49 protein-coding genes (2 of these 49 cut by a window edge) are annotated in these 57671 nt (G+C 64.1%); 22 read left to right on the top strand and 27 right to left on the bottom strand.

Annotated elements, in window-relative coordinates:
* Positions 1 to 401: the 5' portion of an IS66-like element accessory protein TnpA gene (gene tnpA, locus HU230_RS06330; protein ID WP_224924222.1), read on the bottom strand. Its footprint begins 25 nt before the window's first position; the window shows 401 of its 426 coding nt (coding positions 1-401); its start codon is at positions 399 to 401; its stop codon lies beyond the left edge, outside the window.
* A 522-nt stretch (positions 402 to 923) separates the two neighbouring features.
* Between tnpA and HU230_RS06325 the strand changes: the two genes are divergently transcribed.
* Positions 924 to 1073 carry a zinc finger domain-containing protein gene (locus HU230_RS06325; protein WP_176532437.1) on the top strand — a complete coding sequence of 50 codons (150 nt, stop codon included), beginning with the start codon at positions 924 to 926 and terminating at the stop codon, positions 1071 to 1073.
* Between the two features lie 8 nt (positions 1074 to 1081).
* Here the strand turns inward: HU230_RS06325 and HU230_RS06320 are convergent, their stop codons facing one another.
* Together HU230_RS06320 and HU230_RS06315 are read right to left on the bottom strand one after the other, a co-directional pair.
* Positions 1082 to 1246: a hypothetical protein gene (locus HU230_RS06320; protein ID WP_176532438.1), complete on the bottom strand. Its 165-nt coding sequence runs from the start codon at positions 1244 to 1246 to the stop codon at positions 1082 to 1084.
* A gap of 23 nt (positions 1247 to 1269) precedes the next feature.
* The gene (locus HU230_RS06315) at positions 1270 to 1434 is read right to left on the bottom strand and encodes a hypothetical protein (RefSeq protein WP_176532439.1); all 165 of its coding nucleotides are present in this window, start codon (positions 1432 to 1434) and stop codon (positions 1270 to 1272) included.
* 321 nt (positions 1435 to 1755) lie between these two features.
* Between HU230_RS06315 and HU230_RS06310 the strand changes: the two genes are divergently transcribed.
* The 5 genes from HU230_RS06310 (at position 1756) to HU230_RS06295 (ending at position 4518) form a co-directional block, all read left to right on the top strand.
* Entirely contained in the window at positions 1756 to 1920 is a 165-nt protein-coding gene (locus HU230_RS06310) for a hypothetical protein (protein WP_176532440.1), read from the top strand.
* Positions 1921 to 3580: 1660 nt separating this feature from the next.
* Positions 3581 to 3868 carry a hypothetical protein gene (locus tag HU230_RS06305; protein ID WP_176532441.1) on the top strand — a complete coding sequence of 96 codons (288 nt, stop codon included), beginning with the start codon at positions 3581 to 3583 and terminating at the stop codon, positions 3866 to 3868.
* 13 nt (positions 3869 to 3881) lie between these two features.
* On the top strand, positions 3882 to 4202 hold the full coding sequence (locus tag HU230_RS06300) for a hypothetical protein (RefSeq protein ID WP_176532442.1): 321 nt from the start codon (positions 3882 to 3884) through the stop codon (positions 4200 to 4202).
* Between the two features lie 41 nt (positions 4203 to 4243).
* Positions 4244 to 4369 (top strand): hypothetical protein, encoded by a 126-nt coding sequence (locus HU230_RS43590; RefSeq protein WP_275949082.1) that lies wholly within the window; start codon positions 4244 to 4246, stop codon positions 4367 to 4369.
* A complete protein-coding gene (locus tag HU230_RS06295) occupies positions 4366 to 4518 on the top strand; it encodes a hypothetical protein (RefSeq protein ID WP_224943060.1) in 153 nt (50 codons plus the stop codon). The genes HU230_RS43590 and HU230_RS06295 overlap by 4 nt, the downstream gene beginning before the upstream one ends.
* Before the next feature lie 433 nt (positions 4519 to 4951).
* Here the strand turns inward: HU230_RS06295 and HU230_RS06290 are convergent, their stop codons facing one another.
* Entirely contained in the window at positions 4952 to 6313 is a 1362-nt protein-coding gene (locus HU230_RS06290) for a tyrosine-type recombinase/integrase (protein WP_176532443.1), read from the bottom strand.
* Positions 6314 to 6670: 357 nt separating this feature from the next.
* On the opposite strand from HU230_RS06290, the gene HU230_RS06285 reads away from it, so the two are divergent.
* On the top strand, positions 6671 to 8044 hold the full coding sequence (locus HU230_RS06285) for a cation-efflux pump (RefSeq protein ID WP_176532444.1): 1374 nt from the start codon (positions 6671 to 6673) through the stop codon (positions 8042 to 8044).
* A 192-nt stretch (positions 8045 to 8236) separates the two neighbouring features.
* Positions 8237 to 10558 carry a sensor histidine kinase gene (locus HU230_RS06280; RefSeq protein ID WP_176532445.1) on the top strand — a complete coding sequence of 774 codons (2322 nt, stop codon included), beginning with the start codon at positions 8237 to 8239 and terminating at the stop codon, positions 10556 to 10558.
* An 8-nt stretch (positions 10559 to 10566) separates the two neighbouring features.
* Here HU230_RS06280 and mdoH read toward each other — a convergent pair whose 3' ends face one another.
* The 3 genes from mdoH to HU230_RS06265 all read right to left on the bottom strand — a co-directional run bounded on the left by mdoH (position 10567) and on the right by HU230_RS06265 (position 15299).
* Positions 10567 to 12684 carry a glucans biosynthesis glucosyltransferase MdoH gene (gene mdoH / locus HU230_RS06275; protein WP_176532446.1) on the bottom strand — a complete coding sequence of 706 codons (2118 nt, stop codon included), beginning with the start codon at positions 12682 to 12684 and terminating at the stop codon, positions 10567 to 10569.
* Positions 12672 to 14153, bottom strand: a complete 1482-nt coding sequence (locus HU230_RS06270) for a glucan biosynthesis protein G (protein WP_420840846.1) — start codon at positions 14151 to 14153, stop codon at positions 12672 to 12674. The genes mdoH and HU230_RS06270 overlap by 13 nt, the downstream gene beginning before the upstream one ends.
* Before the next feature lie 249 nt (positions 14154 to 14402).
* Entirely contained in the window at positions 14403 to 15299 is an 897-nt protein-coding gene (locus HU230_RS06265; RefSeq protein WP_176532448.1) for a LysR family transcriptional regulator, read from the bottom strand.
* A gap of 256 nt (positions 15300 to 15555) precedes the next feature.
* Here HU230_RS06265 and HU230_RS06260 point away from each other — a divergent pair, with 256 nt between their 5' ends.
* Genes HU230_RS06260 through HU230_RS06240 form a run of 5 tightly spaced genes read left to right on the top strand, consistent with a single transcriptional unit; the run spans position 15556 to position 21530 of the window.
* Positions 15556 to 16032, top strand: coding sequence for a formate dehydrogenase subunit gamma (locus HU230_RS06260; protein WP_176532449.1), 477 nt, complete (start codon positions 15556 to 15558; stop codon positions 16030 to 16032).
* Positions 16029 to 17597, top strand: a complete 1569-nt coding sequence (locus tag HU230_RS06255; protein WP_176532450.1) for an NADH-ubiquinone oxidoreductase-F iron-sulfur binding region domain-containing protein — start codon at positions 16029 to 16031, stop codon at positions 17595 to 17597. The genes HU230_RS06260 and HU230_RS06255 overlap by 4 nt, the downstream gene beginning before the upstream one ends.
* 12 nt (positions 17598 to 17609) lie before the next feature.
* Positions 17610 to 20486, top strand: a complete 2877-nt coding sequence (gene fdhF, locus HU230_RS06250) for a formate dehydrogenase subunit alpha (protein WP_176532451.1) — start codon at positions 17610 to 17612, stop codon at positions 20484 to 20486.
* Between the two features lie 2 nt (positions 20487 to 20488).
* Positions 20489 to 21325, top strand: a complete 837-nt coding sequence (fdhD, locus tag HU230_RS06245; protein WP_176532452.1) for a formate dehydrogenase accessory sulfurtransferase FdhD — start codon at positions 20489 to 20491, stop codon at positions 21323 to 21325.
* Positions 21309 to 21530 carry a formate dehydrogenase subunit delta gene (locus tag HU230_RS06240; protein WP_176532453.1) on the top strand — a complete coding sequence of 74 codons (222 nt, stop codon included), beginning with the start codon at positions 21309 to 21311 and terminating at the stop codon, positions 21528 to 21530. The genes fdhD and HU230_RS06240 overlap by 17 nt, the downstream gene beginning before the upstream one ends.
* A 140-nt stretch (positions 21531 to 21670) precedes the next feature.
* On the opposite strand, the gene HU230_RS06235 is transcribed toward HU230_RS06240, so the two are convergent.
* The 8 genes from HU230_RS06235 to ccmI all read right to left on the bottom strand — a co-directional run bounded on the left by HU230_RS06235 (position 21671) and on the right by ccmI (position 32947).
* Positions 21671 to 24634, bottom strand: a complete 2964-nt coding sequence (locus HU230_RS06235) for a bifunctional [glutamine synthetase] adenylyltransferase/[glutamine synthetase]-adenylyl-L-tyrosine phosphorylase (protein WP_176532454.1) — start codon at positions 24632 to 24634, stop codon at positions 21671 to 21673.
* Complete coding sequence (locus HU230_RS06230) at positions 24631 to 26085, bottom strand: sensor histidine kinase (protein ID WP_176532455.1); 1455 nt, start codon at positions 26083 to 26085, stop codon at positions 24631 to 24633. The genes HU230_RS06235 and HU230_RS06230 overlap by 4 nt, the downstream gene beginning before the upstream one ends.
* 3 nt (positions 26086 to 26088) lie before the next feature.
* Positions 26089 to 26769 (bottom strand): response regulator transcription factor, encoded by a 681-nt coding sequence (locus HU230_RS06225; RefSeq protein ID WP_173643086.1) that lies wholly within the window; start codon positions 26767 to 26769, stop codon positions 26089 to 26091.
* 265 nt (positions 26770 to 27034) lie between these two features.
* Positions 27035 to 28624, bottom strand: a complete 1590-nt coding sequence (locus HU230_RS06220) for a Do family serine endopeptidase (protein ID WP_176532456.1) — start codon at positions 28622 to 28624, stop codon at positions 27035 to 27037.
* A gap of 171 nt (positions 28625 to 28795) precedes the next feature.
* Positions 28796 to 29302 carry a cytochrome c-type biogenesis protein gene (locus tag HU230_RS06215; protein ID WP_176532457.1) on the bottom strand — a complete coding sequence of 169 codons (507 nt, stop codon included), beginning with the start codon at positions 29300 to 29302 and terminating at the stop codon, positions 28796 to 28798.
* Positions 29302 to 31287, bottom strand: coding sequence for a heme lyase CcmF/NrfE family subunit (locus HU230_RS06210; RefSeq protein ID WP_176532458.1), 1986 nt, complete (start codon positions 31285 to 31287; stop codon positions 29302 to 29304). Before HU230_RS06210 ends, HU230_RS06215 begins: the two co-directional genes overlap by 1 nt.
* Positions 31284 to 31781: a cytochrome c maturation protein CcmE gene (ccmE, locus tag HU230_RS06205; RefSeq protein WP_092125254.1), complete on the bottom strand. Its 498-nt coding sequence runs from the start codon at positions 31779 to 31781 to the stop codon at positions 31284 to 31286. The genes HU230_RS06210 and ccmE overlap by 4 nt, the downstream gene beginning before the upstream one ends.
* A gap of 59 nt (positions 31782 to 31840) precedes the next feature.
* Positions 31841 to 32947, bottom strand: coding sequence for a c-type cytochrome biogenesis protein CcmI (gene ccmI / locus HU230_RS06200; RefSeq protein ID WP_176532459.1), 1107 nt, complete (start codon positions 32945 to 32947; stop codon positions 31841 to 31843).
* A gap of 326 nt (positions 32948 to 33273) precedes the next feature.
* On the opposite strand from ccmI, the gene HU230_RS06195 reads away from it, so the two are divergent.
* Positions 33274 to 33714: a hypothetical protein gene (locus HU230_RS06195; protein WP_176532460.1), complete on the top strand. Its 441-nt coding sequence runs from the start codon at positions 33274 to 33276 to the stop codon at positions 33712 to 33714.
* A 64-nt stretch (positions 33715 to 33778) separates the two neighbouring features.
* Here HU230_RS06195 and HU230_RS06190 read toward each other — a convergent pair whose 3' ends face one another.
* The 4 genes from HU230_RS06190 to HU230_RS06175 all read right to left on the bottom strand — a co-directional run bounded on the left by HU230_RS06190 (position 33779) and on the right by HU230_RS06175 (position 38630).
* Entirely contained in the window at positions 33779 to 35173 is a 1395-nt protein-coding gene (locus HU230_RS06190) for a hypothetical protein (protein WP_176532461.1), read from the bottom strand.
* Between the two features lie 804 nt (positions 35174 to 35977).
* Entirely contained in the window at positions 35978 to 36148 is a 171-nt protein-coding gene (locus HU230_RS06185) for a hypothetical protein (RefSeq protein ID WP_176532462.1), read from the bottom strand.
* Between the two features lie 233 nt (positions 36149 to 36381).
* Complete coding sequence (locus HU230_RS06180; protein WP_176532463.1) at positions 36382 to 37758, bottom strand: sensor histidine kinase; 1377 nt, start codon at positions 37756 to 37758, stop codon at positions 36382 to 36384.
* 209 nt (positions 37759 to 37967) lie between these two features.
* Positions 37968 to 38630, bottom strand: a complete 663-nt coding sequence (locus tag HU230_RS06175) for a response regulator transcription factor (RefSeq protein ID WP_092125249.1) — start codon at positions 38628 to 38630, stop codon at positions 37968 to 37970.
* Positions 38631 to 39005: 375 nt separating this feature from the next.
* On the opposite strand from HU230_RS06175, the gene HU230_RS06170 reads away from it, so the two are divergent.
* Positions 39006 to 39359 carry a VanZ family protein gene (locus HU230_RS06170; protein ID WP_176532464.1) on the top strand — a complete coding sequence of 118 codons (354 nt, stop codon included), beginning with the start codon at positions 39006 to 39008 and terminating at the stop codon, positions 39357 to 39359.
* Between the two features lie 89 nt (positions 39360 to 39448).
* On the opposite strand, the gene galE is transcribed toward HU230_RS06170, so the two are convergent.
* The 4 genes from galE to HU230_RS06150 all read right to left on the bottom strand — a co-directional run bounded on the left by galE (position 39449) and on the right by HU230_RS06150 (position 43875).
* Complete coding sequence (gene galE, locus HU230_RS06165; protein ID WP_176532465.1) at positions 39449 to 40444, bottom strand: UDP-glucose 4-epimerase GalE; 996 nt, start codon at positions 40442 to 40444, stop codon at positions 39449 to 39451.
* Between the two features lie 559 nt (positions 40445 to 41003).
* Complete coding sequence (locus HU230_RS06160) at positions 41004 to 41633, bottom strand: transglutaminase-like cysteine peptidase (protein WP_224943058.1); 630 nt, start codon at positions 41631 to 41633, stop codon at positions 41004 to 41006.
* 328 nt (positions 41634 to 41961) lie between these two features.
* The gene (locus HU230_RS06155; protein ID WP_176532466.1) at positions 41962 to 42624 is read right to left on the bottom strand and encodes a ParA family protein; all 663 of its coding nucleotides are present in this window, start codon (positions 42622 to 42624) and stop codon (positions 41962 to 41964) included.
* Positions 42625 to 42639: 15 nt separating this feature from the next.
* Complete coding sequence (locus tag HU230_RS06150; protein ID WP_176535121.1) at positions 42640 to 43875, bottom strand: glycosyltransferase family 4 protein; 1236 nt, start codon at positions 43873 to 43875, stop codon at positions 42640 to 42642.
* A gap of 195 nt (positions 43876 to 44070) precedes the next feature.
* On the opposite strand from HU230_RS06150, the gene HU230_RS06145 reads away from it, so the two are divergent.
* Positions 44071 to 45006 (top strand): hypothetical protein, encoded by a 936-nt coding sequence (locus HU230_RS06145; RefSeq protein ID WP_224943053.1) that lies wholly within the window; start codon positions 44071 to 44073, stop codon positions 45004 to 45006.
* A gap of 25 nt (positions 45007 to 45031) precedes the next feature.
* The gene (locus HU230_RS06140) at positions 45032 to 47587 is read left to right on the top strand and encodes a glycosyltransferase family 2 protein (protein WP_176532467.1); all 2556 of its coding nucleotides are present in this window, start codon (positions 45032 to 45034) and stop codon (positions 47585 to 47587) included.
* Here the strand turns inward: HU230_RS06140 and HU230_RS06135 are convergent.
* Positions 47528 to 49867, bottom strand: coding sequence for a glycosyltransferase family 2 protein (locus HU230_RS06135; RefSeq protein ID WP_176532468.1), 2340 nt, complete (start codon positions 49865 to 49867; stop codon positions 47528 to 47530). The genes HU230_RS06140 and HU230_RS06135 overlap by 60 nt on opposite strands.
* 227 nt (positions 49868 to 50094) lie before the next feature.
* Here HU230_RS06135 and HU230_RS06130 point away from each other — a divergent pair, with 227 nt between their 5' ends.
* The gene (locus HU230_RS06130; protein ID WP_176532469.1) at positions 50095 to 51402 is read left to right on the top strand and encodes a UDP-glucose dehydrogenase family protein; all 1308 of its coding nucleotides are present in this window, start codon (positions 50095 to 50097) and stop codon (positions 51400 to 51402) included.
* 370 nt (positions 51403 to 51772) lie between these two features.
* On the opposite strand, the gene rfbD is transcribed toward HU230_RS06130, so the two are convergent.
* Positions 51773 to 52684 (bottom strand): dTDP-4-dehydrorhamnose reductase, encoded by a 912-nt coding sequence (gene rfbD, locus HU230_RS06125; RefSeq protein WP_176532470.1) that lies wholly within the window; start codon positions 52682 to 52684, stop codon positions 51773 to 51775.
* The gene (gene rfbC, locus HU230_RS06120) at positions 52684 to 53238 is read right to left on the bottom strand and encodes a dTDP-4-dehydrorhamnose 3,5-epimerase (protein ID WP_176532471.1); all 555 of its coding nucleotides are present in this window, start codon (positions 53236 to 53238) and stop codon (positions 52684 to 52686) included. The genes rfbD and rfbC overlap by 1 nt, the downstream gene beginning before the upstream one ends.
* A gap of 109 nt (positions 53239 to 53347) precedes the next feature.
* On the opposite strand from rfbC, the gene rfbA reads away from it, so the two are divergent.
* The 3 genes from rfbA to HU230_RS06105 all read left to right on the top strand — a co-directional run bounded on the left by rfbA (position 53348) and on the right by HU230_RS06105 (position 56049).
* A complete protein-coding gene (gene rfbA / locus HU230_RS06115; protein ID WP_050630279.1) occupies positions 53348 to 54259 on the top strand; it encodes a glucose-1-phosphate thymidylyltransferase RfbA in 912 nt (303 codons plus the stop codon).
* On the top strand, positions 54249 to 55316 hold the full coding sequence (rfbB, locus tag HU230_RS06110; RefSeq protein WP_176532472.1) for a dTDP-glucose 4,6-dehydratase: 1068 nt from the start codon (positions 54249 to 54251) through the stop codon (positions 55314 to 55316). The genes rfbA and rfbB overlap by 11 nt, the downstream gene beginning before the upstream one ends.
* Before the next feature lie 166 nt (positions 55317 to 55482).
* A complete protein-coding gene (locus tag HU230_RS06105; RefSeq protein ID WP_224943050.1) occupies positions 55483 to 56049 on the top strand; it encodes a hypothetical protein in 567 nt (188 codons plus the stop codon).
* Positions 56050 to 56166: 117 nt separating this feature from the next.
* On the opposite strand, the gene HU230_RS06100 is transcribed toward HU230_RS06105, so the two are convergent.
* Positions 56167 to 57396, bottom strand: coding sequence for a glycosyltransferase family 92 protein (locus HU230_RS06100; protein WP_224943041.1), 1230 nt, complete (start codon positions 57394 to 57396; stop codon positions 56167 to 56169).
* A 196-nt stretch (positions 57397 to 57592) separates the two neighbouring features.
* On the opposite strand from HU230_RS06100, the gene HU230_RS06095 reads away from it, so the two are divergent.
* On the top strand, positions 57593 to 57671 hold the 5' portion of the coding sequence (locus HU230_RS06095; protein WP_224943040.1) for a glycoside hydrolase family 71/99 protein. 1163 nt of this gene lie beyond the right edge of the window; the window shows 79 of its 1242 coding nt (coding positions 1-79); its start codon is at positions 57593 to 57595; the stop codon falls past the right edge of the window.

Genomic DNA, 57671 nt, shown 5'->3' with positions numbered 1-57671 from the left:
ACAATCGACGCAACCATCGTCGTATCCGCACCACGACCGGCCCGGATCATGATGCCGTCGACTTCGATCTCGATAATCCCGGCATCGCAACGGCGAGCCCGGGTATCCGCTTTGGCCTTGCAGCGCACCGCTTTGCGCTCCCGGTCAACAGCGGGCGCCGGCACCGCGGCATCCACCACCGCCGGCACAAACTGTACTTCTTCTATTGCGGAATGACCGCCTGCTGCTTCTCGCAACTGACGTCGCCAGCCAAACAACTGCTGCGGTGACAATCCATGCCGTCGGGCTACCGAACAGACCGAGTCGCCGCTCGCCACGATCTCCGCAACGATCCGCGCCTTGTCCCCATCGCTCCACTTCCGCCGACGGCCGGCTCCGGTGAAGACTTCAAGCCGCCGCACCGGCTCCGTGATAGCACTATGCTCTGTGTCCATTCTAAGCCTAACGGTCCAAACCGAACCGCAGACTCGCAGATCACCCCGTCATCCGGAAGGTGGCCGCTGAACAGCGCTTACCAACGTCGGGATCGCCAAGAGTATTCAAATTCTTGGCGATCCCTGCTGACGCATTTGAAATTGGGACCGGGAAAAACCCAGCCCCGCTCGCGCAAGTAACTTCAAGCCAAGTACACTTTGGCCTTGGGGCTATTGATTAGAGTCAAAGCGGGGCCTGCGAGCAATAGCCTACGCTTAAAGCTCACTGAGGCGGTCTTCGACTTCTGTCAAATTGTGCGTATTGGCCGGAGGGTCCAAGGTGTTCGCATGCGTGGGGCGATCATCATAACCGCAGGCGTCTTGGTGTTTGTTCTTGCCCTGTGGCGAGGGCATCAGACTGATACTGATATCCTGCCCACGCAGCCGCTGCCGCCGGCGATCGCGCCTGACAATTAGTGGTCCAACACTGAGGGGCCAGAAAGGCTCAATATGCAGACGAAGATCAAAGAGCGTATCTGCCCGCACTGCAATGGAACGGGCTTCCCGGCCGTAATGCAGTCGGCGAAGCCCGGTCACAAAATCTATCCGATCAAGTGTAAGACTTGCGGCGGCAAGGGCAAGATCACAGAAGACAACTGAAGCGGCATTTACTCTGCCGCTTTTGGTCTTGGGTTTTTAGCGTGCCACTCGGCTAGCTTGGCGCGCTCCTCCACGATCAACTTGTGGATCATAGCTATCTTTCCGACGTCGGTTTCTGCGGTCAGAAGCTTTGTGTAGTGGGCGATGTTCGCCTCGAAGATGAAGTCCGCCATGGAGAACTCCACGCACCGATGCGTCATTCTTCCGTCGAGCCACCCGGCCCAACGTCCTTAGCTCTTTCTTCGGCCAGCAGTCGCAACAACGTTTCATGGCGCGCTTCGTTGCGACACTGGTTACTTTCGCTGACCGCGATGAGTTTGTGATACCGCCTGATGTTTTCGTGGTTTATGTAGTTTTGCATGGCGCTCTCCATAGCGTGGCGCGCTGATACCAGCACTAGCCTCCCATTGCTGACGCGACGCAAGGCTTATTGCTAAGCGCGGCATGAAATATAGGACAGCGCCGCTTCCACATGACGCCGCCGTCCGCATCTCAGCATCGGCCGCCCCGACGATCCGCGTGGTAGCTCGATTGCCCACGCGCCCGGCTATTCACAGGCCTCGCCAATACGGACCGGGCGGCCCTCCCGTGTAGTGAGCGGCGCAGCAAGAACCATCCGCATCTTCAACTTGTTGATTCACATCAACGGCCCCTCATCTCGTCGCGAGATGATTTACCTATGATGCGCGACGACGAACCACCACCTCCGCCGAAAACGAAGCCTGCGCCAAAGCCAAAGCGCAAGCGCCGGGTGTGGCAGATGGACGAGGCGCGGGCCAACATCGAGGAGTATATTGACGACTTGCGGCAGTTGCTCAAGAAGCTCCAACAGCGCTGGTGGCATTGAAGACCGCGTGCGGCTGGTCCGCGTTGCCCCCAAAAGCAGACATCGACGATGTCTCGGCGAATGTCCGCCATGGGGCCAACAACAGACTCATGCGCTGCAGCAAACGACATGCACGAACCGCAGTGATTTACTCAATCACCTCGTCGGCGCGGGCGAGTGATCGAGGCGCGCCCATCGCGCTCTGTTAATAGACACCGCGCCGCACGGCGCGACGCGTATGGCGGTACACGCGACGGTCGACACGACGCGCAGTCACGCGGGCGCGCCGGTACGTGTAGGCCTGCGCTTGATCAACGCTTAACTCCACGCCGCGCGGTGTCACCTGCGGCGAGACCGGAACCGTCGCCAACACCACTGCTGCAAACAGCAGTCCGACAATTGAAAAAGCTCTCATTGCACCCACTCCCTGTTGTCACACTGTGTGAACGGCAAAAGCTGTCTGGTCTGTGTGCCTATTTGTCGACCACGTTATTAGGCAATCCGATAGACCGGCGGAGTGTTGATCTAGGTCAATAAGCAATCCGCGCAGGTCTCGGGCTGGAAACCGAGAGGCGGCCTCTTGCTGAGAGTGGCCCCAGCAACCTTGGGGGCGTGTGTAGGGGTAAGGCAGTTGCTGGGGCCATCTACCAGCCCGTTTGGAGCGGGGCGGGCCAGGTGGTCACATGAACATAGCAAATGCAGAAAGGGCGACCGGGCAAAGTCCCAGCACGACAATGCCGATACGGAAAAAAATCTCAGGCATAGCGCAATCCTCCGGTGCTTGCTAAATCAGCACGCGGCTTGGCTCTCGTCTGAGCAAAATTGCTCACTATTCCTCTTTGCAGGGGAGCGCCCGACTACATCATAAAGATCATAATTAGGATCAGCACGGAAAATGCTATTGTGGCGCAACTGGCTATCGTTATCCCGTCCCATTTCATGCTGTGAACGCTGGAACCATTACCGTTCCGCTCGTTGATTTGGATCAAGAACGAATGGCGTCCGGCCCTACGGCACGTGTGCGTCGGGCAGCGTGCCGCTAAGTCCGGATTGGGTCACCAGGCGACATCCCTGCCGTGGGGGCAGGCGTCCGCTCCGCTCTCGGAAGCGGACATCCCCGATTTATGAGTACGCCAGCTAGCTATCAGCGACACTATCAACTGCGGCGCAGCGCCTGCGTGGATGACGACGCCGAGCGAGCAGCATCAGCTCGCAAACGGGCAGAGAGCACATTCGAGCTGCGCGTCGCGCTCGACAAGGCGATCTCGGCATGAACGATCTCGCCGACCAGTTCGCCGCGCTGGTGTTCGCCATTTCGTCGGCGGCGTTCATCACGATGTTGATCAAGATCGTGGCGTCGATGCTCTAAGTTACGCGAGTTGGATTTTCAATTCGATCATAGGTTGGTTTAGGTGAGCAACGCTGCCGATTGTTCGGCGTGGACAACCCCATTCGGTCGGCGTTAGCATCGTCAACGAAGCATCCCGACCCCTGCTTCTAACTGAAAACAACAATCGCGCCGACGCCTGCTCTGATTGAGAGCAGGGGCAACTGTGCGCGTGAACAGAGGAGAGCAGCCATGGGGTGATGCTCACAACAACCACCATCATCGCGGCGCTGGCCTTGTGGCTGGCGTTTGTAGCGTCTGTGATTCCGTCGAAATTAAAAACGAGGAAGTGCAATGGCTGTTGAACGTCGAATGATGCCGATCTCCGAATTCGAAAAGCTGGACTCGGTGTGTGCGTGGCGTGGCTGCAGGGAAACGTGCAGGGTCGGTCAGGAGGGTCAGGATTATCTGCCGAAAGGCTGGACCTTTTTGCTGATGTTCTGGGCGCGGGAGGTTCCTCTCACCAACCTCTGGGACGCGGTCCCGCAGAGCGACATGCTGCGCGATGCCGTGCTCTGCCCGCAGCACACCCGCGAGCTGGATCGCTTGCTTATCCCGCTGCCGCGCCACAACGTCATGTAGCGGAGGACGAGCCATGGATAAACTGCTTTGGGTGGTGGACTCCGTGCGTTTTGGTGACAGGCTTCGAGCACCTATCGAAACAGGCGTCTACGAGATCGACACCGAAACTGAGATCGTCAAGCGAAAGCAGACGTTCACCGGCTACACGGTTCGCTTCGTGAAGCTGCGGCGCGACGATCCCCAATGCGAATGCAACACCGACGCGGCCGACGATAAGGACATTCGCATCGTCGCAACCGGCGTGCATACTCCCGCTGAAGCCAAGGTGCTGGCAGAGGCGGATTTCAAGCGTCGGTTTGTGAAGGTTCAGTTCTCGACTTTCGAGAAGCCTTAAACTGGTCGTGCTGCCATAGGCGTTACGGTAACGGCACCACGATGGCCAAGAGAGCACTGACCAATGCCGAACGGCAGGCGCGGTTTCGCGAGAGGCGCGCCGCGCTCGACAAGAGTGCCGACTTCGTGCTGCTGCGCGAAGCCATCCACACCATCAATGCAGAATGAAGGCGAAAGCGGCAGACATCGCGATCTTGACCGAACGTCTCGACCGCTTGCTAGCGCTCTGGCCGTCGCTGGCGTTGGAAACCAAAGTCAGGATTGCAAAGGCCAAGACTTCGCTGGCGATCTCGAATTTGCTGCCGCGCGTTACGTAACGGGCGGCATCCCGTAGAACGGCCTTTGGTTGAAACCGGCTGCATCGCCCGATTCAGCAAAGCCAAACCAGTTGGATGACGATGACGCGGTCACTGTGGAGACAGAGCGCTGAGCGTGCAACGGTTCAGGCTGCTCATGTTCGGGACCATGTGCCAACTCGTGTGGTTCCAAGCCGCAAATCTGGCGGCTTGTGGAGTCACAGGGCGAGACGGCTGCAGACGGCCATGTCGCAACGAGGACAGCGGCAATTGTGCTACTGCCGATAAACTTGGTGCGTTTGGACATGATGTCTCGCCTCGCGAATCACTTTTGAGCGGCCATTGTAGACCATGGCCGGGCGCGAGTTCGCGGGGACAATTATCCCCACGCGGCCCGGTAGCCTCAGATCACCCCTTCGGCAGCGCTGGTGGCATTGAGGAGCGGACAGGAACATCACGCCGCCAGCCGCTGCCCTTCCGTCGCCGGCTCGCTGACGATCCGCCGCAGCTCGATTGCCCATGGGTCGAGCACTTCGCGCTTCTTGGTCACCCGAGCGCGCGTCGCCAGATTGTAGACCCGGTTCGTGACCGCTGGCAGCAGCTTGCCGTGCTCGTCCTTGCTCGCCTGATGGTCGAGGCAGAGCGAGATGCCAGCTTCCGACAGGCCGAGGTTGCCGCACATCGTCGCCGCCGTGCGGCGCAGATCGTGCGGCGTGAACGGCTTGAGGCCGAGCAGTTCGCAGATGCCGGGCGTCTTGGTCTTGCCGTTGCTGCGCTTGGTGCCCTTCAGCGCGTTCGACATCGCCTGCCGCGCCAGCGGTGCGTTGCCGAACCGGCCGGTGAAGGCATAGTCGTAATTGCCCATCGCCTCCGTGATGATCTCCCGCGCGAGGTCGGACAGCGGCTGGTTGATGATCCTCCGCTTCTTGACCCGGTTGGCCGGGATATCCACGGTGCCCTCACTGGTGTTGATCTCGTCGCGGTGGATCGGCAGCAGTTCGCCCGAGCGCAGCATCGTCGCCAGTGCAAACTTGAGCGCGAAGCAGGTCCGGCAATCCCACGGCAGGTCGCTGCGGTCGAGGCCATGCCAGAAAATTCGCACCTCGTCCGCCGAGAGCACCCGCGTGCGCGGAAACTCATCGTCGAGCTTCGGCAGGTTGATGCAGGGGCTGGCGCTGACGTAGTCGCGGCCCGCCTCCGCCGCCCAGTTGAACAGGCCGGAGGCCGCCCGGCGCATATGGCGGGCGTTGGCTACCGACGCCTTGCCGCCGTGCTTGCCTGCCACGATGTCGTTGGAGAGCGTCGCAATGTCGTGCTTGGTGACGTCGCAGGCCAGTTTCTTGCCGAGGCGCGGGACGATGAAGTTCCGGAGATGGCGGGCGACGCCCTCCCAGCTCTCGATCCGGGGCCGCATCTCGCCATCCCGCTTGAGCACCTTGGTCTTCATCCACTCGATTCGCTCCTCGACGATCTCGGCAACGGTCTTGCTGCGCGCCTCCTGCTCCGTCTTGGTCTGGCGCAGTTGCTCGACCAGAGCCACCGAGCCGAGGCCCTTCAGCGCATAGACCTTGCTGCGGGCGTGATCGACCGTGAAGGTCTCCGGGTTATAGGTGCCCAGCACGGTGGAGCGCTGCTTGCCGGTCTGCTTGTCGGTGAATTTGAAATTGAAGGTCGCGGTGCCTGCCGGGATGATGGAGGCGTAGAGGCCCGGACATTTGCGGTCGTAGACCTTGGTCCGCTTGGTGACGCGGCGCTGGCAGGCGCGGTCGGTGAGGATGACGCTGCTGCGCTTGGTGGTGGTGGTGGTGGCGGTCATGTGCTTTGGCTCCCGTTGGCCTAGGGCCCGGCCCTAGATTTGACGAACACCGCCGAAGCAGCCCGCTAGCAGAATACGCGCAAAGGCCTATTTTGATAGCGTTTTGATCGTGTCGGCGCGTTTCAACGAGTGCCAAAATACAGTCGTGTGGACTTGACGCCCCGGTGGCAGGTGTCCTCTCGCAGAACACGAAAGCGTCTTGCGAGGGCGGTGACAAACAAGCCCGGTCTCGCCGGGGGGAGCACGAAGTAAGCCGTAACACGTAAGTTTGACACAACGATGCACTTGCAAGTGAGTTGCGATTGCGTGTTGCGAACGACACTTGATGTTCACAGACTCCCTGCTAAACCGCCGCCCATGAGCGCATCCTCCACCAAGACCTCCGTCGCCGCGATCTCGATCCTTGCCAGCGGAAGCATGGCGGTCGCAAAATTCGTCGTCGGCATCGCGATCGGATCGCTGGCGCTGATATCAGAGGCGCTGCACTCGTCGATCGACCTGGTCGCCACCATCATCACCTGGGCAGTGGTGCGGGTGTCGGACCAGCCGGCCGACGCCGAGCATCATTACGGCCACGGCAAGTTCGAGAGCGTCTCGGCGCTCGGTATCATCGCCCTGCTCTATGTGCTCGCCGGCGGCATCCTGGTCCAGGCCTACAGCCATCTGCGCGAGGGCGCGCCGCCGCCGTCGATCTCAGCCATCCCCTTCATCGTCCTCGTCCTCGATATCGGGGTCAATCTGTGGCGCGCCCGCGCCCTGCACCGCGCCGCGCGCGACACCAAGAGCCAGGCGCTGGCCGCCGACGCGCTGCATTTCGCCTCCGACGTGATGGGATCCGCGGCCGTCATCGTCGGCCTCGTGCTGGCCGGCCTCGGCTTCTGGTGGGGCGATGCCGCAGCCGCCATCGCGGTCGCCGTGATGATCGCCCTGCTCGGCCTGCGCATGGCGCGGGAGACGGTCGAGACCCTGCTCGACCGCGCGCCCGAAGGCGCGCTGGAAAAGGCCACCGCTGCCATTGAAGCCGTGCCGGGGGTGGTCGACGTCGAGCGGCTGCGGGTCCGCATGGTCGGCGCCACGCATTTCATCGATGCCTTTGTCACCGTGCCGCGGACCTACCCGATCGACCGCGTCGAGGACATCAAGCGCAGGGCGCAGCAGGCGGTGACCAAGGCGTTGGGGGACGCCGACCTCACCTTCACCGCGGTGCCGGTGGCGCACGACAATGAGAGCGTGCGCGAGCGCATCATGGTGATCGCGCGCAATTCCGGTCTCGCCATCCACCATGTCACCGTCCACGACATCGGCGGCAAGCTGATCGTCGGCATCGACCTCGAGGTCGACAGCGACATGGCGCTGGACGCCGCCCACGACATCGCCCACGAACTCGAGCGCGCGATCCGCGAGGACTTTGGCGAGGACGTCGAGGTCGACACCCATATCGAGCCGCTGCAGCCGGAACTGCCTTGGGGAACCGACGCCGAGCCCGACCGCGTCGAAGCCATCAAGACCGCACTGACCGGCTTTGCCGATGGTGGCGCGATCCATGACATCCATAATGTGCGGGTCCGCAACAGCGATGCCGGCGAGATCGTCAACTTCCATTGCCGCGCCGAGCCCTCGATGAGCGTGATCAAGGTGCACGAAAGCGTCGACGAGATCGAACGCAAGCTGCGCCGCGCATTCCCCACCGTGAAGCGTGTGATCAGTCACGCAGAACCGACGCGCGCGTAATTCTACGGAGCCGTTCCTGTTTCGGACTCACTTTGCGCCCGGCGATTCTCTCTTGGACAAGATTTTTTTCGCATTAACGAATCGTTGACTCTCGACAGCCCGGGAAATCTGGATTCAAATCATCATGATTCGGATGCGACGTGGGGAGCATCCGAACATGGTAAAAAATCAGCTTAGATGGGGGTCTAAGGCATGGCGCGCGCGCATGCAGCGAACGCTTGCGTCCAATCCGATTCGATCAAGGGATTGGCGCAGTCGATCGCGAAACCGGCCTATCACAGGCTCTTGACGGCCGAGCCTGCACTGCGCCGCGCTGTCCCTACGCTGATCATCGCCTTCCTCATCACCATCTGCCTCGGCGCCTTCGTCCAGGTGATCGACCAGAACCGGCAGAAGCGCGGCGCGATGAAGCGCGACCTGGCCGCGCTCTCCGACATCCTCGCCGAGCGTCTCGACCGCCTGACCTCGGTTCGGCGCGACCGGCTCGCCAATATCGAGCAGATGCAGGAGCTGCTGCCCGACCTGATCCCGTCCTGGGGCATCGCCGATGGCCGCCACGTCATCATCACCGGCGCCGATCACCGCGTGCTGGCCCGCGTGCCGATCGACGGCGCCGGCGAGAACGACCGCGTCCTCGACATCGTCTCCACCGCGCAGCTGCTGGTCGCACCGGGCCAACAGGGCGCGGTCAGCGACATGACGTTGCCGGGCGGCACCGGCGCGCTGGCGATCTCGCAGCTCGTCAAGTCGCTGCCCGGCCAGGTCGTCGTCATCCAGGAGATGAACGAGCCGATCTGGGGATCGGACGCCGCGCTCTCGGTGACGCTGTCGGCGACCACGAGCTTCGTGGTGCTGATCCTCGGCTTCGCCTTCCACTGGCAATCGACCCGCGCCCGCGAGGGCGACCTGATCAACGACGCCGTGCGCGGCCGGATCGACACCGCGCTCAATCGCGGCCGCTGCGGATTGTGGGACTGGGACCTGTCGCGCGGCAGGATCTTCTGGTCGCAGTCGATGTTCACCCTGCTCGGCCTCGATACCCGCAACGACCTCCTCACCTTCGGCGAGGTCAACGCGCTGGTGAACTCCGACGACATCAACCTGTTCGACATCGCCGAGCAGCTGATCTCGGGCAAGATCGATCACATCGACCAGAGCTTCCGCATGCGACATGTCGGCGGCCACTGGATCTGGCTGCGCGTCCGCTGCGAGCTCAGCCACGCCGCGGCCGACAGCGGCCTGCATTTGATCGGCATCGCCGTCGACATCACCGAACAGAAGAGCCTCGCCGAGAAGTCGGTGGAAGCCGACCTCCGGCTGCGCGACGCCATCGAGACCATTCCGGAGGCCTTCGTGCTCTGGGACGCCGAGGACCGCCTCGTGCTCTGCAACTCGCACTTCCAGCGGCTGCACAAGCTGCCGGATACCGCGGTGAGCCCCGGCACCTCCTATGAGACCGTGATCGAGGTCGGCAGCATGCCCGAGGTGCGCACCCGCCTGCACGAGAGCGGCGTGCCGGCGCCCGGCGCCCGCACCTTCGAGGCGCAGCTCGACGACGGCAGCTGGCTGCATATCAGCGAACGCCGCACTAAGGACGGCGGCTATGTCTCGGTCGGCACCGACATCACCCGCATCAAGGCGCACGAGCAGAAGCTGGTTGACAACGACCTGCGCCTGCGCGCCACCGTGATCGACCTGCAGCGCTCGCAATCCGAGCTGGAGCGGCAGGCCGTCGAGCTCGCCGACCTCGCCGAAAAGTATTCGCAGGAAAAGACCCGCGCCGAGGACGCCAACGCCGCGAAGTCGAAGTTCCTCGCCAATATGAGCCATGAGCTGCGCACGCCGCTCAACGCCATCATCGGCTTCTCCGAGATCATGGGCAGCGGCCTGTTCGGGACGCTCGGCTCGGACAAGTACGCGGAGTACTGCCACGACATCCTGACCTCGGGGAAATACCTGCTCGAGGTCATCAACGACATTCTCGACATGTCGAAGATCGAGGCCGGCCGCATGAAGTTCGACATGGAGCCGCTCGACCTCTCCGGCATCCTCGCCGAGTCGCTGCGGGTGGTCTCCGGCCGCGCCGAGCACAAGGGCCTGTCGCTGGAATCGGATATCGAAAGCACGATCTCGGTCGTCGCCGACCGCCGCGCGGTCAAGCAGATCATTGTCAACCTGCTCTCCAACGCCGTGAAGTTCACGCCCGACAACGGCCGCGTGCTGGTGCGCGGTCAGATGCTGGATGACTCGATCGTGCTCCTGATCGCCGACAGCGGCATCGGCATCGCGCCGGAATCGCTGCGGCGGCTCGGCAAGCCGTTCGAGCAGGTCGAGAGCCAGCTCACCAAGAGCTACCAGGGCTCGGGCCTCGGACTTGCGATCGCCCGTTCGCTCACCAACCTGCATGGCGGCTCGATGAAGCTGCGCTCCAGGCTCGGCGTCGGCACCGTCGTCCGCGTCACCCTGCCCCGCGATCCGCGTAGCTTGCGGGCGAAGCTGCAAGAGGCGGCTTAGGCCCCACCCTACTTCGCAAGCACGCCTTCCAGCAGGACGGAATCGCCGAGGACGGCAAGCGTCTCGCGCGGAGTGAGATGCTCGACCGCCTCGTCGAAGCTCCCGCTCGCCTCGATCCGCGCGCGTGCCATCGCGAGGTCAGGATCGATCTCGCCTGGACCGCGGCGCCTCGTCGGCGTTAGCGACGCGAGATGACGATGCAGCAAGTCGGAATCCTGCCGGAGCATTGCGAGCGCAGGGGCCGAGGCGTGGGCGGGCGACAACGCCAGCTCGTTGGCACGCACCAGCACGCTCGGCGGCCCGACCTCCTCCGGGGTCATGAACAACGCACGCAGCGCAGGCTTGGCAGTCCAGGCGCCGATCGGGATTGCAAACAAGAGACCGACGATCACCGGCGACATCCACAGCAGCAGCGGCAGTGACACCGCATAGGCGCTCGCCGCCATCGCGACACCGCAGGCGGTCGGGACGCCGTATTTCCGATAGAGCTCCCGTCGCTCGACCTCGCCGTCGTCGCGCCGCTGCGTCTGCCAGCCCGCATCCCGCCCGAGCAGGATCTCGATGACGGCGATCGACTGGAATACCATCATGACCGGTGCGATCATCGCGGATATCAGCACCTCGGCGATGACACCTGCCAGCGCCCGGAAGCCGCCGCCGAATTGCCGGCGGACATCCGAGCGCGCCAGCAACAGGATGAAGCCGAGCAGCTTCGGCACGATCAGCAGCGCCATAGTGAGGCCAAAGACCCAGGCGGCGAGCACCGGGTCCTGCGCCGGCCAGTTCGGGAACAGCGAGAAGCCCTTCGGAAAATACTCGGGGCGAATGAAGCGCGCCTGTAACGAGATCAGAATTCCGAGCAGCAGGAACGCAAGCCACATCGGCGCGGTGATGTAGGAGCCGATCCCCGCCATGAAATGCAGCCGCGAAATCCAGTGCAGCCGGCGCGTCGTCAGCACCGCGAGATGCTGCAGATTGCCCTGACACCAGCGGCGGTCGCGGGCGGCAAAATCCAGCAGCGACGGCGGCACCTCCTCGTAGCTGCCGCCGAGCATCGGGGCCATGTAGATGCCCCAGCCGGCGCGCCGCATCAGCGCTGCCTCGACAAAATCGTGGCTCAGGATATGTCCGCCGAACGGCTTGCGTCCGGACAGTTCAGGCAGGCCCGCCTGCTCGGCAAAGGCCTGGATCCGTATGATGGCATTGTGTCCCCAGTAATTGCCCTCGGAGCCGTGCCACCACGCGACACCGGCGGCGACCATCGGTCCGTACAGACGGCCGGCAAATTGCTGCAACCGGCTGAACAGGCTGCGCGCGTTGACGATGACCGGCAGCGTCTGCAGCAGCGCCGCCTGCGGATTGGTCTCCATGGCGTAAACCATCCGCACCATGGTATCACCCGACATCAGGCTGTCGGCGTCGAGCACGATCATGAACCGGTAGGCGCCGCCAAACCGCGTGATCCACTCGCCGAGATTGCCGGCCTTCCGCGCCGTATTGTCGGCGCGATGCCGGTAGTAGAGCCTCCCGCCGCAGGCATCGCTGAGCGCCAGGAACGCCTGTTCCTCGGCGATCCAGATATCGGGATCGCGCGTGTCACTGAGCACGAACCAGTCGAAGCTTCCGCCCTGCCCGGTCGCTTCGATGGATTCGTATATCGCGCGCAGGCGCGCCATCAATTGATGCGGATTCTCGTTGTAGGTCGGGAGCAGGACCGCGGTCCGGCTCGCGAGCCGCGGCAACGGACCATCGTCGCGGATCGGCAAGGCATTCCCGTTGCGCCGAAGCAGCACGAAGAAGCCGGCCAGCCCCGAGGCAAACGAGAACGCGATCCATGCGAGCAGTGCGACGAACAGCGCCAGCACCATCCATTCCATGATCGTCACGCCGCCGACCTGGACCACCATGTACATCTCGTAGGCGCCCGCGCCGGTCAGCGCCGCCGTCAGCACCAGGATGAAGGCGCGGCGCATCAACATGCCCGCACCGACCGATACCGGCTTGCTCACCGCGCGCGGCGGCTGGCCGAGATCGGCCGCCGACATCGCAAGCGGGCTCTCGCGCGGCAGGAAGCCACCGGCCGTTGCCGCGACGTCGGGACGAGACGACGTGACTATGGCGCCCATCGATAGACCCAGATCTCCGAGAGCGGCTTGTCATCCTGCGCCAGATGGGCACGCAGCTCGACCGGATCCTTCTTGACGGCGCATTGGAAGCTGAGCCGCCACCCGCCGGTATTCGGGTTCGGCTGCGTGACGATGTTCGTGATCTCGGCCTTCTCCGCCGTCACGACGCCCTTGATGCTGGCGGGATCGATTCCCTTCAGATTGTCGCCGAACAGGTCGAGCACGAACAGCTTGCTGTTCTCGCCATGCGCGCCGATGCCGCTGCGCGTGAAGCGCGCCAGCGAATGCGGCTTCGGCGCGTCAGGTCCCCAATGCAGTCGATAGGTCAGGTTGGTCTCGCTCTTGGCCTTGAGCGGCGCCTTCGGCCGCCAGAATGCGGCGATGTTGTCGTGGATCTCTTCCTTGGTCGGAATCTCGAACAGGATGACCGCGCCCTCGCCCCAGTCGCCGATCGGCTCGACCCACAGGCTCGGACGCTTCTCGAAGCTCGATTCGATGTCCTGATAGGCGAAGAAATTCTTCTCCCGCTGCATCAGCCCGAAGCCGTGCGGATTGATGTCCTGGAACGTGCTGATCTGGAGGTCGCGCGGATTGCTCAGCGGACGCCACAGGGATTCGCCCTTGCCGTTGTAGATCGCAAGCCCGTCGGAATCATGCACCGACGGCCGGAAGTCATCGACCTCGTTGCGATCATTGGGCCCGAAGAAGAACATGCTGGTCATCGGCGCAAGGCCGGCATGCTCGAGATCGGCACGCGGATACAGCGTGGCCTCGACATCGAACACCGTCGTCTTGCCCGGCCTGATCGTAAAACGATAGCTCGCCGCGCAGCTCTTGCTGTCGAGCAAGGCATGAATCACCAGCGAGGTCGCGTTGGGCACCGGACGCTCGAGCCAGAACGCCTTGAAGAACGGAAACTCCTCGCCCTTCGCCTCGCCGGTATCGATCGACAGGCCGCGCGCCGACAGGCCATAGGTCTCATCCTTGGCGACTGCGCGGAAATAGCTCGCTCCGAGGAAGACGCAGACCTCGTCGTAATAGTCCGGCTTGTTGATCGGCGCGTGGATCCGAAATCCGGCAAAGCCGAGCTCGGTCTCGGTGAACGCAGGCACGGTCTCACCGAACGAAAACATGTCCTTGCTGTATTTGACCTCGCTGACCTTGCCATCCGCGACCTCAAAGATCTTGACCTTGTTCTTGTAGAAGAAGCCGCGGTGGAAGAACTGAGCTTCGAACGGCAGTTTCTGGCCGTGCCACAACGCGCGCTCCGGCACGAAGCGGATCGAGCGGTACTGATCGTAGTTCAGGTCCGTCAGGCCATTCGGTAACTTCTCGTCCGGCGCCTCGAAGGACTTGCTGGCGAGATTGCGGGCAAGCTCCCTCACCATCGACGCGTTGAAAGGTGCGTCCGGCGTGTTCCCTGCGGCTGCGGCCTCCCGCTGCGGCAAGAGCATCAGTGCCGGCAACATGGCTGATCCGTGGAGTAACTGGCGACGATTCAAAGCAGCTCCTGCTTGCTGACCGGGACGCCGCAATGAAACCGCCGAACCGTCTGTGAGTTCCATTGTTGCTGCGTGCAACAGAAGATTGCCCCGGGTTGGGTACCAGGACTTGCTTCAAGGCAAGGAGACAACGCGCAATTGCTTTCTGGCGCATCATGCCAGGCAATAGTGGAGCATAAGATCGTTGGAGGAAGACCCGCGGCTGATTACTGAGAGCTACGCGCTCTCCAGCTTCGGCGCGACCTCGCGTGCGACCTGCACCAGGGCTGCGATCAAGGGTGTCATCGGATCACGCTGCGGGATCACCAGGCCGATGCTGTAGTCCACCACTGGATCGACGATCGGAATGCTGCGCACGGCATCGGCAAGGCCGAGCGTCTCGGCAAGCTTGGCCGGCATCACGCTGGCCCAGCGTCCGGTCTTCACATGGGTGTAGAGCACGAGCAGTGAATTCGATGTCAGCGACGGCGTCGCCTCCGCACCGACCGAGGTCAGCGCGCGATCGATGATACGGCGGTTCTGCATGTCGGGCGTGAGCAGGCACAGCGGCACGGTGCCGACTTCCTTCCACGTCACCTGCTTGCGGTCGCCGAACATCGCATCCGGCGCCGTCAGCAGACGATAGCTCTCGTTGTAGAGCGGGATGGTGCGGACCTTGCCGATCGGCTCGTTCTCGATGTAGGTCAGCCCGGCATCGACCTCGAGATTTTCGAGCAGGCCGAGCACGTCGGCGGACGTGCAGGACTGGATGCGAAACCGCACATCGGGATGGCGCGCCCGGTACGGCGTGGTGAGCGAGGCCACCATGCCGAGCGCCGTCGGGATCGCCGCGATCCGGATCTCGCCCGACAGCTTGTCCTTGAGGCTGTTGATCTCCTGCTTCATCGCCCGCGTGTCGCCGACAATGCGCCGCGCCCAGTCCAGCGTCCGTTCGCCCTCCGGCGTGAAACCCTGAAACCGCGATCCGCGCTGCACCAGCATGACGCCGAGGATCTCCTCGAGCTGCTTGAGACTGGTCGACATGGTTGGCTGGGTGACCCCGCAGGCCTCCGCAGCGCGGCCGAAATGCCGTTCCTTGGCCAGCGCCAGCAGAAGTTCCAGCTTGTCGATCAAGGTTCAAACTCCTTCGGAAAACGGCGCCCCCAATGGCGGCCCGATGTGCCCATAGGTAGCACGATCGGGGTGCGATCCCGAAATCCAAAGCGTCCCGGAAGTCCGTGATTCAAGAACATTATTGCGATCCCGGATCGGCCCATTCGGCATCGCTATTAATCGCGTTTCGCAATCGCCGCATGAGACAGCTTTATTGATGTTTCGAAGGATTCCAATTCTCATGTGCAAAGCAAAAAACTGATCGTGAGAAGCGCTGATGACGTTGGGATACGAACCTTGGGACAAGGCGCGCGGCGCGGAGATCATCGCCGAGCATGCCGGGCTTGAAGGCGCCACGCTGGTAATCCTGCACGCGCTGCAGGAAGCCTTCGGCTACGTGCCGGAGCCCGCGATCCCGATGGTGGCGGAGGCGCTCAATCTGTCCCGCGCCGAGGTGCACGGCGTGTTCACCTTCTACCATGACTTCCGCAAACAACCGGCCGGACGCCACGTCCTCAAGCTCTGCCGTGCCGAGGCCTGCCAAGCTGCCGGCGGCGACCGGCTTGCGGCGCGCGCGGAGGCTAAGCTCGGCGTTTCCATGGGGAATACCACGGCGGACGAGCGCGTAACGCTTGAGCCGATCTACTGCCTCGGGCTCTGCGCCACCGCACCCTCAGCGATGCTGGATGGCCGACTGGTCGGCCGGCTCGATGAAGCGCGCATCGACGCGCTGGTCGCGGAGGCACAGCGATGACGATGCGAATTTACGTCCCCCGCGATGCCGCGGCCGTCGCTGTCGGCGCCGACGAGGTCGCCCTCGCCTTCGCGCAGGCCGCAGCAGCACGTGGCGCAGCGATCGAGATTGTCAGGAACGGCTCGCGCGGGCTGTGCTGGCTGGAGCCGATGGTCGAGCTTTCGACCACCGAGGGCCGTATCGCGTTCGGCCCGGTGACGCCGGCGGACGTGCCATCCTTGCTCGATGCGATGGCGGGCAACGGCCAGCACGCCCTGCGGCTTGGTGTCACGGATGAGATTCCCTGGCTGAAGCGCCAGACCCGGCTGACCTTCATCCGCTGCGGCGTGGTCGATCCGCGCTCGGTCGACGACTACCGCACTCATGGCGGCTACAAGGGCCTGGAGCGGGCGCTGACGCTGAGCTCCGACCAGATCCTTGCCGACGTCACGACCTCGGGCCTGCGCGGCCGCGGCGGCGCCGGCTTCCCCACCGGCATCAAGTGGAAGACGGTGGCGCAGGCCAGCGCCGACCGCAAATACATCGTCTGCAATGCCGACGAAGGCGACAGCGGCACCTTCGCCGACCGCATGATCATGGAAGGCGACCCCTTCGTCGTGATCGAGGGCATGACGATCGCGGGTATCACGGTAGGCGCGACCAAAGGCTACATCTACATCCGCTCGGAATATCCGCATGCGGTCGAGGCGATGAACGCGGCGATCGTCGCCGCCCGCCGCGCCGGCTTCCTCGGCAAGCGCATCGGCGGCACCAAGCATGAGTTCGATCTCGAGGTCCGCGTCGGCGCCGGCGCCTATGTCTGCGGCGAGGAGACTTCGCTGCTCGAGAGCCTCGAGGGCCGCCGCGGCATCGTGCGGGCCAAGCCGCCGCTGCCCGCGCATAAGGGCCTGTTCGGCCGTCCGAGCGTGATCAACAACGTACTGTCGTTCGCCGCGATCCCCTTCATCCTCGACAACGGCGCCAAGGCCTATGCCGATTTCGGCATGGGCCGCTCGCGCGGCACGATGCCGATCCAGCTCGCCGGCAACGTCAGATATGGCGGCCTGTTCGAGACCGCGTTCGGCGTCACGCTCGGCGAGCTCGTCGACGAGATCGGCGGCGGCACCTTCACCGGACGCGAGGTGCGCGCGGTGCAGGTTGGCGGGCCGCTCGGCGCCTACTTCCCCCGCGCGCTGTTCGACACGCCGTTCGACTATGAGGCGTTCGCCGCGCGCGACGGCCTGATCGGCCATGGCGGCATCGTGGTGTTCGACGACACCGTCGACATGGTCAAGCAGGCGCGCTTCGCGATGGGGTTCTGCGCGGTCGAATCCTGCGGCAAGTGCACGCCGTGCCGGATCGGCTCGACCCGCGGCGTCGAGACCATCAACAAGATCATCAATGGCGAGCGCGTGACGGAAAACCTCGCCGTGATCGAAGACCTCTGCAACACCATGAAGTTCGGCTCGCTCTGCGCGCTTGGCGGCTTCACGCCCTACCCCGTGATGAGCGCACTGAAGCACTTCCGGGAAGATTTTGGCGGAGATTTAGGTCCCGCACCGGCCCGCCTGCAGGCCGCGGAATAACAGGAGATCACGATGTCGCTGATCCAGGAAATCGATTTCGGCACGCCAAAATCCAAATCCGAGGCGATGGTCACGCTGACCATCGACGGGAATCAGATCACGGTGCCCGAGGGCACCTCGATCATGCGCGCGGCGATGGAGGCCGGCACCCAGATTCCAAAGCTCTGCGCGACCGACATGGTCGACGCCTTCGGTTCGTGCCGGCTCTGCCTGGTCGAGATCGAGGGCCGCGCCGGCACGCCCGCCTCCTGCACCACGCCGGTGATGCCGGGGCTCGTCGTGCACACCCAGAGCGAGCGGCTGAAGAAGCTACGCAAGGGTGTAATGGAGCTCTACATCTCCGACCATCCGCTGGACTGCCTGACCTGTGCCGCGAACGGCGACTGCGAATTACAGGACATGGCGGGCGCGGTCGGCCTGCGCGACGTGCGCTACGGTTATGAAGGCGACAACCACGTCTTCGCCAAATCGCACGGCTGCGAAAACGACAACTGGATGCCGAAGGACGAATCGAATCCGTATTTCACCTATGATCCCTCGAAGTGCATCGTCTGCTCGCGCTGCGTCCGCGCCTGCGAGGAAGTGCAAGGCACCTTCGCGCTGACGATCTCCGGCCGCGGCTTCGACAGCCGCGTCTCGCCCGGCATGAACGAGAGCTTCCTCGGCTCCGAATGCGTGTCCTGCGGCGCCTGCGTGCAGGCCTGCCCGACCGCAACGCTGACCGAGAAATCCGTGATCGAGATCGGCCAGCCCGAGCACTCGGTCGTCACCACCTGCGCCTATTGCGGCGTCGGCTGCGCCTTCAAGGCCGAGATGCGCGGCGAGGAAGTGGTGCGCATGGTGCCGTGGAAGGACGGCAAGGCCAACCGCGGCCATTCCTGCGTCAAGGGCCGCTTCGCCTGGGGCTACACCACCCACAAGGAGCGCATCCTGAAGCCGATGATCCGCGAGCGGATCGAGGATCCCTGGCACGAGGTGTCATGGGACGAGGCGTTGAATTTCGCCGCCGCGAAATTCAAGGGCATCCAGCAGAAATACGGCCGCGACTCGGTCGGCGGCATCACCTCATCGCGCTGCACCAACGAAGAGACCTATCTGGTGCAGAAGCTGATCCGCGCCGGCTTCGGCAACAACAATGTCGACACCTGCGCCCGCGTCTGTCATTCGCCAACCGGCTACGGTCTGTCGCAGACCTTCGGCACCTCGGCCGGCACGCAGGATTTCGATTCGGTTGAGGACACTGATGTCGTGCTGATCATCGGCGCCAATCCGGCCTCGGCTCATCCGGTGTTCGCCTCGCGGCTGAAGAAGCGGTTGCGCCAGGGCGCCAAGCTGATCGTGATCGATCCGCGCCGCACCGAGATGGTGGAATCGCCGCATGTGAAGGCGCTGCATCTGCCGCTGATGCCCGGCACCAATGTCGCGGTGCTTACCGCACTCGCCCATGTCATCGTCACCGAAGGGCTCGTCGACGAAGCTTTCGTGCGCGAGCGCTGCGACTGGAGCGAATTCCAGGACTGGGCGGCTTTCGTCGCCGATCCCAAGCACAGCCCGGAAGCCACTGCGATCATGACCGGCGTAGATCCGAACGCTCTGCGCGAGGCGGCGCGGGTCTATGCCACCGGCGGCAACGGCGCGATCTATTACGGGCTCGGCGTCACCGAGCACAGCCAGGGATCGACCACCGTGATCGCGATCGCCAACCTCGCGATGGTGACCGGCAATATCGGCCGGCCCGGCGTCGGCGTGAACCCGCTGCGCGGCCAGAACAACGTGCAGGGCTCCTGCGACATGGGCTCGTTCCCGCACGAGTTGCCGGGCTACCGCCATATCTCCGGCGACGCGGTGCGCGAGCAGTTCGAGGCGATGTGGAATGTCAAGCTCAACAACGAGCCCGGCCTGCGCATCCCCAACATGTTCGATGCCGCGATCGAGGGCACCTTCATGGGGCTCTACGTGCAGGGCGAGGACATCCTGCAGTCCGACCCGAACACCAAGCATGTGGTGGCGGCGCTGTCGGCGATGGAATGCGTCATCGTCCACGATCTCTTCCTGAACGAGACCGCGAACTACGCCCACGTCTTCCTGCCCGGCTCGACCTTCCTCGAGAAAGACGGTACCTTCACCAACGCCGAACGCCGCATCCAGCGCGTCCGCAAGGTGATGACGCCGCGCAACGGCTATGCCGACTGGGAAGTGACGATCCTGCTCGCCAAGGCGATGGGCTTCGAGATGCACTACAACCATCCGTCGGAAATCATGGACGAGATCGCGGCGCTGACGCCGACCTTCACCGGCGTCTCCTACGCCAGGCTCGACGAGCTCGGCTCGGTGCAGTGGCCCTGCAACGAGAAGGCGCCGGAAGGCACGCCGGTGATGCATATCGGCGGCTTCGTGCGCGGCAAGGGCAAGTTCATCATCACCGAATATATCGCGACCGACGAGCGCACCGGCCCGCGCTACCCGCTGTTGCTCACCACCGGCCGCATCCTCAGCCAGTACAATGTCGGCGCGCAGACCCGCCGCACCGAGAACGTGGTGTGGCACGCCGAGGACCGGCTCGAGATCCATCCGCACGACGCCGAGCAGCGCGGCGTGCGCGACGGCGACTGGGTACGGCTGGCGAGCCGTGCCGGCGAGACCACGCTGCGCGCCGAGATCACCGATCGCGTGGCGCCGGGCGTGGTCTACACCACGTTCCACCACCCCGACACCCAGGCCAACGTCATCACCACCGACTTCTCGGACTGGGCGACCAACTGTCCTGAGTACAAAGTGACCGCCGTGCAGATCTCGCCGTCGAACGGTCCGTCCGATTGGCAGAAGGCCTATGACGAGCAGGCACGCCACTCCCGCCGCATCGCGCCGGTGGTGGAAGCCGCGGAGTAATGATGCGCGAACCTGTCCACAAGGCGATACGGAAGGTCTGGCGCGACGGCGTCTTCAGCGAGGGCGCGCGCCTGATCCCGGAAGAGACGCCGCTGGCGCTCACCTATAACGGCGGCACCTACGCCGTAATGATGGGCTCGCCCGAGGACCTCGGCGATTTCGCGGTCGGATTCAGCCTGAGCGAGGGTATCGTGCAATCGGCCGATGAGATCGAGACCCTCGACATCGTCGAGCTCGACGACGGCATCGAGCTTCGGATGTGGCTCAAGCCTGACAAGGCCGAGCGGATCGCCGAGCGGCGGCGCAACATCGCCGGCCCGACCGGCTGCGGCCTGTGCGGGCTTGATTCCATCAGCGAGGCGGTCCGGCCGGCCGCGGTGGTGCCCGCGGGCCGCGTCTTCGCGCCGCGCGAGATCATGACCGCGGTGGCGGCGGTCCCGCCGCTGCAGGAGATCAACCACCAGACCCGCGCGGTGCACGCCGCCGCGTTCTGGACCGCGGCGCGCGGCATCGTCGCGCTGCGCGAGGATGTCGGCCGTCACAATGCGCTCGACAAGCTCGCCGGCGCGCTGGCCCGCGACAAGGTCGTCGCAAGCGATGGCATCGTGCTGGTGACCAGCCGCGTCTCGGTCGAAATGGTGCAGAAGACCGCCGCGATCGGCGCGCCGCTGATTGCTGCCGTGTCGGCCCCGACCGCGCTTGCGGTACGGATGGCGGATGCCGCCGGCATCACGCTTGCCGCGATCGCCCGCGCCGATGGATTTGAAATCTTTACGCACCCGGAACGCGTCACAGGCGCGGTGCCCGGCAAGGAGTCCGCCTATGTCGTCGTCGCCTGACAAGCTGGTCTATATGGCGAACCAGATCGGAAAGTTCTTCCACAGCCAGGGGCACGACCGTGCGGTGCAGGGCATATCCGAGCACATCTGGAAGTTCTGGGACCCGCGGATGCGCAAGCAGATCTTCGCCCATCTCGACGCCGGCGGCGCCGGTCTCGACCCCGACGTCCGCGATGCCCTGCAGAAGCTGAAGCAGCAGGCGTAGCCAGCCGCCCTGCTCTATCACCGTCACCCTGAGGAGGCCGCGAAGCGGCCGTCTCGAAGGGCGACGGCCCGGCTGGTGGCCGTGCATCCTTCGAGACGCGCTACGCGCTCCTCAGGATGACGGGTCCAACTTCCTTCCTGCTACCCCCCGCCCACGATCGCGTTGAAGACGCGGCGCACTTCACTCTGCGTCTCGCGCAGGCGCGCCTCCAGCGCGGAGAAGTCCGGCGCGTCCCCGGCCCGCGCCATCACGCGCCGCAGATCCTCGCCTGCGGTCTCCGGATTGAACTTGCCGGTGACGCACAGCCGCAGGATCTGCGTCAAATCATGATAGAGCCGCGCCGCCGAGCGCAGGATCTCGGCCTCGGACTGGCCGAGCAGGCCGAGCTTGGCGGCATGCTCCAGCACCTGCAGCGTCGAGACGCTGAGGATCTCCGGCTTCGCTGAGGCGTGCGCGAGCTGCAGATATTGCGCGATGAAGTCGATGTCGACGAGCCCGCCGGCGGCAAGCTTGAGGTCCCAGACATCGTCCTCGCCCTTCTCCAGCGCGATCGCGCGCCGCATGTCGGCAACGTCGGCCGCGGTCGACACTGCATCGCGCGGCCGGGTCAGCACGCTGCGGATGATCGCCTCGATCCTCTCGCGGAACTGCGGTGACGACGAGATCACGCGCGCGCGCGTCAGCGCCATGTGCTCCCAGGTCCAGGCTTCGCGCTCCTGGTAGTCGGAAAACGAATCGATCCGCGAGGCGACCGGGCCGGCCCGCCCCGACGGCCGCAGCCGCATGTCGACCTCATAGAGCACGCCGTAATTGGTCCGGGTCGTGAAGGCGCTGATCAGGCGCTGGGTGAAGCGGGCAAAATACTGCGCGCCGTGCAGCGGACGCTCGCCATCCGAGTCGGGCGCCTCGCTGTCGAAATCGTAGAGCAGGATCAAGTCGAGGTCGGAGGACGCCGTCATCTCGCGGCTGCCGAGCCGGCCCATCGCGACGATCGCGGTCTCCTGCCCCTTGATCCGACCATATTGCGCGGCGAACTGGTCGGTGACGAGACCGTGCACGGTGTGCACGATGCCTTCCGCGACGTCGGCAAAGGCCGTGCTGGCGTGCTGCGCCGACACCGTGCCGGACAGGATCCGCGTGCCGATCAGGAACAGGCTCTCCTGGCCGAACAGCCTCAGACGATCGAGGAAGTCCTCATAGGACGATGCATCCTGGAGCGTGGCGGCAAGCCGCTCCGACAGCTCCTTCTTGTCCGGCATCGCGCCGAAGAAGCGCGGATCGACCAGGCCGTCCATGATCTGCGGCTGCCGCGCCAGCATGTCACCGAGCCGCGGCGCCGCGCCAAGGATCAGCGCCACCAGCGCGACGAAATCGCGGTTCTGGCTCAGCAGCGAGATCAGCCGGCCACCCCGCTGCAGCGCGCCGAGGAAACGGTCGAACGCCGCGACCGCATCGTCAGGCTCCTCGGCATCCGCGAGCCCATCGATCAGGCCAGGAATGAATTCGAGGAACGCCGCCCGCGTCGCCTCCACGCGCAATGCGCGATAATCACCCTTGATCCATTGCTGCACGGTGCCGGCGACCATGACCGGCTTCTTGAAGCCCAGACTGGCGAGATGCTCGATCAGGCGACCGTCTTCGGGGCCTGCCCCGTAATCGACATCCGGCAGCTTCGCGCTCCCGGTCGGATCGTCGCCCTCGAACAGCTTGCCGTAATGGTTCTGCACGATCTTGAACTGGCCAAGCAGGTCCCTGGCGAAGGCCTCGCGATTCTCGTAGCCGAAGAAATGCGCAAAGCGCTCGACCGCTTCCGGCTCCTCGGGCAGCGAATGGGTCTGCTCGTCGGCGATCATCTGCAGCCGGTGCTCGACCCGGCGCAGGAATTCGTAGGCCGTCGTCAGTTCGTCGCGCGCCTCAAAGGTGATCCAGTTGCTGTCGGCGAGGACATTGAGCGCCTCCAGCGTCGGGCGCACCCGCAACTCCGGATGGCGGCCGCCGGCGATCAGCTGCTGGGTCTGGGCGAAGAACTCGATCTCGCGGATGCCGCCGCGGCCGACCTTGACGTTGTGGCCCTCGACCGAGATCTCGCTCTGGCCGCGATAGGTCTGCATCTGCCGCTTCATGTCGTGGACGTCGGCAAGCGCGGCAAAATCCAGATGCTTGCGCCAGACGAACGGCGCGAGCTCCGCGATCAGCGCCTCGCCGGCCTTGGGATCGCCGGCGCAGGGCCGCGCCTTGATCATCGCGGCGCGTTCCCAGGTACGCCCCTCGCGCTCGTAATAATGCAAGGCCGCGTCGGTCGAGATCGCGACCTGGGTCGAGGCCGGGTCCGGACGCAGCCTGAGATCGACCCGGAACACATAGCCCTCGCCCGAGCGCTGCTGCAGCATCCGCGCCATCGCCTGGGTGACGCGGACGAAGAACGGCTGCGGCTCGATATCCTCGGCGAGCGAGGTGGCCGTGCGATCGAAGAACACGATCAGGTCGATGTCGCTGGAATAGTTCAGCTCGCCCGCGCCCATCTTGCCCATCGCAAGCACGATCAGGCCCGAGCCTGCTTCCGGATGCTCAGGATCGACGGCAGTCATGCGGCCGCGGGCGATCTCCTGCAGAAACAAGTATCGCAGCGCCGACTGCACCGAATTCACCGCAATGTCGGTCAGCGCCGCCGTCACCCGCATCACCGGCCAGACGCCGCCGATATCGCACAGCGCGATCATCAGCGCGGCCTCCGCCTTCATGCGGCGAAGCAGAACCATCACGTCGGCCTCGCTGCCGGCGGCGAGCACGTCGCGCGAGGTCGTCTCGATCAGGTTCGCAAGATGCGACTCCGGGTCGCATGACAGGATCCGGATCAGCCGCGCGGCATCAGCCCTCGCGAGCTCGAACAGATAGGGCGAGAACTCGGCAATGCCGCGCAGGATGTCCCGAGCGAACGGGTGCTCCAGCAGCGCCGCGAGCGCAGCCGATTGCGCCGGCTCGAGCTCGGCGAACCAGTCGGTCAGGCGCTGATCGGCGGATACGGGAGCGGCGACACGCGGTCCGTCCGCGAACCGCGCGGCCAGAAGGTGTCGATCCGCGTTTCCCGGCGCGGCGGCATTCATGCCGCCTTCTGTGGCACATCCTGCGTTTGAGCCGCAAGCCTGTCACTGCCGCCCTCCCGCGCCGGCAGCACCAGGGTGGCCACCAGCCCCGGATGGGCATCGCCGAGCCGCAGCTCGCCGCCGTGGAGCGTGGCAACCGCCGAGGCCAGGCTGAGGCCGAGACCGGAACCGGGTAAGGTGCGGCTCGCCTCGAGCCGGACGAAGCGCTCCACCGCGTGCTTGCGGTCACCCTCGGGGATGCCGGGACCGTGGTCGGTGACGCTGAGCAGGACCTGATCACCCTCGCGCCGGGCCTCGATCAGGATCTCCCGCGCATCGGCCTTCATCGGCTCCACGCCCGCTCCGGGCTTGCCATATTTGATGGCGTTCTCGACCAGGTTGGCGACAGCCTGGCTGATCAATTCGCGGTTGCCGTGAATCGGCGCCGGCGCGGTCTTCACCTGCAGCGTCATGCCGTCGTCCTCAGCGAGCGGCTCGTACAGTTCGTGGATGCCGTTGGCGACGTCGGCGCCGTCGAAATCGTCCATGTTGCCACGCGCCTGGCCGGACTCGGCGCGCGCGATCATCAGCAGCGCGTTGAAGGTGCGGATCAAGCCGTCGGACTCCTCGATCGTCCGCTCCAGCGCCGCGCGATAATCGGCCTCGGAGCCCGACCGCGCCAGCGCCTCCTCGGCGCGGTTGCGCAGCCGCGTCAGCGGGGTCTTGAGGTCATGGGCGATGTTGTCGGAGACCTCCTTCAGCCCCGTCATCAGCGCCTCGATGCGCTCCAGCATGACATTGAGATTTTCCGCGAGACGGTCGAGCTCGTCGCCGCTGCGGCCGACCGGCAGCCGGCCGGACAGATCGCCCGCCATGATGCGCTTGGTGGTGCCGGTCATGGCGTCGATCCGGCGCAGCACGCGGCGCGCGACGAAGATACCGCCACCGATGCCGAGCACGACAACGACGAGGATCGACCATTGCGCGGCCTTGGCGACGATGCCGAACAGCCGCCGCCGCTCCTCGAGGTCGCGTCCGACCAGGAGGCGGAAACCGTTATCCATCTCGGTGACCCGCACCAGCGCGCGGTGATCGGTCTTGTCCTGGTCGTCGAACCGGCGATAGGCGGTCTCGCTCCAGCCCTGGACGCTCATCACGCCAGGCGCCAGCGAGCCGACATTGCCGGCCAGCGCCTGCCCGTTCGGCGCCGTCAGGAGATAGAGGTTGGCGCCCGGCCGCAGCGCACGATTGCCCATAGTGGTCAGCAGGCCGTGCAGGCCGCGACGGTTATAGATGGCGGTGATCTCGCCGATCTCGACGTTGACGGTCGTCGTGATCTGCTCGGTGATCAGCCGCCGCGTGTTCCAGGCGAAATAAGCCAGCAGCGAGGCAGCAAACAGCGCGAACAGGAACAGGTAGACCAGCGTCAGCCGAAACGCCGTGGTCCGGATCAGTTTGCCGAAGGCCGTCACGATCTACCTAATGCCATCTCTGATCATATACCCCGCGCCGCGGATGGTATGCAGCAGCGGCCGCTCAAAACCCTTGTCGATCTTGGAGCGCAGCCGCGAGATGTGGACGTCGATGACGTTGGTCTGCGGATCGAAATGATAATCCCAGACGTTTTCGAGCAGCATGGTGCGCGTCACCACCTGGCCTGCGTGCTTCATCAGATATTCGAGCAGGCGGAACTCGCGCGGCTGCAAGGTCAGCTCGTCCTTGCCCCGGGCGACGCGATGCGACAGGCGATCGAGCTCGAGGTCGCCGACCCGGTAGGTGGTCTCCTCGGCCGGCCCGACATTGCGCCGCGACAGCACCTCGACGCGCGCGAGCAGCTCGGCGAAGGAATAGGGTTTTGGCAGATAGTCGTCGCCGCCGGCGCGCAGACCCTTGATGCGGTCGTCGACCTGGCCGAGCGCCGAGAGGATTAGCACCGGCGTCCGGTTGCCCTTGTCGCGCAGGAGGCCGATCAGCGACAGGCCGTCCCGCTTCGGCAACATGCGATCCACCACCAGCACGTCGTAGTCGCCGGTCTCCGCCATCGACAGGCCTTCCTCGCCGTCGGAGGCGAGATCGGCGATATAGCCGACTTCGCGGAATGCCTTGACCAGATAGTCGGCTGACTCGCGGTCGTCTTCGATGATCAGGATGCGCATTTGCGGAGCGGTTGCGGTCACGGGAATGGGCCCTCTGTCAGCATGGCGCGGCCGGCCTGCACATGCAAGACGACCGCGAATATTCCGGATTGTTTGAAAAAAGTGGGCGGTGAAGCTGGGGGACCTCACCGCCCTGAGACCTTCCGACAGAGGGGGGCATATTCCATCGAAAGGCAACATAGGGAGCGAGCAAGGGGCCCGCCCCCCGGAACGCGCCGTCGGCGGGGGCGACGAATGCCGGCGACGCGTTCCAACTCATAGATAGTTATCCCTTGGCCAGCGGCACTGCCACAAAGCGCGACGAACCGCCGCTCTTCACGCGCATGAGAACGCTGTTCTTGCTGTCATTGCGCGCCGCCGTGATTGCATCACGCACCTCACCGGCGGTGCCGACGGTCTTGCCGGCGACCTCGAGGATCACGTCGCCTTCCTTGAAGCCCCGCTCAGCGGCAGCACTCTTGGGATCGACTTCGGTCACGACCACGCCTTCCTTGCCGGCGCCGGCCACGCTGTTGGCGGGTGCCACAGTGAGGCCCAGTTTCGGCACGTCGGTGCCACGGGACGCGTTGCCCTTGTCGCCGTTGTTGTCGGTGTCAGCCTTGGCTTCCAGGCTGTTCGGCAACTGGCCGAGCGTGAGGTTGACGGTCTTGTCCTGACCCTTGTGCAGCACGTTCAGCTTCACGGCATTGCCGGGCGCGAGGCCACCGATGGTGCGGGCGAGTTCGCGCGCATCCTTCACCGGCTCGCCATTGACGGCGGTGATGACGTCACCGGACTCGATGCCGGCCTTGGCCGCGGGGCCGTTAGCCTGCGGTTCGGCAACCAGCGCGCCTTCGGCCTTCTTCATGCCGAGGCTGTCGGCGATGTCGGAGGTCACCGGCTGGATCTGGACGCCGATCCAGCCGCGGCTGACCGAACCCTTGTCCTTCAGCTGGGCAACGACGCTCTTGACGGTCTGGGCCGGGATCGAGAACGCGATGCCGACGCTGCCGCCGGACGGCGAGTAGATCGCGGTGTTGACGCCCATCACCTCACCGGACACGTCGAACGCCGGGCCGCCCGAATTGCCCTTGTTCACGGGCGCATCGATCTGGATGAAATCGTCGTACGGACCGTTGCCGATGTCGCGGCCGGAGGCCGAGACGATGCCCGCGGTCACGGTGCCGCCGAGACCGAAGGGATTGCCGACCGCCAGTACCCAGTCGCCGATGCGCGGCTTGGTGTCGGAGAGCTTGGCAAACTGGAAGTTGGAGCCGCCCTCGACCTTGATCAGCGCGAGATCGGTGCGCGGATCGGTGCCGATCACCTTGGCGGAGAAGGTCTTGCCGTCATCGGTCGTGACCTCGACCTTGTCGGCGCCGTCGACGACGTGATTGTTGGTCACGGCGAAGCCGTCAGCCGAGATGAAGAAGCCGGAGCCCTGGCCCGTCACCACGCCACCGCCACGCGGTCCACCGCGCAGACCCGGGGGCAAGCCATCCGGACCGCCAAAGCGGCGGAAGAAGCGCTCCATCGGCGAACCCGGCTGGAACGGCGAATCGTCATTATTGTTGCTGTCGTCCTTCGCGACCTTCTCGCGAATGTTGACCTTGACCGAGATCACCGACGGCTTCACGCGCTCGACGATGTCGGCAAACCCGACCGGCTGCTGAACCTTCTTGACCTCGTTATTGACCTGCGCATGCGCAGGCGTCGTGAACAGGTCGGCCGGGTTGTGGGTGGGGCTGAAGCCGTAGGTGGCGGCACCGAGGCCGGCCACGACCGACGCCATCAGCGCGAGTTTGCGGGCAGAGAACAGCGAGCGCTTGGGCGCCTTGTAGGACGGAAGGGTCGAGAGGTCGGGACGGTCGGTCATGTCTTGATATCTCCAGGGCCAGAATCAGTCGGTGCTGGGGCGAGCACCTGATGCGTCTGAACATGGGGTCATCAGCCTTACGGCGCGCTGGCTGCGGAATTAAACTTTGGTAATTGAGCCGGGCGGCGCTGCGGCAGAATAGCGCATGCAAATTAAGGGCTTAGAAAGGAACTAAAGCGGCTTGTCCGGCGCGGATTCGGCCGCCAGCAGCCGCTCAAGGCGCGCCTGCTCGTCGGACGTCAATCCGGGGCTGGAATCGCCCCCGCCGGCGGCCGGATTTGCCTTGCGCCGGCCGAGCCGCCAGAGCGCAAAACCGCCCAGCAAAAGCGCCAGCGGCGGGGTCAGCCACAGCACCAGCGTGTGCTCGTTGAGGCGCGGCTTCAGCAGCACGAATTCGCCGTAGCGGGCCACCAGGAAATCGATCACCTGGCGGTCGCTGTCGCCGGCCGAGATCCGTTCACGCACCAGCAGGCGGAGGTCGCGCGCCAGCGGCGCCTCGGAATCGTCGATCGACTGGTTCTGGCAGACCATGCAGCGCAGTTCCTTGGAGAGCTCGCGCGCCCTCGCCTCCTTCGCCGGGTCCGCCATGATCTCGTCCGGCAGCACGGCCTGGGCGGGCATCGCACCGAGCACCAGGGTCGCCACAAGCGCGGCGGCTGCAAGGGCGCGCGACCGCATCACTCGGCCGCCTGCAATGCGCGCGCCGCTTTCGCCGCCGGTTTCGGCGCGCCGACCCGCAAGCGGCGGTCGGACAGCGACAGCATGCCGCCGAAGGCCATCAGCACCGGGCCCCACCAGATCATTAGCACCAGCGGCTTGTGATAGATTCGCACCGCGATCGCGCCGTCGGCCGAGGTGTCGCCGAGCGAGATATAGAGCTGGCTCGCGCCGCGCGTCAGCAGCGCGGCCTCGGTCGTCGAGGCGCCGCGGGTGGTGAAATTGCGCTTCGACGGCGTCATCACGCTGACCTTCTCGCCGTCCCGCGTTACGGTGAATTGCGCGACCATCTCGCGGAAGTTCGGCCCCTGCCGTGGGTTCAGGCCGTCGAGCCGCAGCTCGTAGCCGGCGACGCGCGCGACGTCGTCCGGCTTCATGGAGCCGATATATTCGCTGTTCCAGGTGGTCTCGCAGACGATCCCGATCAGCGCGACGCCGAGGCCGGCATGCGCGAAGACCGTGCCCCAGGTCGCGCGCGGCAAGCCGCGTGCACGGCGCAGCGAGAGCGACAGCGGAATCCGGAACAGCGCGATGCGTTCGGCGAGATCGCACAGCGCGCCCATGATCACGAAGGCCGCAAGCCCGATCGCGAGCGGTGCCAGCGTCGCGCCGCCATAGGTCCACGCAAACACCAGCGCGATCGCAATCAGCGCTGCGATGCCGGCGACCATCAGCCGTTGCGCCGCGCCGAGCAGGTCGCCGCGCTTCCAGGCCAGCAGCGGCCCGAACGGCACCGCGAGCAGCAGCGGCACGAACAGCGGCGCGAAGGTGAAATTGAAGAACGGCGCGCCGACCGAGATCTTCTCGCCGGTCAGGACCTCGAGCGCCAGCGGATACAGCGTGCCGATGAACACCGTCGCGCAGGCGGTGGTGAGCAGCAGATTGTTGAGCACCAGCGCGCCTTCGCGCGAAATCGGCGCGAACAGCCCGCCCTGCTTCAGCGCCGGCGCGCGCCAGGCATAGAGCGACAGGCTGCCGCCGATGAAGACGAACAGGATCAGCAGGATGAACACGCCGCGGGTCGGATCGGTGGCGAAAGCGTGGACCGATGTGAGCACGCCGGAGCGCACCAGGAAGGTGCCGAGCAACGACAGCGAAAACGTCAGGATCGACAGCAGGACGGTCCAGACCTTCAGCGCGTTGCGCTTCTCCATCACCAGCGCCGAATGCAACAGCGCGGTGCCGGCAAGCCAGGGCATCAGCGAGGCGTTCTCGACCGGATCCCAGAACCACCAGCCGCCCCAGCCGAGCTCGTAATAGGCCCAGTAGGAGCCCATCGCGATGCCGAGCGTCAGGAAGATCCACGCCATCAGCGTCCATGGCCGCACCCAGCGGGCCCAGGCGGCGTCGATCCGCCCTTCCAGCAGCGCCGCCACCGCGAACGAGAACGAGATCGAGAAGCCGACATAGCCGAGATAGAGCATCGGCGGATGCACCGCGAGGCCGATATCCTGCAGCACCGGATTGAGGTCGCGTCCCTCGATCGGCGGATTGGCGATGCGCAGGAACGGGTTCGAGGTGATCAGGATGAACAGGTAGAAGGCGCTGGCGACCCAGGCCTGCACCGCCAGCACATGCGCGCGCAGCGACAGCGGCAGGTTGTTGCCGAAGGCCGCGACGAGGCCGCCGAACAGCGCCAGGATCGACACCCAGAGCAGCATCGAGCCTTCATGGTTGCCCCACACGCCGGTGATCTTGTAGAGCAGCGGCTTCAGCGAGTGCGAATTCTCGTAGACATTTGCGACCGAGAAATCCGAGGTGACGTGCAGCGTCACCAGCGCCGCGAACGACGCCGCGACGAACAGCAATTGAGCGAGCGCGGTCGAGCGCGCGACGTTCATCAGCGCCGCATCGCGCCAGCGCGCGCCCACGATCGGCACGATCGACTGGATCAGCGCCAGCGCGAGCGCGAGCACCAGGGCATAATGTCCGCTTTCGGCGATCACCGCATCGCTCCCTGGGTCGGCGCCGCGGAGGCGCTCGGCATGCTGTTTGGTTTGGCGCCGTAGTCGTCCTTCCAGTGGCCCTGCTTCTTCAGGGCATCGGCGACATCCTTCGGCATGTAGGTCTCGTCATGCTTGGCGAGCACGGTGTCGGCGCGGAACACGCCGTCAGCATCGAGCGCGCCTTCGGCCACCACGCCCTGCCCCTCGCGGAACAGGTCCGGCAGGATGCCCTTGTAGGCGACCGGCAGCGTCGCGCCGCCGTCACCGACGGTGAAGGTCACCGCGAGATTGTCGCCGCGCTTGAGCGAGCCCTGCTCAACCAGGCCGCCGAGGCGGAACCGCTTGCCCGGCCCGAGATGCTTCTCGGCGACCATGGATGGCGTCGAGAAGAACACGATGGAATCGCGCAGCGCGTTCAGCACCAGGCCCGCGGCGACCGCGAGCACGACGAGCGCGCAGCCGATCAGTGTCAAACGCCGTTGCTTCCTGGTCATGGTTCATCCTTGCGCATGACATTCGCCGAAAACCGCCGCACATGTTTCGGCATCATGCGTTATCCATCCAATCCGAGACTCTTCAGCCCCTCATTGAGCTGGCGCAACCGATCCGCATCATTGGCCACCGCCTGACGGGCATCCGCGAGCGCGCTCAACGCCTTGTCGCGCTGTCCCATCACGAGATAGGCGCGAACCAGCCGCAGCCAGCCCTCGACATCGTCGCCGTTGGTCTTCAGCCGCGTCGCCAGCCGATCGACCATACTCTGGATCATGGTGCCGCGATCGGCCTCGCTCATGTCCTTGGCCGCCGCCACCGCGCCGTCAGGCAGCGCGGGTGCGCTGACGCCACCGACGCGAACCAGCGCGGCCTGCACCAGCGGCCGCCATGGCGCGTCGGACGGCGCCTTCGCCATCATCTTCTGCCAGATCGCGGCGGCGTCGGCCTTGCGGCCGTCCTGCTCGGCGGCGAGGCCGAGGAAATAGTTGGCCTTGGCATCGTCGCCATTCAGCGCGACCGAGCGCTCGAACTCCGCCTTGGCGTCCGCGGTGACGACGCCGCCGGCGGCCCCCATCAGCGCCTCGCCGAGATCGGCGCGGCGATCGGCGCTGTCGCCAGCATAGGTGATGGCATTGCGATAGGCACGCACCGCGTCATCGTAGCGCCCAAGGCGCGACAGCACCGGCGCCAGCACGGTCCAGCCGCGGCCGTCGGTCGGGTTCTTCTCCAGATGGGCCTCGACCTGCGCGACCAGATTGGTGAGCGGCTGGTTGGCATCGGCCACCCGGCTGCGCTCGGCGAGTGGAAAGTCGCCGAGGCGCGGCGAGCCGAGCGCGAGATAGAAGCCCGAAGCGATGACCGGCAACCCGACCAGGGCCACGATCGCAGCTGTGCGCCGCAGACTGAGACTGCCTGGCACCGGGGCTTCGTGTTCGCTCTGGTCGGCGGCGGCGAGCAGCCGGCGGCTGATCTCGATCCGCGCTGCATCGGCCTCGGCAGCGCCGATGATCCCGGCGGCCATGTCGCGGTCGATTTCGGCGAGCTGGTCCCGGTAGACCACGACCTCACTGCCGCCGGTATCCGCCCGTCCGCGGCGGCTGAGCGGCCACAGCACGGCAAAGATCGCCGCGACCGTCATCAGCGCGAACACAAACCACAGCGTCATCAAGCGGTTCCCGGATGGAACGGCGGCTTCCGGCAAGCCGCCTTGGAAGCGCTTTACACTACCGGCGCCAAGCGCGGCAATTGACAATTACTGGATCGACCGAAGGTCGGAATCGGGCGACTTCGGGCGCCGTTCCGGCGGTATTGCAACGGCGTGTTCGGGGCGAAGGCGCGCATTACCAAAATATCGAAAACAACCCCATGCAAAGGTGCCGGCGGGCGGCCGCCGGCGCTCGAATGCCGACTTGACACGTCGGGCAAATCAGCGCCACACTTCCATTATTCCGAAATTGTGCAAGCTTTCTCTTCCGACACTGGCGCGGTCGCATGACAGTTTACGAGAGACTCACAATTGTTGACCAGTTTGAGGACCGCGCCAGCAACCGAGCCGCAGTGATGCGTGCTTGCGATGTCATGACGTGCTACTTGACGCAATTGAAACGTCCGTTGCCTGAAGTAGCCGCACAAGCGGTTAAAGTTGCTCAAGCGTATATTGCTGGATCAACGGCAATTGGAGGCCTCCATGACGAAGTCAGGCAAATTTCCAACTTCTTGAAGGAAGCTAGGCGTTCCGATTCTCATCTCAATGACGCCCTTTCGGTTATTCGAGCTACCGAAGCGCTTATGAGGCTCTTGGAAGAGCCAAGATGGGGAGGAGGTGCTTCAGAAGCACTTTCAAATTTTTTGGAGTTGGTGGATGGATTTGAACAAGATCACCGCCTGTTCGAGCACTTGCTGGAAAGCACATTTGACGACTCGAAATCTTAGAATCGCGCTGACAATGTCACCGCAATTCCTGGCTCTTTTTCGCCCGTAGTTGTCCGCGGTACCACTACCCCGCCCGCGTCGACTTCCGCTCGCCGGTCACCGCGTTCTCCGCCGCCCGGTTCATCAGCGAGGCGTAGTCGTGGCCGAACAGCACTTCGCAGAAGCGGATCGCGGCCTTGACCTGCTGCTGGCGGAAGGACCGGACCCGGGCGTCGCCGCCGCGCAGCGACTGCACCAGCCCTTCGGTCGACTGCTCGACATAATGTTGCAGGTCCGAGAAGGTCCGCAGTGTCACCTCGTTGATGGCGAGCTCGCTGGCGTAGGTGCGGCACACCGCGACGAAATCGATCAGGGCCGCGGCGTCCTCGACCTCGGACTGATCGATCTTGGCGCCGGCCGTGATGTCCTTGTCGGCGCGCTGGCGCAGGATGCGGCGGACCCGGCCCGGCACGCTGTCGATCTCCGATTGCAGCGCGTTGGAGGTATCGGCACGCACCGACGTGAGCTGGCGCCCCCAGGTGGAATCGTTGCGCAGGTCGAGCTCGGTGCGCAGGCCGCGGACGCCGTCATGCAGGGTCTTGAGCTGCTCTCCGACATAATCGAAATGCCCGCGCTTGATGTCGGTGCGCAGACAGGCTGCGACGAACGACAAGTCATGCAACGCGATGGTGACGGCGATGCCGTACGGCGTTGCCGCGACCCGCAGCTCGTCGTCGGAGGCCGCCATCTTGATCGCGAGGCGGATGATCTGCCATGGCGCGGCGAGCCGCTGCGCGATCAATGACAATGCGAACGGCAGCAGTTGCGGCGTCTGCAGCGACGGCAGCTTCAGCGCCTCCATCGCCGAGGCGATCTGGGAATCGGAAAACACCCTGATCTGGCTCGGCAGCCGGCTGCCCAGGGTTTCCAGCGCCTCGCGGGCCTGCAACACGAGGCCGATCGGCAGCAGGTCCTCGACAACGCTCGGCGGGCCGACGCGTGACAGCGCGCGCTGACGGTCGTCCTGGGTCGGCCCCGCGATCTTGAGGATGGCTTCCGCTGCCGCCAGCTGGAACTTGCGCGCGGCGATCTCCATCGGACCGCTCTCCGAGGCAGCCGCCAGCGCCGTCTCGAATTCGCGGGCGGCCTCGGGCGCGCCCTCGCGGGCGAGCCACTGCCAGATCGGCAGCAGCGAGGCACGCCGGAGCTGACCCGGTCGGGTCGGGAAATTGGTCTCGGCGAGGAACGGCTCGAGTGGCCGGAACAGGAGCCGCGCCGGATCGTCGCTGCGCGGCTGGATCTGCTCGTCCTGCTCGGCCCCGCGCACGATCTTGCGCAGCTGCTCCAGGACCAGGTTGGCGACGGCGACATCATCGCCGCGTTCGACGGCGCGCTCCAGCTCCCGCATCAGCAGCGCCTGCGATTGCGGCGGAAGCTGCGCGAGATAATCCCTCAGCCGCTCGGTCGATTTCTGGCTCATGCCCGGTCGTGAAAGCTAGGTGCCCGGCAAACGCCGCAGCCCGTCCGCCCGCGATGATAGAGGTCGGCGCGTTAAGAACGCGTTTAGGAATACTGACGGCAACGCCGCCCAAAAGGCTGCGCCGGCTCCGCAGGGCAAATCGCATATGATGTCTGCGAAGATTGTCCGCGAGCCCCCCTCGCCTCTCCCGCAAGCGGTGCTGTCCTAATTCGGACACTTGCTCCGGGGAACCAGGACACTTGTCAAACACCCGGGAAAAAGTGGCAGTTTATTTGCGTTCGATTCACACAGGTGATTTCTGGAACAGGCAGCTGATTCGATCTTTTCGGGATTGGGCAGGGCATTTCATTAAGATCAAATTACAAGCCCAGAATGGGCCGCCGATTATCGGCAACCGGCGGCTCGGCGTGAGAATGGGAATAAAGAACGGCTCCAGCATTACCTCCAAGGGTGCTGGGGCCGTTTCTCTGCGCGCCCCAGGAACGAGGCGTGTCGGCTGGCGGTTGTTTTACGTCCGGCGTCCCCGCCGGGTGCGTCGGATGACGTTGCAAACTCGGTCCCGGCTTGCGCCCCCTCGCTGGGGCCGCTTCTTTTTTACGGTTAGGAACAGCCCCGGTGACGTTCCGTTGTCGCGTGGTCCCGGTGCTCAAAACGGACAGCACTTGGACACGGCCTCAGCGTTCCCCCGGCGCTGGGGCCGTTTCTTTGGGGTGAAGAAGAAAGGTTCGGCCTTCGCCGGGCCTCGTAGTTCAAGCTGACTTGCAATTAGCGCCATCCCGGCTTCCACATGGGAACGCAAAGTTCCTATCGGGCTTCCTTCATGGTCCGCTCGACTTCATCGGCCAGCGTCCGGTGATGTGCGGCCAACTTAGCGAACAGTTCTTTCTTGGTCTTATTGGTCGCCAGCTTGCTGATTAGCTCGCACTCTTCCGCCTCGACACGAAGCTTCTCTAAGTGCGCCTGCATGTCCTTCATGGGCCGTCTCCCGAGATCGGGGGATGATTGCACGGGGAACAAGCCGCGCAATACGACTTCTGGAACTCCGTTCACCCACGGAGAACCCCGGGATTGGATCTAAATCCTTTGATCTAGATCATGGGCAAGAACAGATTGCGTACCGCACGAGGGATTAAAAACGGACAGCACCTGCGAGCGCAGCGGGAGCGCACCGCCTTCGCGAACGCCATTCAACCTAATATCATCATGCCCTACACCGCCGGCAGCACGAGCTCGGCCCGCAGACCGCCGATCGGCGCGTCATTCAGCGTGAGACTGCCGCCATAGAGACCGGCGAGATCGGTCACGATGGACAGGCCGAGCCCCGAGCCGGGCTTCGATTCGTCGAGCCGCTGGCCGCGCCGCGCCACCTGGGCGCGCTCGGCCTCCGACAGGCCGCGTCCGTCGTCGTCGACCACAATGCGCAGCCTGGGGCCGGCGCCCGAGGCCTCCGGCGGGACCACGCTGACCTCGATGAAAACCTGAGAAGCCGCCCATTTGCAGGCGTTGTCGACGAGATTGCCGACCATCTCCTCGAGATCCTGCCGCTCGCCGCGAAACCGCGCCGCCGGGTCGGCCTTCGCCTCGATCGCGAGGTCGCGATCGCGATGGATCTTCTCCATGGTCCGGCGCAGCGCCTCGATAACAGGGGCGACGTCGGTGATGGTGCTGACGATGGTGGCCCGGGCGGCGATCCGCGCGCGCTCGAGGTGATGCGCGACCTGGTCACGCATCAGGTCGGCCTGCTCCAGCACCTTGCTGGCAAAGGGATCGCCGGCATGCGCGCCGGCTTCGTTCACGATCACCGACAGCGGCGTCTTGATCGCATGGGCGAGATTGCCGACATGGGTGCGCGAGCGCTCGACGATCTCCCGGTTGGCATCGATCAGCGCGTTGGTCTCGCGCGCGAGCGGCGCGATCTCGACCGGAAACCGGCCTTCGAGGCGCTCGGCGCGGCCGGAGCGGATATCGGCAATCGCATCGGATATGCGCTTGAGCGGCGCGAGGCCGTAGCGCACCTGGAAGATCGTGGTCAGCAGCAGCACGATGCCGAGGGCTGCGAAGGTGCCGCCGAGATAATAGTCGAAGCTGCGCGTCTCATCGAAGATCTCGGTGGCATCGCCGGCGACGCTGACCAGGAACTTGCCGTCGGCGCCGAGATCGACCGGGCGCTCGACCACGCGCAGGCTCTGGCCTTCGGGTCCGTCGACATAGCCGAGGCGGACGCCGGCGGCAGTCAACTCGGCGCCGTGCTCCTCGAGCTTCGGCAGCTTCTTGTCCCACAGCGAGCGTGAGGCGCGGGTCTCGCCCTTTTCCGTGTCGGTGCGGGTGATCTGCCAGTACCAGCCCGACAGCGGCAGGTCGAACAGCGGCTCGCCGAGCGACTGGAACTGGCGGTCCGCCGGCTCGTCCGGCGTCGCCACCTCGGCGATCAGGGTGCGCAAATAGAGATTGAGCCGCCGATCGAAGGCGCGCTCGGTGGCGTCGCGATAGACCGACGACAGGATCACGCCGGTGATCGCCAGGATCACCACCACCCAGGCGGTCGCCGAGACGAACAGGCGGGTCGCAAGCGAGCTGCCGCCCATCAGAGCACGGGCTCGAACAGCGTGTCAGCGGCAACAGACATCAGGGATTCAAACATTGGCGAATCCAGTTCTCCCGGCGCGGATCATGCCAATGCCCGTATACGCCGATCAAGCACTCTAAGAGCATGATCCGATTGAACAGGATATGCCCTCATCCTTTTGTTTGGTCGCGCTTTCTTCACGCGGACCGGTTCGCTTGACAAAGCGCTTTAGGTCGGCGGCGACAGCATGTAGCCGAGGCCCCGAACAGTCTGGATAATATCGACTTCCAGCTTCTTGCGGATGCGGCCGACGAACACCTCGATCGTGTTGGAGTCGCGGTCGAAGTCCTGGTCGTAGAGGTGCTCGACCAGTTCGGTGCGCGAGACCACCCGCCCGGTGTGGTGCATCAGATAGTCGAGCAGATTGTACTCGTGCGAGGTCAGCTTGATCGGGTTGCCGTTGACGGTGACCCGCTTGGTCCGGGTATTGAGCGCCACCGGCCCGCAGGTCAGCTCGACCTGGGCATGCCCGGTCGCGCGGCGCAGCAGCGCGCGGATCCGCGCCAGCACCTCCTCCAGATGGAAGGGTTTTGCGACATAGTCGTCGGCGCCGGCATCGAACCCCTGAACCTTGTCGCTCCAGCGGTCGCGCGCGGTGAGAATCAGCACCGGCATCACCCGCTTGTTCCGCCGCCAGGCCTCGAGCACCGAGATACCGTCCATCTTCGGCAGGCCGATATCCAGCACGACCGCGTCGTAGGGCTCGCTGTCGCCAAGGAAATGCCCCTCCTCGCCGTCGAACGCGCGATCGACCACATAGCCGGCGTCCGTCAGCGCGGTGGTGAGCTGGCGGTTCAGATCCGGGTCATCCTCAACGACGAGCAGACGCACTTTGGCCTCCGAGAGTGAGCATTGCGATATTCCGGCATCAAATGAGGCTCCCGGCCGTGAACGGCCTATGAATGGAGCCACAGGCGAAACCTTATTTTTTCGTCAGGTGCACATCCCGGGAACCCGCGCAAGCGTCACTGGTTCCCACTGAGAGATGCGCGCCAAGTGGGATTGAGTTTCAGCATGTGGTATTTTGATACCTTTCATTTGGCAACAGGACGACCCGTCGTGTCTGTCACAATCGGCGGGCAAGTTAACCTTCGGCGACCATTTCCATGTCGCTGACACGGGTGATGCGCTAATCCAGCCTGGGGTCGTCTGCGGTACAGGACCGGGAATACTTTGTCGCATATTTCAAAGATACGGAGGTTTGGCGTGATTGCGGGCTGGCTTGCGCTTGCCTTTATCGCGTTCGTGACGCTGTCGCCGGTCCAGGACCGTCCGTCGTTTTTCCATCCTCAGACCGAGCGCTTCGCCGCGTTTGCAGTGATGGCAATGGCCTTTGTGTTGGGTTACCCGCGGCGTACCGCGCTGATCTTGCTCTTTGTTGTCTTCAGCTCGTTCACACTCGAAGCGATGCAATTGCTGACACCGGACCGTCACGGCCGCCTGCTCGACGCGATCGTCAAGGTGGCGGGAGGTCTTGCCGGCATCGGCGCAGGTCACCTCATCCTGTTGGTGCTGCGCAGCCAGCTCGGCCGGCTGAGGTCGCGCGCGGACGCAGCTTAGTCTTCCGCCATTTTGAGCATGATCTCCGCGCAAACGCGTTCCGTGTTTGTCGCAACGGAAAGCCGCTTCGCGCTTTTCCGGATCATGCCCTATCGCCGGCGCGGATGCGCCTTCTGGTGCCACGCCCAGGCCGAGCGAATGATGTGACCGAGACCCGACCGGCTCGCCTTGAAACCGAGGCCGCTTTCCGACCTGGAGGGATCGGCAACCAGGATCGGCGGATCGCCGGCCCTGCGTTCGCACACCACGCTCGGCACCGCTTCGCCGGTCTCGGCGCGGATCGCGTCGAGCACCTCGCGCACCGAATAGCCGGTGCCGGTGCCGAGGTTGAACACACCGCCGGCGCCCCCCTTCAACAACAGCTCGAGCGCCGCGATATGGGCGGCGGCGAGATCGTCGACATGGATGTAGTCGCGCACCGCGGTGCCGTCAGGCGTCTCATAATCTTCGCCGAAGATCGCGAAATCCGGCACGTGCCCGAGCAGCGCCATCAGCGCGCGCGGAATCAAATGCGTCTCGGGATCGCGGAGCTCGCCGATGGTGCCGGATGCATCGGCGCCGCAGGCGTTGAAGTAGCGCAGGCAGACCGATTTGAACTGATAGGCGGCGCGATAATCATCGAGCATCTGCTCGATCATGAACTTGGACCGGCCGTAGGGATTGACGGTCGGCCCTGCGGCGCTCTCGGGAATGGGATCGCGCCCGGCATTGCCATAGACGGCGCCGGTACTGGAAAACACCAGGCGGTCGCAGCCTGCCTCACGCATGCCGCGCAGCAGGCCGAGCGTGCCGGCAACGTTATTGCCAAAGTATTTCTGCGGATCCGCGACGGACTCGCCGACCGCGCTAAACGCGGCGAAGTGCATCACAGCCAGCGCATTGTGCTCGCGGATGGTGGCGGCGATCTTGTCGTGGTCGGCGACGTCGCCGGTCACGAGCGGTCCCCATTGCACGAAATTGCGATGGCCGGTGGAGAGGTTGTCGTAGACGACCGGGAGAAACCCGGCCTCGGCGACCGCCTTGGCGCAATGGGATCCGATGTATCCCGCGCCCCCCGTGATGAGGATCGAACCCCTGCTCGCCATTGAAAATGCCGTCCCTGCGCGGACCAATCCTGCGCCTCAACCACCGCAATGATCGCATGGGTACGACATTCCGTCCGGCGCAGCAAAATGACGATGGGAATAGCGTTAAGAGCAAACGGATTTGCTGCCGCAGTGACGATTAACGCGACCCCAGCGGGACGTTGGTCTGCTGCCCAACCGGCGCCGCGTGTCGTGGTGGCCTTCCATAGGGGTAAACCGGTGTTGCCGGCGGGACCGGCTGGGTCGCCTGCGGCCGCGATGTCGGGACACCGCCGCCCGGGCCGTCGATCGAGTAGCGCGTTGCGCCCTGTGTGGTCTGCCCGGTGCCCTGTGCGAGCACGGGACCGGCTGTGGCGACGACCAGCGTCGCAATCGTGACAAGGCCGGCCAGCTTCATGTCGATGCCTCGATGGGTTGGACCGGGATCAACCGGTCACGCCTGCAATCGTTCCGGAATGCTGTCGCAGCGCCCTCGCAATCTTCATCATCCCTCATACGAAAATGGCGCGGCGAAATGTCTCGCCGCGCCACGTTCAATCGATGGGGCTAACTCAGAAGTTCAGGCGCCAGCCTGCGCGACGGCGGCCCAGTGATCGGGGTTCGCCGGGGTCTGCATCCTGACCCAGCGATAGCGCGCCTGCGACCAGCTGCGGATCTGCGCGTTCAGATTGTCGAGCACGATGTCGCCGCCATCGGCGCGGACCACCAGCACGAGATGATGCTCGCCCCAGGAGGTCACCACCTCGCTCAGCAGCAGGTCGCGCATCGGCCAGCCGCGCGCCAGCAGTTCATGGCGCTTGCTGACGGCGTAGTCGTTGCAGTCACCGCGCGCCGGATTGATCAACCATTCCTCGCCGGCGAGGCCGCGCGCGTTGCGCTGTGGCGCGATGCTGCGATTGACCGAGGCATTGACCTCGATCAGGTCGGCGATGCGCTGCTTGGTAAGACGTGTGGCACCACCGCGGAATACCATGCGGGCGCGGGGCTTCTGCCTGCATTCGTCGGCATAGCGCATGCAGAACATGGTGTAGGCCATCGGCGCCAGCGTCGGCTCGCTGAAGCGGATCTTCTCGACCACGCCGCGCAGCGGCAGCGGGAAGCCGATCATTCCAGCTTGCGTGTGCTGCGCGCTGGTCCCGAGCGCAATGACGGCCAGAAGCAAGGCCATCACTCTCTTGACGTTGTACATTCTTCACTCCCCACCGTGCCGGGAAGCATTTACGGGAAATGTCTTGAGCTTGGGCTCAGGCGCGCGGCGGCATTTGCTTCAAATGCCGAGAGGCGCGCGAGCAATCCGTTAACCAAGTCAGGTTCCCGCGCCGGCAAGCCTTTCGGCTGCCGAATGATAACGCGCGTGCCGGTCAACGGATCGCGGCTTTATCGGCGCTTCCGGCGCATTTTCCTGCGGTTTCGGCAGACGCCGCCGTCAGATGACGGGGCGGTTGTGGCGCGGGATTTCCTCTTCCCATACAGGCACGGTTAGCCTGATGTGAAGCAGCCGGATCGCTCTGTTAAATCTAGACCGTCATGCGCTGCCGGGGCGCGATCCCGCACCAGCTCATGACGAGATCGGCGAGCGTCTTGATCTCGAGATCCGCGGGCGTACCGCTGGCGAAATCGGCAACCGATTGTCCCAGCGCGACGGCGCGAACATAGGCCGAGCGGCTTCCGATCATCGGCCCGATCTCTTCGTCGAGCGTATCCAGCTCCTCGATCAACTGCTGGCCCTCGAGCGTGCGCTGGTCGACGCGATTCGGCACGATCATGGCGCGGAGCGCGGTTCGCCGCGCTGCACGCACCTCCCGCACGATGTCGATCGTCCGCGCGGTGGCCTCGATGTCGAGGCCCGACGGCGTACACGGCATCAGCACGATATTGGCGACCGCGAGCACGGCGCCCAGCACCCGGTCGTTGGGCGCGGAATCCACGACGATGATCTGATGCGGAATCTGGCGCATCAGCCTGGCCCATTCGGCAACCGGCCGGGTTTCCGGATCAAGCTGGTAGACGGGAAACGACAGATTGCCGGGCTCGGCCCAGTGACAGGCGGACGCCTGGGAGTCGGCGTCGACCAGTCCCACCACGCCCGTACGCCGATCCAGTTCTGCAGCCAGCAAGACCGCAAGAGTCGTCTTTCCGACCCCGCCCTTGCGCTGGGCAACCGAGATGACAAGCGGCATCGCTAGCTCCTGGCGTTATCCCCCGTGCGTGCGCGGGAGGACACCTTCATCGACGAGCGTCAGCATCCGGGGCAGACAGACCCGCTTTGCGTCGTAATTGTCTCGCACAAAGCTCCTCGCCTTCATCCGCATCTTCTTGAAGGCTTTCGGCCGTGACAGCACCGAGACTACCTGATCCGACAACGCATCAGTATCAAAAAACGGCGCCAGCAGGCCGTTGCCGTCCGAGATGATATCGCGAAGCGGAGCCGTGTCGGATGCCACCACCGCACATCCCGCACTCATGGCCTCCAGCAGCGACCATGACAGCACGAAGGGATAGGTCAGATAGACGTGCACCGAGGAGATCTGCAGCAGCGCGAGATACTGTTCCCGGGGAATCCGGCCAAGGAAATGCACGCGGCGCAGGTCGATGTCCGATCTGATTTCGTCCAGGAACATCGACTTCCAGCTCGAGCCCTTCGGTGGATTCGCGCCGTAGGATGTGCCGCTGCCGCCGACGATCACCACCTGCGCATTCGGCCGCGCAGCCAATACCCTCGGCAGCGATCGCATGAAGACATGGAATCCGCGCACCGGCTCCAAATTGCGCGAGACGTAGGTGATCACCTCGTCGTCCGCCGACAGTGTCGCGCCGTTCGGAAGCTGAAACCTGGCGACGGGATTGGGCTTCACCTCGTCGGTGTCGACGCCCTCGTGGATGACATCGATCTTGCTCTGAAACTCGCGGGGAAAGGTCGACCTCTGCCATGGCGTCGGCGAAACGCCGGAATCGCATTCCGTGAGCGCCAGCAGCGTCGTCGCGTTCTTCAGATGGAGCGCGACATTGCCGTCGAGGCCCGTCATCGGAAACTCGGGATCGAAGCCGACGTCCCTGCCCTCGGCGCCGTAGTAGAATTCGCAATAGAGGATGATCCGCGCTTTCGGAAACATCGTGCGCAACGGCAGCGTCTCACCCCAGCCGGGATGCGCGAAGATCAGGTCGGGCACGAAGCCCTGCCCCGACAGCGACGACAGCGCATACAGGACCTCTTCGGCACGCCGCGCTTCGACATCGAAGCGGCGGGCAAAGGGATGGACCATCGCGGAGTCCGATTTGGTCGTCGAATATTTCAGCAGCCGGATATCCCGCGTCGTGCTCGCGGTCGATGAACCGACCGCAACGACCTTGTTTCCGGGCTGCTCCGCGAGCGCACGCGCAATGTGGCGGTACTGGGCTGGAAAGTTGTTGTGGACGAAGAGGACGTTCATTGGCGGGCGGGCGCGCCCCCCGGCCGCGCGGTCGTCGATTGGGGTCATGCTCGATATCATGACCGGCAGGGTGTCTTCGATATGCACGTGCGAACTATCTCACCGGATTAACATTAAGCCCCCTTCTATCACATAGATTTTTGAGGCACACTGTGGGAAACATATCGACCCATTCCGTTAGGCTCGCAGGCGACCATGAACGAACAGATTCAGCAGAAAACCATTGACCTGGCACGGGGTCTTTTCCTGGTTCGCTACAATGGCGCGGAAGACAAGACATCACCTCCGGTGGTGCGCGTCTATGCCGATCGCACCAGCCTTAACAATTGTAACATCATTACCGGGCCCGATGCGGCCAATGGAACCCTGTTTGCGCCCGAGACCGCGCTGGTCGTGTCGGTGGCCCGGCCAAGCCGCCTGATCGTCGAGGTCACGGCAGGGCGCGCCGGGGGCTCGACCGCCGCCAATATCAAGATCGAACCGCTGAGCCAGGGACAACCGGCTGTGCAGCCGATCGGTCAGCCGGCCGGCCAGCCATTCGACACCTACGAGCCCGAGGTCGGCCCTGACGAGCTGAGCGCCCTCAAGCTGCTCGCGCATGTCGCGGGTTTGGGTGACGTGACGGTCGGCCCGGATACGTGGATTGCCGGACCGGCCGCGCCAGCCCGAATCGAGGGAATTTCCCTCGAATGGCCGAACAAGCCACACGATCTCAACCTGCAATATGCGGTCAAGTTCGCCAGGCCGCAGCGCGGCGACAACCAGTTCGTTCCGCTCGGAACCTTTGCCGGAACCCGGGGACGCGCGCTCGCCATCACGGGGTTCTCGCTGGAAGCCACAGGCCCCGGCGCGGATCGCTACGCCATCGCCGCCGAAACCATCTTCCTCGGAGCTCCCGCCCTGCGCGTAACCGGGAACCGGATTGTGGTGTCGGGCCCATCGGGCCGGGAACCCCTGGTGGGCCTCAAGCTCAGTCTCGAAGAGCACCGGGCGCAGGCAGCGCCCCTCGCGCCTCGGCAGCCAAGGCACGCTGAACCCGCTCCCCCGATGCCGCGCCAGGAGGCACCGCGCCTCGACGGACGGGTACGCGTATTCCGGAGCCGGCAGAACGCCGTCAAGACGGCGGGCTGACCATGCGGGCAGACAAGGGCGACATTTGACCGCCGACGCGCGCAGGATCGCCTTTACGTCCAGAACGCTCCACCACGTCGATCTCGAGCGAGCCGCCGTTGGAGCGCTCGAGGCACGTGATTTCCGTCGCGCATTCGCGCTGGCCGACCGCCGCTGCCGGATCTTGCCGCATCCGGGCGCACGCGCCCATTTGCTCCGCGCGGAAGCGCTGTTTCGCCTCGATCTCAAGGATGCGGCTGTCGCCAGCGTAGCCAAAGCGCTCGAGCTCGAACCGGACGACCTTGCCGCCGCGCGGCGAATGATGGCTTGGGGCGGCGGCCTTGCGCAGATCGAAGCCGCACGAAGCGTCACGCGGCGCGATGACGATCCGGATTCAGTCAGGAGCGCTCTCCTGCTGCTCGAGCAGAGCGGTCAGGACAGCTGCGCCCGTATCGATTTCCTGGATGAGGAAGTGAAGGGATGGGTGACGTGGCGAGGAACTGATGACCCGCACCTTTCACTGGCGCAAGCGGATCAATCCAGCACCGTCCAGCTTCCCGCCGATCCTCGTCACAGGTTTGCACTCGATGGACGACGTGCTGCGAGCTTCCGTCTGATGCGGCCGGCGTCCGCGGCCTCGCAGCGCCTCGAGATCGCACAGGCGGCCCGCGTCATCGCGAGCGTTCAGCTCCCGGCCAACCGCGCGCCGGATCGCCGCGCCCCACCGCAACGGCCGCCTCGCGCCGGGAGCGCTGAAACTCTGCCGCTCACCATCATCATTCCGGTGTACCGGGATTTGGCCGCGACGCGCGCCTGCATCGAGAGCGCATTGACGGCCGTGGCCTGCACGCCGGGCGCGACCATCGTTGCCGTCGATGACGCGTCGCCCGAGCCCGATATCAAGCGCCTGCTCGGCGAACTGGCTTCCGAGCAGCGCATCCGGCTCCTGACCAACGCGCACAATCTCGGCTTTGTCGGCGCGGTCAACCGGGCGCTTGCCGAGACCGATACCGGCGATGTCGTGCTGCTGAACTCGGATACGACGGTGCCGAAATACGCGCTGCAACGCTTGCAAAATGCCGTGCAATCGACGCCCGGCGTGGGCACGGCGACCCCGCTCTCGAACAACGGCGAATATACCAGCTTTCCAATTCCGAACCGGTCGAACCCCCTGCCCTCGCCCGACGAGCTGGAATTGCTGGACGAGCTTGCCGGCACGGCAAATTCCGGGATCGCCATCGACATTCCCAACGGCATCGGGTTCTGCCTCTACATCACCCGCGAATGCCTCGACGCCGTGCATGAGCTCTCCGACGACTTCTATCGCGGCTATCTTGAAGACGTCGACTTCTGCCTACGCGCCGCGGAGGCCGGCTTCCGCAATGTGTGCATCCCTTCGGTCTTTGTCGGACACGAAGGTTCGCGCTCGTTTCTTGGCGAGAAGCGTTCGCTGGTGCTGCGCAATCTTCGCGTGCTAGAACACCGTTACCGGCGATATGCGACGGAGTGCGCGGCGTTCCTGCTTGCCGATCCGTTGCGCGATTGCCGCATGGCGCTTGAGCTCAAGCTGCTCTCCAACGAACAGTGCGCCACCAGCCCCCACGTCATTCTCTGCGGCTCCGCCGTTGGCCGCGAGATTGCCACCAGGCGGTGCAGGCAGCTCGCGACGGAAGACAAGCGCGGGCTGATCGTTCACTTCCGCGCCGAGGGACAACGCCAGCTGGCTGCGATCTTCGCTCCGGACGGCGGAGCCCCGCAGTCGATCGCACTCGACGTTGCGACAGCTAAGGGCCGCGAGGCCCTTCTGCAGCTTCTCGCCGATCTCCGAATCCGCTCGCTCGAGATTTCGGAACCGGACCGCATCCCCAGGGCATGTCTCGTGCAGCTCACGCAACATTTCGCCTACGAGCTGCTGATCACCGACACCAGACTTGCCGAGCGCGCCGCGATTGGATCCGGCCTTCATCCGGACTGGACCGGTCTTGTCGAACGGGCCCGAGGCGTGATCACGATCGGCGAAGAGGGAGCAGCCTTTTCGGTCTCGGTTCTCGGCCTGCAAGTTGTCAGGCCGAGCGACCCGCCGGTGCGGCCGGCGCGGCGTCCTGCCGCGAGCGGCCCGGCGCGTCTCGCCCTGCTTGCCCTGCGCGGCAGCGCGGCGGAACTTCGCTTCATCAGAACGCTCAGCGATCAAATCGCCAATGCCCATGCAGACGCCGAGATCATCGTGCTCGGCACCACCCTCGACGACCTCAAGCTGATGCAGCGGACGAATGTCATGGTCACCGGCGAAATCGCCGTCGACGACGTCGCGACACTCATCGAAGGTCACGGCATCACGAAACTGGTTCTCGACATCGGCGAACCGGCATTCGGGCATCCGCTGGTCGACGCTCTGCTGGCGACCGGATTGCCGGCCGCCGCGACGGAATGGCTTCCGACACCGCCGGGACGTAGCCGAAAGACCGACCTGAAGCTGCAGTCCGGCTTTGACGCCGATGAAACGATTGCCGCCGTCCTCGACTGGGTGGTCGAAGATGTGCAGTTACATCCCGATCGGAGGAGCAGTCGGCACAGGCGGGAGGTTGGCGCGCGGCTTCCATGACCGCGGCGGCCATGCAAGCGAGGAGAACGGCGTCGAGTCCAGCCCGAGCAGCGGGCTGTAATAGGGATCATCGAGCAGCACCTCGCCCCACTTCGCGCGCAGCATCGCCAGCTCGCGCCCGAAGCGCGCTTTGCGGTCCGGCGCGGAATCACGGCCCCGGCTTGCCGACTCCAGGTGAACGAGTTTCGCGTCCGGCGTGAATACGATCCGCTTTCCGAGCTGGCGCAGCTTCAGGCACAGATCGATATCGTTGAAACTGATCGGAAAGCGGACCTCATCCATGCCGCCGACAGCCACGAAATCGCGCTTGCGCATCAAGAGGCACGCGGCCGTCACCGCCGAACATTCGTGCGCCACCTGGAGCAGATCGCCGTAGCCGGGATCACCATCCATCCGGTCGTTGAAGGCGTGCGCGGCGGAAAAATTGGCGCCCAGCACCACCCCGCCGTGCTGCACGACGCTGCTCGGCCAGAGCAGCTTTGCGCCGACGGCTCCGACATCGGGAGCAGAGAGCCGCCACAGCATCTCCGCCAGCCAGCCGTCGTCGAGCGCCTGGACGTCGTTGTTGAGGAAGCAGATGTTCTCCGTGTCGACGCAATCGACGGCGGCGTTATTGATGGACGCGAAGTTGAACGGCCCCTCGACCGAAATGACGTCGATTTCGTCGGCTGAAAGACCCTCGAGATAGTCCAGCGCTTCCGGCTCGCTCGAGCTGTTGTCGACGACGAGAATCCGGGCGTTGGTCTCATGTGCGGCCGGCAGGACCGTCTCGATACAGCGCTTGAGGAGTTCGGCGCGGTTTCTGGTCGGGATGATGATGGTGGTGCGCTCGTTCCAATCGACCGCCCGCTTGACCCGCACAGCTGGAAGAAGCCCCGCTTTCCGCGGCTCGACATTCGCCTCGACGCCGGTCCTGGCAAAATACGCCTTGCTTGCAGCGACAAGTTCGGCGGTTGCGACGGACGCATCAATTCGCGGCAACGCCGCAACAGATCCCGGCAGATGATAGGTTCGCTCAGCATCCACGCAGCCAATGAAGATGTCGTAGAGCGACGTCGCCGATCGCAGCGCTTCCACGGCACGTTCCCGGCGCACCGCAAAGCAATACGATCCATAGCCCTGCTCGAGCGCACGTTCGCGATCGAATGCCGAAAACGCCAGCGGCCAGACCGCACCGGCGCCGGCCGCGATCTCGACGTCGCCATAGACGAGATCGCAACCGGGCTCGGACGCGAACACATCGGCGAAGCGCTGCAAGGCATCTTCCGCCAGGATCGTCCCGGCCAGACAGAAGACGAAGAACGCACTGTTGGCGGCATCGCCGTCGACGAACTCGCGCGCAGCGCTGGAATCGAACTGACCGACCCCCCGCGCCGGCAGGCTCACCGCCGACCAGGCCGGGTGCCGCTGGGCTTCGAGGCTCTCGATGCTTTCGTCCACCCTGGCATCCCCGATCAGGACGACCGCGGCCTCGGATGGAACGTCAGACGGTGCTGTCGGCGAGAAGCGCTCTTTCCAGCTGCGATAGGTGTGAAACGGCACCGAAGCGGGCAAGAGCTGATCGAACAATTGTCCGCGCAGCCGCTCGCTATCCCAGCGTCCGAGCTCCGCGATGGTTTGCTCCAGGCCGCGCTCGAAAGCGACGAATGCGACCGGCTCCGAAATCAGGCTCCGTCCCGAAACTGTCCGCGCCGACAGCCCGCGCACGCGACCGTCGGCAAAATGCTCGGGCAGATGAAAGTCGATCCGGCGGCCGACGCCGAACTCGCTGCCCCGCGCAACGTTGGTCCACCCGGTCGGCTTCACAGTCATCACCGGCCGTTGCGCGATCAGGATCTCGATGTCTTCGTCGACGTCCTGCGAGAGCCAGCCCTCGAAGCGCAAGCCTCCGGCCCATTTGATATCGCCGATTCGGTGCCACTGCACTTCCGGTACAGCGGCGCCGCAGCGAATCGGAGTACCGACGGGACTTCCGATATTTGCCAGTCTTGCCTCGATGATCGCAGCGTTCGAGCTGACCTCATCCTGCACGTTGAACGTAAAGCCAAATCGACCGTCACCGATTCCGGCATCGGCAAGCTCTGTTACAAACTCGTCACACAATGATGACATGTATGGCTCGCCGTCGACCAGCAGTTCGACGGCGTAGCGTCGGGTAGGATCGGCGCGGTCATAAACAAATCCAGAAAACGTCGTGCGATCGTATCTGGAGAATTGCGTTTGCAGCGACGCGTATTCAGCTCCTGAGGGCCTCTGCTTGCCTATCGTCTTCGTGCTCATGTCCACCCCTCAAACGGCGGCTCGATTGTCGGTCGATTTCAAGTTGAGAATGTGTCCATGGCGCGCCCAAGGTGATTAGCGGGCACTCACCTGCACTGAGGCGATCACCGTTTGCACAAAAAGCCGCCGAGCTCCAACACAAACGATACGTTATAAAACTTGGCGTTATCGGCGCCAATTGTGCTAGTGCTAACTCCTCCTCTCCACACTGATCGACGAGCGGATTCATGAAGATTGCAATGGTTGGAACGGGATATGTAGGTCTCGTGTCCGGAGCGTGTTTTGCCGATTTCGGCCATCAGGTCGTGTGTGTCGACAAGGACGCCGGCAAGATCGAAGCCCTGAAGCGCGGCAAGATCCCGATTTATGAAACCGACCTCGACAAGCTCGTCGAGACCAATGCCGCCGCCGGACGGCTGACCTTCACGACGGAGCTCGCCGGAGCCGTCGGCGACGCCGATGCCGTCTTCATCGCGGTGGGAACACCGTCGCGGCGCGGCGATGGCCACGCGGACCTGAGCTACGTCTACGCTGCCGCCAAGGAGATCGGCGCAGCACTGAAGAAGTTCACCGTGGTGGTGACAAAGTCGACCGTGCCCGTGGGCACCGGCGACGAGGTGGAACGCCTGATCCGTGAGACCCGTCCCGACGCGGATTTCGCGGTTGCTTCGAACCCCGAATTCCTGCGCGAAGGCGCCGCGATCCAGGATTTTCGCCATCCCGACCGGATCGTCGTCGGCATCGAGGACGAGCGCGCCAAGAGGGTGATGGGCGAAGTCTATCGCCCGCTCTACCTGAACCAGGCGCCGATCCTCTATACCGCACGACGCACGGCGGAATTGATCAAATACGCCGCAAATGCCTTCCTCGCCACCAAGATCACGTTCATCAACGAGATCGCCGATCTCTCCGAAAAGGTCGGGGCGAACGTACAGGAAGTCGCGCGCGGCATCGGGCTCGACAACCGGATCGGAACCAAGTTCCTGCATGCCGGCGCAGGCTATGGCGGCTCATGTTTCCCGAAGGATACCCGCGCCTTGTTCAAAACGGCGCTCGATCACGACGTCCAGCTGAAGATCGTCGAAGCCACGCTGACCGCGAACGACAACCGCAAGCGCGCGATGGCGCGCAAGGTCTCCAACGTGCTCGGCGGAGAGCTGCGCGGCAAGACGATCGGCGTGCTCGGCCTGACCTTCAAGCCCGACACCGACGACATGCGCGAGGCACCGTCGATCCCGCTGATCAACGGCCTGATCGACTTCGGTGCCAAGGTTCGCGCCTACGATCCGGTCGGCATGGAGCAGGCGCGCAAGGAATTGCCCGAGATCGAATACTGCAAGGACGCCTATGAATGCGCCCGCCAAGCGGATGCGCTGGTGATCGTGACCGAGTGGCGCCAGTTCCGCGCGCTCGATCTGAAGCGCATCAAGCAGGAAATGAAGCATCCGGTCGTCGTCGACCTGCGCAACATCTACCGACCGGACGAGATGGCCGCGCACGGCTTCACCTACGACAGCATCGGCCGGCCGCGCTAAGCGGCCGTGCCGGCGCCGTCTAATACCAAAGCGCGATGAGGTTGAATCCCCATCGCGCTTTTTGCTTGTTGTCTCAGCATCGGCCCAGCGCAAACGCCGCGTGCTTGGCGCGGGGACGCCGCATCACATTCTGAGCTCCAGAGCATAATGAGATTAAGTTGAGCTGGAACGGCGTCGAAAGTTCACCTCTCCCTTGGGAGAGGTCGATTTGCGCAGCAAATCGGGTGAGGGGTTACGGTCTACCGAGAGAGCAAGAGCCCTCACCCGGATTCACCGGACAATGCTTCGCATCGCCGAGAGCAATCCGACCTCTCCCCAACGGGGAGAGGTGAGACCGCGCCAAGCCGATTCAACCAAAACTCATCCCGCTTTAGGCGTGGGCGGGCGCGCCGAGCTGGACATACGAGTCCAGCTCGCGTGCGAGCGCTTCCTGCCACGTCGGCATCGCGACCCCGAACTGCGTCTTGAGCCGCGTCAGATCCAGCCGCGAATTGCCCGGACGCACCGCCTTGGTCGGGAAATCGGCCGTCGCAATCGGAACGATGTTGTCGACCGCGAGCGTGACGCCACGAGACCTCAGCCCGCCGACAATGGCGGTTGCAAAGCCGTGCCAGCTGGTTTCGCCGGCGCAAACGAGATTGACGACACCGCCCCTGCGCGCGAGCTGATCGTGCAGCGTGGTGATGTTCGGCAGGACGATGCCGGCGACCGCGCTCGCAATCGCTTGTGCCGTCGTCGGCGCGCCGATTTGATCGGCCACGATCCGCAATTCCTTACGCTCGCCGGCAAGCCGCGCGATGGTGCGCAGGAAATTCGTGCCCTTTGCGGCATAGACCCAGGAGGTGCGCGCGATCAGATGCGCCCCGCCGGCCGCCTGGATCGCGAGATCGCCGGCAAGCTTGCTCGCGCCGTAGGCCGACAACGGTTCGGTCGGGCTGTCCTCGCGCCACGACCGGTCGCCTGAACCGTTGAAAACGTAGTCCGTGGAGAAATGCACCAGCGGCACGCGGTTCGCTGCCGCCCATTTTGCCAGCGCTTCGGGTCCCCTGGCGTTGACCAGGAACGCCAGCTCGCGCTCGTCCTCGGCGCGGTCGACGGCCGTATAGGCGGCCGGATTGATGATGAGATCGGGCTTCAGTCTCTCAAGCTCGCCCGTCAACATCTCCGGCTTCGACAGATCGAACTCCGCGGTCGGCGGCGCGATGATGGTGCCGTAGCCTTCCAGCAGAGGCTTGAGCGCACTGCCGACCTGGCCGCGCGTTCCCGTCAAGAGAATCCGCATCAGATTTGTCCATAGGTAGGGAGATTGCTGGCGTCGGCGAGGAGCGGCGCATCCGCATCCTTGGCCGACAGTTGTGGCTTATCGACGCCCCATTTGATCCCGATCGCCGGATCGTTCCACCGGATCGAGAGCTCGTCCTTGGGACTGTAGAAGTCATCGCATTTGTAGAAGAAGTCGGCAGTTTCCGAGAGCACCACGAAGCCGTGGGCAAAGCCGCGCGGGACCCATAGCTGACGGCGGTTGTCCTCGCTCAGTTCAACCGCGACATGCCTGCCGAAGTTCGGGCTGCCGACACGCACGTCGACGGCAACGTCCAGCACCTTGCCGCGCAGCACGGAGACGAGCTTGCCCTGAGTGAGCGGGTTTTGCAGGTGCAGCCCGCGCAGCACGCCGTAGGCCGAGCGGGACATGTTGTCCTGCACGAAGGGGCGCGTGATGCCATGCTCGACATAACGGGGCGACTGATAGGTCTCGAGGAAGAAGCCGCGCTGGTCGCCGAACAGCTTCGGCTCGACGATCAGAACTTCAGGAAGCTCGGTCTTGATGACGTTCATTTAACATTTGTTCCAGTTTGACGCGCCCGAAATGTTAATTTCCACCTCATAACAAACTTGTGCGGCGCACGCTATATGTTATGTTTTGATAATCAAACTGTGAGGGACCATGAAAGGCATTATCCTTGCCGGTGGCACCGGCTCGCGTCTCTACCCCGTGACGACCGTCGTCTCCAAGCAGCTGCTGCCCGTCTTCGACAAGCCGATGATCTATTATCCGCTGTCGACGCTGATGCTCGGCGGAATCCGCGATATCCTGATCATCTCCACGCCGCAGGACAAGCCGCTGTTCCAGCGCCTGCTCGGCGACGGCAGCGAGATGGGTGTCCGGTTCGCCTATGCCACCCAGGAGACCCCGCGGGGCCTCGCCGACGCCTTTATCGTGGGACGCGAGTTCATCGGCGATGACTCGGTCGCCCTTGTGTTAGGGGATAACATTTTCTACGGCCATGGTCTGCCGAGCATGCTATCGGCCGCCTCGGTCCGCAAGAAGGGCGCCACCGTGTTCGGCTATGTCGTCAACGCGCCCGAACAGTACGGCGTGATCGAGCTGGACGGCACCGGACGGGCGCTGTCGATCGAGGAGAAGCCGAAGCGACCGAAGTCCAACGTCGCGGTCACCGGTCTCTATTTCTACGACAATGACGTGGTCGATATCGCCGCCGGCATCAAGCCGTCGCCGCGCGGCGAGATCGAAATCACTGACGTCAACAAGGCCTATCTCGAGCGCGGCGACCTCTATGTCGAGGTGCTCGGCCGCGGCTTCGCCTGGCTCGACACCGGCACCCATTCCTCGCTGGTCGAGGCCAGCCATTTCGTCCAGATCCTCGAGCAGCGCCAGGGCCTGCGCATCGCCTGCCCCGAGGAGATCGCGCTGCGCCAGGGTTACATCTCGCTTGAGGCCTTCGCGAGGGTGGCACAGAAGACCGCCAAGAGCAGCTACGGCGAATATCTGCTGTCGGTCTACCGCTCGTTCCAGGGTCAGCCCCGCACTGCCGAGGTATTCAAACATGCGGTTTAAGGGATCGACGATCTTCGTCACCGGCGGCGCCGGCTTCATCGGCTCCGCCGTGGTCCGGCACCTGCTGCGAGACACCCACGCCCGCGTCGTCAACATCGACAAGCTGACCTATGCGGCGAACCTGGCTTCCCTGCCCGGCTCGACCGAGAGCCTGAACTACACCTTCGAAAAGGCCTGCATCTGCGAGGCGCAGGTCCTGCGCCGGCTGTTCGAGAAATATCAGCCCGATGCGGTGATGAATCTTGCGGCGGAGAGCCATGTCGACCGTTCGATCGACGGCCCCGGCGAATTCATCCAGACCAACATCGTCGGCACCTTCACGATCCTGCAGGAGACACTGCGCCACTGGCGCACGCTCTCGTCCGAGAAGCGCGACCAGTTCCGCTTCCTGCATATCTCGACCGACGAGGTGTTCGGGTCGCTCGGCAACGAAGGCCTGTTCACCGAGACCACGGCCTATGCGCCGAACTCGCCCTATTCGGCCAGCAAGGCGTCGTCCGATCATCTGGTACGCGCCTGGCGCGAGACCTACGATCTGCCGACCCTGGTGACCAACTGCTCCAACAATTACGGACCCTATCACTTCCCGGAAAAGTTGATCCCGCACATGATCATCAAGGGGCTCGCCGGCGAGCCGCTGCCGGTCTATGGCGACGGCCAGAACGTCCGCGACTGGCTGTTCGTCGAGGATCATGCCAAGGCGCTAACGCTGGTGCTGGAGCGCGGCGAGGTCGGCGAGACCTATAATGTCGGCGGCCGCAACGAGCGCACCAACCTGCACGTCGTGGAAAGCATCTGCGACCTGCTCGACGAGGTCATGCCGGCTGCGGCGGGCCCGCGGCGCCAGCTGATCAATTTCGTCGCCGACCGGCCCGGCCACGACCGCCGCTACGCCATCGACGCCACCAAGCTCGAGACCGAGCTCGGCTGGCGCGCCGAGGAGAATTTCGAGACCGGCATCGCCAAGACAGTGCGCTGGTATGTCGACGAGCAACCCTGGTGGCGCGCGATCCTGGAGCGAGGCTACAAGGTGGAGCGCGTCGGGCTGAACCAATAATCGTCGCTCTCTCCAAGCCATCGGCGTGGATAGCCAACAGGAAGCCGAGAAGCGCGATGAAGATTCAACCGTATCTCATCGCGGCTTGACGAGCCGCGACCGCCTTCCAACGGTGGATTGGCAACCACCCGCCAGACAACAAATCGAGAAACCAAAGGATCCCGCCATGAATATCGCAATGGACGGTCAGGAACAGACATTGTTCAAAAGCTTCGTGGATCTCTCGACGCGCTATCTGGAGTTCGGGTCGGGAGGCAGCACCTGGCTCGCCTGCCAGACGAAGAAGGAGTGGGTCATCTCCATTGATTCCTCCTCGGAATGGCTCTCCAAGGTCGCCGACGCCACGCGCGGTGCGAGCACCCAGCCACAGCTGCTGCACGTCGATATCGGCAAGCTGCGCGAGTGGGGTTACCCGGTGGAGAAGGAGAAAGAGAGCTCCTGGCCCGATTATCACGAACGCATCTGGGAGCGTCCGGAAAGCAAGACGGCGGACTTGTATTTCGTCGACGGCCGGTTTCGCGTGGCCTGCTTCGTGCAGTGCGTGCTGCACGCCGCACCGGGAGCCTTCATCGCAATTCACGACTTCGAGAACCGTCCCCACTACCATTCCGTGCGGACGGTCGCGCGCGAAATCGCGCGGGCCAACAACATGTCTGTCTTCCAGAGGCCGGCAAAGATTGACATCGAAGCTGCGCAAGACTTGCTTGCGAAATACCGGCTAGAGCCCCTGTAACCGATCGCTGCGCAGTTGATCGCCGCGATCAACGGTCACTTCAAGCACAATGGACAATTTATGGGGCGCGCCGCCTTGGCGCGCCCTCCCCCGGCGAGGATATCGCCGTTCCCAGATTCAGGCCTGGACCAGTTTCTTCAGCTCCGGAAGAAACCGCTGGATCGTCGCGTCTTCGATATCGTTGCGATCCCGCAACGTGAAGAACTCCATCGCGCGGATCTTCTCGGGATCTCCATCGGCCAACGGCCTGCCGCGCTCACGCTTCTTCAGCAATTGCTGCCGTGACTTCGTGTAGTAGTGATTGATGACGAGCTTGTCCCGCTTGGGAGCCGTACAGCGGCCGCCGATCGGGAAAACGGGCGTGCCATCTTCCTGGACGTAGCAGCCCAGAACGAGCGATTGATGGGGATGCAGGTAGGACACGATGGTGTCCGGCCGAATGATTGACTTCATGATGAAATGATCCGGGAAGTCGTCCGGAGCGCGACGCGTGAAGGACTCGATGCACAAGCCGGCCGGCCTCGCATCGTGACCGTTCGATCCGAAGTTCAGCCAATGCACCGCCACCGCCGGCGCTGATCCAACCTCCGCCAGGACGTCCTTGATGTTGCCGGCCTGGGTCGGAAACAGGTACTCATCGGCATCGATGAAGGCGCACCATTCCGAGCAATTGCGATAGCTGTCGATCGCATGAGAGAACGCGCGCATCTGGCCAAATTCCCCCTCCACGAAATGATAGGTGATCATTTCGGGCCACGGGAAGGATTCGATGACGGCGCGCGTGTTGTCGGTGCTGCCGTTGTCGTAGAGGTAGAAGTGGTCCACTCCGACCAGTCTGTGAAAGTGTAGCCACTCCAGCAGGTCGTCGCCCTCGTTCTTGATGGCGCACACGACGGCTAGGCCATGCTTCTTCCGATCGACCCCGACATAGAGCTTCTTCGCCTCCATCACGCGCAGCAGGCCGGCAAACTCGCGCCGCAGATTTTCGCTTTTCGGGGCCGCAGCAAGCGCGGAGAGATAAACGTCCTGCGCTTCGTGGGCTGATCCCATGTTGAGATCCGCGATCGCAAGGCGATGCAACACCCGCGAGTCGGATGGCAGCTGCTTGACGAGGTCGAGAAGGATTGCACGGGCTCCGGCGAAATCACATGCCTGCACAAGCGCTGCCGCCTTTGCAAACCGGAATTCCTTGTAGTGGCCGTATTGCTGCTCCAACTGCTCGACCGACTGGATGAGGTCGTCGGGCTTCGGATTTGCGATCCGCCCGGAAAAGAAATCTCGAAGCCTTGTCTCGATCTCACTTGCTGGAAGCGTATCGAGATTCACGCCTGAGCTGAAACTAGACAATGCAGGAATTTCCATGTCCAACCTGAGCCGCTCCCCACGAGATCAACAAGCAATTACCATTGGTTCGCACCACGAATTCCCTATTAGCGCACTTATCCTACAAGAATAAGGCTATAACACGTAGCGCTCACATTTAACTGTTGTAAGGTTATTTCGAGGAAAATCAATACAATAGAAGCAGAGGGCTCGCTGTCATTTGCACGAAACCGTCGCACCGGACGGGAACGATCGGAGGTCGCCAATGAACAATGAGAATGCAGCAGTCCGTAAGCCGT

Origin of the sequence: Bradyrhizobium quebecense (assembly GCF_013373795.3) — a bacterium.
GTDB lineage: Bacteria > Pseudomonadota > Alphaproteobacteria > Rhizobiales > Xanthobacteraceae > Bradyrhizobium > Bradyrhizobium quebecense.
Note: the sequence above shows the minus strand (reverse complement) of the source record. Positions and strands in the feature narration are given on the sequence as shown.

What these genes read in the sequence shown, in the direction of transcription:
- HU230_RS06325 (WP_176532437.1), top strand. Translation starts at nt 924, where the DNA reads ATGCAGACGAAGATCAAAGAGCGTATCTGCCCGCACTGCAATGGAACG.
- HU230_RS06320 (WP_176532438.1), bottom strand. Translation starts at nt 1,246, where the DNA reads ATGGCGGACTTCATCTTCGAGGCGAACATCGCCCACTACACAAAGCTT.
- HU230_RS06315 (WP_176532439.1), bottom strand. Translation starts at nt 1,434, where the DNA reads ATGCAAAACTACATAAACCACGAAAACATCAGGCGGTATCACAAACTC.
- HU230_RS06310 (WP_176532440.1), top strand. Translation starts at nt 1,756, where the DNA reads ATGCGCGACGACGAACCACCACCTCCGCCGAAAACGAAGCCTGCGCCA.
- HU230_RS06305 (WP_176532441.1), top strand. Translation starts at nt 3,581, where the DNA reads ATGGCTGTTGAACGTCGAATGATGCCGATCTCCGAATTCGAAAAGCTG.
- HU230_RS06300 (WP_176532442.1), top strand. Translation starts at nt 3,882, where the DNA reads ATGGATAAACTGCTTTGGGTGGTGGACTCCGTGCGTTTTGGTGACAGG.
- HU230_RS43590 (WP_275949082.1), top strand. Translation starts at nt 4,244, where the DNA reads ATGGCCAAGAGAGCACTGACCAATGCCGAACGGCAGGCGCGGTTTCGC.
- HU230_RS06295 (WP_224943060.1), top strand. Translation starts at nt 4,366, where the DNA reads ATGAAGGCGAAAGCGGCAGACATCGCGATCTTGACCGAACGTCTCGAC.
- HU230_RS06290 (WP_176532443.1), bottom strand. Translation starts at nt 6,313, where the DNA reads ATGACCGCCACCACCACCACCACCAAGCGCAGCAGCGTCATCCTCACC.
- HU230_RS06285 (WP_176532444.1), top strand. Translation starts at nt 6,671, where the DNA reads ATGAGCGCATCCTCCACCAAGACCTCCGTCGCCGCGATCTCGATCCTT.
- HU230_RS06280 (WP_176532445.1), top strand. Translation starts at nt 8,237, where the DNA reads ATGGCGCGCGCGCATGCAGCGAACGCTTGCGTCCAATCCGATTCGATC.
- mdoH (WP_176532446.1), bottom strand. Translation starts at nt 12,684, where the DNA reads ATGGGCGCCATAGTCACGTCGTCTCGTCCCGACGTCGCGGCAACGGCC.
- HU230_RS06270 (WP_420840846.1), bottom strand. Translation starts at nt 14,153, where the DNA reads ATGTTGCCGGCACTGATGCTCTTGCCGCAGCGGGAGGCCGCAGCCGCA.
- HU230_RS06260 (WP_176532449.1), top strand. Translation starts at nt 15,556, where the DNA reads ATGACGTTGGGATACGAACCTTGGGACAAGGCGCGCGGCGCGGAGATC.
- HU230_RS06255 (WP_176532450.1), top strand. Translation starts at nt 16,029, where the DNA reads ATGACGATGCGAATTTACGTCCCCCGCGATGCCGCGGCCGTCGCTGTC.
- fdhF (WP_176532451.1), top strand. Translation starts at nt 17,610, where the DNA reads ATGTCGCTGATCCAGGAAATCGATTTCGGCACGCCAAAATCCAAATCC.
- fdhD (WP_176532452.1), top strand. Translation starts at nt 20,489, where the DNA reads ATGCGCGAACCTGTCCACAAGGCGATACGGAAGGTCTGGCGCGACGGC.
- HU230_RS06240 (WP_176532453.1), top strand. Translation starts at nt 21,309, where the DNA reads ATGTCGTCGTCGCCTGACAAGCTGGTCTATATGGCGAACCAGATCGGA.
- HU230_RS06235 (WP_176532454.1), bottom strand. Translation starts at nt 24,634, where the DNA reads ATGAATGCCGCCGCGCCGGGAAACGCGGATCGACACCTTCTGGCCGCG.
- HU230_RS06225 (WP_173643086.1), bottom strand. Translation starts at nt 26,769, where the DNA reads ATGCGCATCCTGATCATCGAAGACGACCGCGAGTCAGCCGACTATCTG.
- HU230_RS06220 (WP_176532456.1), bottom strand. Translation starts at nt 28,624, where the DNA reads ATGACCGACCGTCCCGACCTCTCGACCCTTCCGTCCTACAAGGCGCCC.
- HU230_RS06215 (WP_176532457.1), bottom strand. Translation starts at nt 29,302, where the DNA reads ATGCGGTCGCGCGCCCTTGCAGCCGCCGCGCTTGTGGCGACCCTGGTG.
- ccmE (WP_092125254.1), bottom strand. Translation starts at nt 31,781, where the DNA reads ATGACCAGGAAGCAACGGCGTTTGACACTGATCGGCTGCGCGCTCGTC.
- ccmI (WP_176532459.1), bottom strand. Translation starts at nt 32,947, where the DNA reads ATGACGCTGTGGTTTGTGTTCGCGCTGATGACGGTCGCGGCGATCTTT.
- HU230_RS06195 (WP_176532460.1), top strand. Translation starts at nt 33,274, where the DNA reads ATGACAGTTTACGAGAGACTCACAATTGTTGACCAGTTTGAGGACCGC.
- HU230_RS06190 (WP_176532461.1), bottom strand. Translation starts at nt 35,173, where the DNA reads ATGAGCCAGAAATCGACCGAGCGGCTGAGGGATTATCTCGCGCAGCTT.
- HU230_RS06185 (WP_176532462.1), bottom strand. Translation starts at nt 36,148, where the DNA reads ATGAAGGACATGCAGGCGCACTTAGAGAAGCTTCGTGTCGAGGCGGAA.
- HU230_RS06180 (WP_176532463.1), bottom strand. Translation starts at nt 37,758, where the DNA reads ATGGGCGGCAGCTCGCTTGCGACCCGCCTGTTCGTCTCGGCGACCGCC.
- galE (WP_176532465.1), bottom strand. Translation starts at nt 40,444, where the DNA reads ATGGCGAGCAGGGGTTCGATCCTCATCACGGGGGGCGCGGGATACATC.
- HU230_RS06160 (WP_224943058.1), bottom strand. Translation starts at nt 41,633, where the DNA reads ATGTACAACGTCAAGAGAGTGATGGCCTTGCTTCTGGCCGTCATTGCG.
- HU230_RS06155 (WP_176532466.1), bottom strand. Translation starts at nt 42,624, where the DNA reads ATGCCGCTTGTCATCTCGGTTGCCCAGCGCAAGGGCGGGGTCGGAAAG.
- HU230_RS06150 (WP_176535121.1), bottom strand. Translation starts at nt 43,875, where the DNA reads ATGAACGTCCTCTTCGTCCACAACAACTTTCCAGCCCAGTACCGCCAC.
- HU230_RS06145 (WP_224943053.1), top strand. Translation starts at nt 44,071, where the DNA reads ATGAACGAACAGATTCAGCAGAAAACCATTGACCTGGCACGGGGTCTT.
- HU230_RS06135 (WP_176532468.1), bottom strand. Translation starts at nt 49,867, where the DNA reads ATGAGCACGAAGACGATAGGCAAGCAGAGGCCCTCAGGAGCTGAATAC.
- HU230_RS06130 (WP_176532469.1), top strand. Translation starts at nt 50,095, where the DNA reads ATGAAGATTGCAATGGTTGGAACGGGATATGTAGGTCTCGTGTCCGGA.
- rfbD (WP_176532470.1), bottom strand. Translation starts at nt 52,684, where the DNA reads ATGCGGATTCTCTTGACGGGAACGCGCGGCCAGGTCGGCAGTGCGCTC.
- rfbC (WP_176532471.1), bottom strand. Translation starts at nt 53,238, where the DNA reads ATGAACGTCATCAAGACCGAGCTTCCTGAAGTTCTGATCGTCGAGCCG.
- rfbA (WP_050630279.1), top strand. Translation starts at nt 53,348, where the DNA reads ATGAAAGGCATTATCCTTGCCGGTGGCACCGGCTCGCGTCTCTACCCC.
- rfbB (WP_176532472.1), top strand. Translation starts at nt 54,249, where the DNA reads ATGCGGTTTAAGGGATCGACGATCTTCGTCACCGGCGGCGCCGGCTTC.
- HU230_RS06105 (WP_224943050.1), top strand. Translation starts at nt 55,483, where the DNA reads ATGAATATCGCAATGGACGGTCAGGAACAGACATTGTTCAAAAGCTTC.